The sequence below is a fragment of the Variovorax sp. GrIS 2.14 genome (assembly GCF_046115955.1).
Taxonomy (GTDB): domain Bacteria; phylum Pseudomonadota; class Gammaproteobacteria; order Burkholderiales; family Burkholderiaceae_C; genus Variovorax.
In genome coordinates, this window is sequence record NZ_JBJXIA010000011.1 from 1 (window position 1) to 56,567 (window position 56,567).

Consider the following 56,567-nt stretch of genomic DNA (forward strand, 5'->3'; position numbering starts at 1 on the left):
GCCGCAGCCGGTGCTGCCGGCGGCGCAGCGGCTGGCCCGCAAGCGGCAAGCGCGCCGGCCGACGACAACGTCGTCGACGCCGAAGTCAAGGAAGTGAAGAAGGGCTGATCTTGTTGCCCTGATCTGCGCGGAAACCGGGCTGGATCACCTTTGCGGGTGGTCCAGCCTTTTCCGCTTCAAGCCGCCTGCACCGACCGAACCCGCGAACCCTGCGAACTCCGCCCATGGCCACCAAACGCGACTACTACGAAACCCTCGGCGTTCCCAAGAATGCCAGCGAGGAAGAAATCAAGAAGTCTTATCGCAAGCTTGCGATGAAGCACCACCCTGACCGAAATCACGGCGACACCACCAAGGCCGCCGAGGACAAGTTCAAGGAGGTCAAGGAAGCCTACGAAATGCTGTCGGACAGCCAGAAGCGCGCGGCCTACGACCAGCACGGTTTTGCCGGCGTCGACCCCAACATGCGCGGCGGTCCCGGCGCAGAAGGCTTCGGCGGCTTCGCAGAGGCCTTTGGCGACATCTTTGGCGACGTCTTCGGTGGTGCGCGTGGGCGCACCAGTGGCGGGCGCCAGGTATTCCGCGGCGGTGACTTGAGCTACGCCATGGAAGTCACTCTCGAAGAAGCAGCCGAAGGCAAGGAAGCCCAGATCCGCATCCCGAGCTGGGACGAGTGCGGCACTTGCCATGGCAGCGGCGCCAAGGCCGGCACCAAGCCGATCGTGTGCACAACCTGCCATGGAGCAGGCGCGGTGCAGATGCGGCAAGGCTTTTTCAGCGTGCAGCAAACCTGCCCGACCTGCCACGGCACGGGCAAGCTCATCCCGGAACCCTGTGCGGTGTGCCATGGCCAGGGCAAGATCAAGAACAACAAGACGCTCGAGGTCAAGATCCCTTCAGGGATCGACGACGGCATGCGCATCCGCAGTACCGGCAACGGCGAGCCCGGCACCAACGGCGGTCCGCCAGGTGACCTGTACATCGAGATCCGCTTGAAGAAGCACGAGCTCTTCGAACGCGATGGCGATGACCTGCATTGCGTCGTGCCCGTTGCGGTGACCACGGCAGCGCTCGGCGGCGAGATCAAGGTGCCGACCTTGAAGGGTGCAGCCGCCATCGATATCCCCGACGGCACGCAAAGCGGCAAGCAGTTCCGGCTGCGCGGCAAGGGCATCAAGGGCGTGCGTTCCAGTTACCCGGGGGACTTGTACTGCCATGTGCGTGTCGAGACGCCGGTCAAGCTCACCGAGCACCAGCGCAAGTTGCTCAAGGAGCTCGACGAGTCGCTCAAAAACGGAGGCGACAAGCACAGCCCGACAGACAAGGGCTGGATCGACAAGGCAAAGGAGTTCTTTAGTTAATCGAGCGGAAGCAAGCGGCCCCAGAGGCCGCTTTTTTTATGTGCTCATAGCAAACTAGGCTGTCTCGTTTCAGAGACGCTCTCCTGCGCCAACGAAGAACTTTTCACAACACAGTACCTTCTTAAAAAGGGTGTCTGCGAAGGCCGCCTACTGCAGGCGCGCTCTTTGCTTTAAGCTAATTGAACGGATTTGGCGACGAAGTTTTTTCTGCGCAGCCCCGCATTTCGGACCACCGGTAGCCCGATTGACGCGTTATGTGCAGTACGGTAAGTCCGTGCAGTGTTTTCGCTCACTCGATGGAGGTGTTCTATGGATGTGATCAGCAGTTATGCCGCCCGCTACGAACGCACACGCGAGGAAGTCCTTTCGCTATCGGACTACCTCGACATATGCAAACGCGAGCCTGTTGCGTATGCCACCGCCGCAGAGCGGATGCTCAAGGCGATCGGCGAGCCCGAGATGGTCGACACGCGAAATGACTCGCGTCTGTCGCGGATCTTTGCCAACAAGGTTCTGAAGATATACCCGGCTTTCAAAGAGTTCTACGGCATGGAGGAGGCCATCGAGCAGGTGGTGTCGTACTTCCGCCATGCCGCACAAGGGCTCGAAGAAAAGAAGCAGATCCTGTACCTGCTCGGCCCCGTTGGCGGCGGCAAGAGTTCCATCGCAGAGCGGCTCAAGCAGCTCATGGAGCACGTGCCGTTCTATGCCATTCAAGGCTCGCCAGTCAACGAGACCCCGCTCGGCCTTTTCGATGCAGCCGAAGACGGCGAGATCCTCGAAAAAGAATACGGCATTCCGCGCCGCTACCTGAACCGCATCCTGTCGCCGTGGGCTGTGAAGCGCCTCGAAGAATTCGGTGGCGACATCCGTAAGTTCAAGGTGGTCAAGCGGTACCCATCGGTGCTGAGGCAAGTGGCTGTTGCCAAGACCGAGCCAGGCGACGAAAACAACCAGGACATCTCGTCATTGGTGGGCAAGGTAGACATCCGCAAGCTCGAAACATTCGCGCAGGACGACACCGATGCGTACGCGTATTCAGGCGGCCTGTGCCTGGCCAACCAGGGCCTGCTCGAGTTCGTGGAAATGTTCAAGGCGCCCATCAAGGTGCTGCATCCGCTGCTCACCGCGACGCAAGAAGGCAACTTCAAGGGCACTGAAGGTTTCGGCGCTATTCCGTTCGACGGCATCGTGCTGGCGCACAGCAACGAGAGCGAGTGGAAGGCCTTCCGCAACAACAAGAACAACGAGGCTTTTCTCGACCGGATCTACATCGTCAAGGTGCCCTACTGCCTGCGCGCCTCCGAAGAAATCAAGATCTACGAAAAGCTCGTGCGCAATTCGTCGCTGGCTGCGGCGCCCTGCGCGCCAGGGACGCTTCGAATGATGGCGCAGCTGTCGGTGCTCACGCGCTTGAAAGAGCCCGAGAACTCCAGCATCTTCAGCAAGATGCAGATCTACGACGGCGACAACCTGAAGGACACCGACCCCAAGGCCAAGTCGTTGCAGGAGTACCGCGACTACGCCGGTGTCGACGAAGGCATGAGTGGCGTGTCGACACGCTTCGCCTTCAAGATCATCTCCAAGGTCTTCAATTTCGACAGCACCGAAGTCGCGGCCAACCCGGTGCACTTGATGTATGTGCTCGAGCAACAGATCGAGCGCGAACAGTTCGCACCCGAGGTCGAGCAAAAGTACATCAGCTATATCAAGGAGCTGTTGGCACCGCGCTATGCCGAGTTCATCGGCAAGGAAATCCAGACGGCGTATCTCGAGAGCTACAGCGAGTACGGGCAAAACATCTTCGACCGCTACGTGACTTACGCCGACTACTGGATTCAGGACCAGGAGTACCGCGACGTCGACACGGGCGAAGTGTTCGATCGTGCGTCGCTCAACGGCGAGCTCGAGAAGATCGAGCGGCCGGCCGGCATCGGCAACCCGAAAGATTTCCGCAACGAGATCGTCAACTTCGTGCTGCGTGCACGGGCCGGCAATGCAGGGCGCAATCCGGCATGGACCAGCTATGAAAAGCTGCGCGCGGTCATCGAGAAGAAGATGTTCTCCAACACCGAAGAACTCTTGCCCGTTATCAGCTTCAACACCAAGAGCAGTGCAGACGAGCAGAAGAAGCACGAGGACTTCGTCGATCGCATGGTGGCCAAGGGATACACCGCGAAGCAGGTCCGGCTGCTGTGCGAATGGTATTTAAGGGTACGCAAGAGTTCCTAGAGTCCCCGATTTCACCGCACAAGGAGTTGCGAAACAGTGGCCATCCTGCAGCAGATCATCGATCGGCGTTTGTCGGGAAAGAACAAGTCGATCGGCAATCGCGAGCGCTTCCTTCGGCGTTATCGCGGGCAAATCCAGGAGGCCGTGCGCAAGGCGGTCAGTGGCCGAAACATCCGCGATCTTGCGCAGGGTGAAGACGTCACCCTGCCGCGTCGCGACGTGTCCGAGCCGGCCTTCGGGCATGCGCCAGGCGGCAACCGCGAATACGTACACCCCGGCAATCAGGAGTACCTGAAGGGTGATCGCATCAAGCGGCCGCCGGGCCAATCGGGCGGCGGCAGTGGGAGCGGTGAAGCGGGCGACGGCGGCGAAGGCGAAGACGACTTCGTGTTCCGCCTTACCCGCGAAGAATTCATGCACGCGTTCTTCGAAGACCTGGCGTTGCCGCACCTGATCCGAACGCAAATTGCCGAAGTGCCGGAGTGGAAGAGCCATCGCGCCGGCTTTACCAGCGACGGCTCACCGACCAACCTGCATGTCGTGCGCTCCATGCGCGGCGCCCTCGCCCGCCGCATCGCGCTCGGTGGCGAGCCACGCAAAGAGTTGCGCCGGCTCGAAGCGCACTTGTTGGCGTTGCGGGCGCATCCGCACGCGGTACCGTCCCTGGTGCAAAAAGAGATCGAAGAAATCGAAGCGCAAATCGAAGAGCTGCGCCGTACCGCGCGTCATGTGCCGTACATCGACCCGATCGACCTGCGTTACCGCAATCGCGTAAAGACGCCGGTGCCGAGTGCCAAGGCGGTCATGTTTTGTTTGATGGACGTTTCGGGCTCGATGGACGAATCGCGCAAGGACATGTCCAAGCGCTTCTTCATGCTGCTCTATTTGTTCCTGACGCGGCATTACGAAAAGATTGATCTGGTCTTTTTGCGGCATCACACGCAGGCCGAAGAAGTGTCCGAGGACGAGTTCTTTCATGCGACCGAAACGGGCGGTACGGTCGTGTCGAGCGCTTTGGTGCTGATGGACGAAATCATTCGGGCGCGCTACCCGAGCGGCGAGTGGAATATCTATGGCGCGCAGGCAAGCGATGGCGACAACTGGCATCAGGACAGTGGGCGCTGCCGCCAATTGCTCGACGAAAAGATCTTGCCGATGGTGCGCTACTACGCCTACGTGCAAGTGGCACAGGCCGAGCAGAACCTGTGGCAGGAGTACACGCAGCTGCAAGGCATGCGGCCCAACTTCGCGATGCGCAAAGTGGCTGACGCGCAAGACATCTATCCCGTCTTTCGCGAACTGTTCAAGAAGGAAGGAATCGCCAGATGACCGACCTGCTGATCGAGCCCAACCTCGAACGCGCGGACCAGCCGCTGCCGAGCCCTTCTGACTGGACCTTCGAGCTCATCGAGCTCTATCACACCGAGATCGCGCGCACGGCGCGAGGCTACGGGCTCGACGTGTACCCCAACCAGCTCGAGGTGATCAGTTCAGAGCAGATGATGGACGCCTACTCCAGCGTCGGCATGCCGATGCTCTACCGGCACTGGTCGTACGGCAAGCAGTTCATCCTCACCGAGAAGAACTACCGCCGCGGCCACATGGGGCTGGCGTACGAAATCGTCATCAACTCCGACCCGTGCATTGCCTATCTCATGGAAGAGAACACCATGGCGATGCAAGCCCTGGTGATCGCGCATGCGGCATATGGACACAACAGCTTCTTCAAGGGCAACTACCTGTTCCGGATGTGGACCGACGCGTCGTCCATCATCGACTACCTTGTCTACGCGCGGCACTACATCGCCGAATGCGAGCAGCGTCATGGCGTCGACTCGGTCGAAGAGCTGCTCGACTCTTGCCATGCGCTGATGAACTACGGTGTGGATCGTTATCGCCGCCCGCAACGCCGTTCGCTCGCGCAAGAGAGCCTGCAGCGCGCCGAGCGCGAGCAGCACATGCAGCAGCAGATCAACGACCTGTGGCGCACGCTGCCGCGCCGTGAAGGCCAGGCCGCGGAGGCGGCGGCCGCCAAGCGCTTCCCGGACGAGCCGCAAGAAAATCTGCTGTACTTCATCGAGAAAAACGCGGCGCTGCTGGAACCATGGCAACGCGAGGTCGTGCGCATCGTTCGCAAGGTCGCGCAGTATTTCTATCCGCAGCGTCAGACGCAGGTGATGAACGAGGGCTGGGCCACCTTCTGGCACTACACCCTGCTCAACACCATGTACGACCGCGGCTTGCTGGCCGACGGGTTCATGATCGAGTGGCTGAGTTCGCACACCGGCGTGATCTACCAACCGCCGGTCGGGCACCGTGCGTACAGCGGGATCAACCCGTATGCACTCGGCTTCGCGATGTTTACAGACCTGCGGCGCATCTGCGAGAAGCCGACCGAAGAAGACCGTCGCTGGTTCCCCGACATCGCGGGCAGCGACTGGGTCAAGACGCTCGACTATGCGATGCGCAACTTCAAGGACGAGAGCTTCATCGGCCAGTTCTTGAGCCCGAAGGTGATGCGCGACTTTCGCCTCTTCGCGATTCGCGATCATGAGAAAGACAGCGAGCTCGAGGTCGCCGCGATCCACGACGACAGCGGCTACCAAGCGCTGCGTGAGTCGTTGGCGCGGCAGTACGACATCAGCTGCCGCGAGCCGGACATCCAGGTCTGGAACGTGAACACCCGCGGCGACCGGTCACTGACCCTGCGCCACACGCAGCGCAATGGCTTGCCGCTGAACGACGGAGCCGAAGAAGTGCTCAAGCACGTCGCGCGGCTGTGGGGTTTCGACGTCCAGTTGGAGAGCGTCGACGGCCAGGGCAAAGTGAGCCGCAGCTGGAAAGCCGTCGCGCCTCGCCAGACCTGAAAAGAAGCCCGCAGGCGGACCGCTCAGTTCGCCATCGTCGGGTTGCGCTTCTCTTCCATCAGACGTTGTTGCTGAAGCACCGCTGTACAGGCCGGGTGCGCGCTGTGCTCGGCCTTCGCACATTGCGCTGCCATGCACCTCGATGCTGCAAAAAAACCCAGGCCGGTGCACTGCGCCTTAGGGTCGGTTGCCGCGGTTGCGGTGCTTGCCCGACTGCCCGGCGCTGTCAATGACACGGACGCCTTGGCTGGTGTGCGGGTCGCCGCGGGCGCAACCGCTGTGGCTGGCGGCGTCGTGGTCACTGCTGATCTGGATGTTGCGCGGTTGCCCGAAGCGGCACCGACAGCGGAGGTTGGAGGTACGACCTGAGCGGAAGGAGTTGCGGTCGTTGGCTCCGTCTGAGTCAAGGGGTTGAACGGAGACAACGGAGACAACGGAGACAACGGAGACAACGGAGCCAGCGGCACAACCGGCGCAGTCGCTACCGCAACCTCTGGTTCTCCGCCCACGCCCGAATGCCCGAACGCGTAGATGTACAACCCACCCGCACCGGCGACCAGCCAGCCGGCGGCGCCGATAACGAGCGCGATCGCGAAGGCCGCCACGCTGACCCACAGGCCCTTGCGTCCTTCGACGGTGCGTCGCGGACCGCTCGACAGTGGAGGTGTCTGCGACGCTGATGCGTTGGCTGAGGCGGCGGAGGTGGCGGAGGCGGCCGGCGTGGCTGATATCGCACCGGTCGCTGCAACAAACCCGGAAGCCCGAGGCAGCGCAGCGTCGGCGCGAATGTCAGGCTCCCTGAGGAACGTGCCGCGATGCGCAGCGTGCGGCATATGCGGCAATATTTCAGTCGCCGCAAAAACCGTCGGCAGCGATTCGATGCACTCGATGCAGAATTTCGCGACTGAACGGTTTTCAGTCCCGCATGCGGGACAGGTCACGCCCATTCAGTGCGCCACCTGGCAGATGCGCGGAGTTTCGATAAAAACACCGCCGCTCTGGGCGGACGACAGGTTCTTCTCAGCAGACAACACCAACGCTGCCTGATGCGCCGAGCGGCTGGCGGTCTTGACGTGCGAGATCAGTACCCGCCACTCCTGGGTGAGCTGATCGGACGAATCGTCTTCGGGTGAGCGCAGCAGCGTCTGGCCGGCGTCGACCAAATTTGCAGCGGCTGTCAGGCAGATGGTCAGTGCTTGCTGGGCGGCAGTGGATGCCGGGCGGCGCGCGTCGGGCCCACCGTCTACACGTGCCAATACTTCTTCGATGGCGATCAGGGCGCGTTCGAGCAATGCACGGTCGGATAGGGTTGTCATCAATTTGTCCCGGAATGTTTCCGAATTCAAACTCGATGGTGCCAGCCCTCTCTCAAAACGCATGTGCACTTTGGCACAAGCAGATACAAAAGTTTCTAAATGTGTCGAGGGTTCGAGCGCTCAACTGTTCAGCCGGACCAACGCCTCGATCGCCAAGGGATACCCTTTCACGCCCAGCCCCACGATGATCCCGCGGGCGGCCGGTGAAATATAGGAGTGATGGCGAAATTCCTCGCGCGCATGAACGTTCGAAATATGCAGCTCGATCAAGGTCACGTTCGCGCCCTTGATGGCATCGTGCAGCGCGATCGATGTGTGCGTGTAAGCACCCGGATTCATCACCACGCCGATCATGTTGCCAGCAGAAATTCCGCGGCCGGCCTCGTGAATCCAGTCGATCAGCTGGCCCTCATGATTGGACTGGCGGCACTCGACCGCCACGCCGAGCTTGTCGCCCGTTTCCTTGCACATGCGCTCGACATCGGCGAGCGTTTCATAGCCATATTGCGCGGGCTCTCGCGTGCCCAGCAAGTTGAGATTGGGGCCGTTCAAAACGAGGATTTTTTTCATGGGATGCAGCTCCGGTCGCGGGCATCTTATAGTGACCGGCTGCCTCATTGCATCCGCACGAATTCCTTCCTCAATCTCGATCACTTCTCTTCTTCTGACATGAAAACCAAAGCCGCCGTCGCCTGGAAATCCGGAGCCCCGCTCACAATCGAAACTGTCGACCTCGACGGCCCGAAATTCGGCGAAGTGCTGGTCGAGATCAAGGCCACCGGCATCTGCCACACCGACTACTACACGCTGTCGGGTGCCGACCCGGAAGGCATCTTCCCGGCAATCCTCGGCCATGAAGGCGCGGGCATCGTGGTCGACGTCGGCCCCGGCGTGACCACGCTCAAAAAGGGTGATCACGTCATCCCGCTCTACACGCCCGAGTGCCGCCACTGCAAGTTCTGCCTGTCGCGCAAGACCAACCTGTGCCAGCAGATCCGCACCACGCAGGGCAAGGGCCTGATGCCCGATGCGACGAGCCGCTTCAGCATGGACGGCAAGCCGATCTTTCACTACATGGGCACCTCGACCTTCAGCAACTACACGGTCGTGCCTGAGATTTCGTTGGCGAAGATCCGCGAAGACGCGCCGTTCGACAAGGTCTGCTACATCGGCTGCGGCGTGACCACCGGCATCGGCGCCGTGATCTTCACGGCCAAGGTGGAAGCTGGCGCCAATGTCGTCGTGTTCGGCTTGGGCGGCATCGGCCTGAACGTGATTCAGGGCGCCAAGATGGTGGGCGCCGACAAGATCATCGGCGTCGACCTGAACCCGGAGCGCGAGGCGATGGCTCGCAAGTTCGGCATGACTCACTTTCTGAACCCGAAAGACGTCGAAGCGGCCGGCGGCAACATCGTCGACGCCATCGTTCAGCTGACCGACGGCGGCGCGGACTACAGCTTCGAGTGCATCGGCAACACCAAGGTGATGCGTGAGGCGCTCGAGTGCACGCACAAAGGCTGGGGTCGCAGCATCATCATCGGCGTGGCCGAAGCGGGCGCCGAGATCAGCACGCGGCCGTTCCAGCTGGTCACCGGGCGCAAGTGGGAAGGCTCTGCCTTCGGCGGCGCGCGGGGACGGACAGACGTGCCGAAGATCGTCGACTGGTACATGGAGAACAAGATCAACATCGATGACCTGATCACTCACACCATGCCGCTCGAAGACATCAACAAGGGCTTCGAGCTGATGAAGAGCGGGGAGTCGATTCGGGGTGTGGTTCTGTACTAGCTCACCCATGTGTCCGTTTGGAAAGACAACTGGCACCCCGCCGCGACAAGAACGGAGATAACCCTGTGGCCCGACCCATGCATCCGTTGAAGCACATCGAGGCCGGAGTACTCGACATTGCCTACTTCGAAACCGGCGCTGCCGACGGAGCGCCGGTGTTCCTGATGCACGGCTTTCCGTACGACATTCACACTTACGCCGAGGTCGCACCGATGCTGGCCGACGCAGGTTGCCGCGTGATCGTTCCGTACCTGCGCGGCTACGGCGCCACGCGTTTTCTCGATGCGGCGACACCGCGATCGGGTGAGCAAGCCGCGTTAGGCGCCGACCTGCTGGCGCTGATGAACGCGTTGCACGTTCCACGCGCCGTGCTCGCTGGCTACGACTGGGGCGGCCGCGCTGCGTGCGTCGTCGCGGCGCTGTGGCCTGAGCGTTGCGCCGGCCTCGTCTCCTTCAACAGCTACAACATCCAGAACATTGCCAAAGGCATGGAGCCTGAGAAAGCGGAGAACGAACATCGGTATTGGTACCAGTACTACTTTCACAACGAGCGCGGTCGTGCCGGGCTCGAAAAAGACCGCCGCGGCATCACGCGGCTGTTGTGGAAGCTCTGGTCGCCGACCTGGACCTTCGACGATGCGACCTTCGAGCACAGCGCGGCCGCGTTCGACCATCCTGATTTCGTCGACGTCGTGGTCCACTCGTATCGGCATCGCTTCGGCCTGGTGCCGGGCGATCCGGCTTACGACTACATCGAACGCCAACTCGCAGCGCAGCCTCCGATCGCGGTGCCGACCATCACCTTCGACGGCATCGACGATGGCGTGCGTGAGCCCGCCGATGCCTCGGCGCACGCCGCCAAATTTACCGGGCAGCGCTCGCACCGCTTGGTGCCGGGCGTCGGCCACAACATGCCGCAAGAAGTGCCGCGCTTATTCGCCGATGCCGTACTCGAACTGACGCCCAACCTCCATTCATGAACGACTCGACCCACTCTGCTTCAGCGCTGCGCAACCTGTCCGAACACCGCTGCTTCGGCGGCACACAGCGCTTCTATGAACACGCATCGACAGAAATCGGCTTGGCGATGCGTTTCTCGATCTTCCTGCCGCCGCATTCGAACCACGGCAAGGTGCCCGCGGTGATGTACCTCGCCGGCCTCACCTGCAATGAAGAAACATTCATGGTCAAGGCCGGCGCGCAGCGCATGGCAGCTGAACTCGGCATCGCATTGATCGCGCCGGACACCAGCCCGCGTGGCGCCAACGTCGAAGGTGATAGTGCAAGCTGGGACTTCGGCGTGGGCGCCGGCTTCTATCTCGATGCGACCGAAGCACCTTGGTCGACGCACTGGCGCATGGAGAGCTACCTCATCAACGAGTTGCTTCCACTCATCACCCTGACGCAGCCGATCGACGGCGAGCGCATCGGCATCTTCGGCCACTCGATGGGCGGCCATGGCGCACTCACGCTGGCATTGCGGCATCCGGGCGTGTTCAAGTCGCTGTCGGCGCTGGCACCGATCTGCGCGCCGAGCCGTTGCCCATGGGGCGAAAAGGCTTTCACCGGCTATCTCGGCAGCAGCCGCGAGACATGGTCTTCGCACGACGCTACCGAGCTGATGGAAGCGCTGGCCGGCGCAAAAGAGAAAGCGCCGTACCCGGACGGCATCCTGATCGACCAGGGCCTGGCCGACAAATTCCTGACTGATCAATTGCATCCGCACCTGTTCGAAGCCGCATGCGCCGATGCCGGGCAGCCGCTCGACTTGCGCCGCCACAAAGGCTACGACCATGGCTACTACTTCATTCAAAGCTTCATCGAAGACCACCTCGCGCACCACGCACGCAGCTTGCGGGCCTGAGCCGATTTGCTCTGACGTCACCCATGTCCACCTCAGAGACACCCACGCTCCGTCTTCGACCGCGCGACTACGCACCGGGTGAAAACGCAGTGCTCGCCGGCATCTGGCGGCGCGCGTGGATCTCGGCACAGCGTGGCGAAAAGACGGTGGCGCCGATCGGGCTTTGGCTGTCTCGCGTACAGGCCGAGTTCGTGCCGCCGGCCGATGTGCTGCTCGCCGAGCGCGACGAACAGATCGTCGGCTTCATGATGGTGCTTGCGCAGCGCAACTATGTGGCGCAGCTGTTCATCGAGCCGCACCTGCAACGCGAAGGGCTGGGCCAGTCACTGCTCGATGAAGCATGCGTGCGCATGCCGACAGGCTGGAGGCTGCACGTCGCCACAGCCAACATTGCGGCGCAACGTTTCTACGAGCGCTACGGACTGGAGCGCGGCGTGGTCGATCGGCATCCGTCCAACGGCCGCGAGCGCGTGGTCTACCACTGGGCACCGCGCATTGGGCGCTCGATGAACCGGCCATGAACAGACCATGAGCGGTCTCGCCGAAAGCCTGCCCGAAGTGTTCGAAAAGCTCGGCCGCATCCAGGCGCGCCGCATGTTTCGCTGTGGGAGGCTCGCATGGGAGGCGGTCGTACGATCGGGCAAGCCATCCCGCGTGAAATCAGCGCAGCCCCCGCCAAAGAAAAAGAAAGGATCCGCCCGTTGATCGACGTCCAACACCCTCACGTCCTGCCGATCTCGGAGTTGCCCGAGCGCGAGCAGATCGCGCTACTGGCGCCCTTCGACGGACTCGACCTGCAAGACATCGTGGTGGTCGGAACGGTCGACGATGCGGCCCGTGCAGCAGCAGATTTGCTGGCCGCGCGCATCGTCGGATTCGATACCGAATCCAAGCCCACCTTCGCGAAGAACGAAGTCAACACCGGCCCCCACCTCGTCCAGTTCTCGACAATGACGACCGCCTATCTGTTCCAGTTGCATCGCACCGACTGCATCCCGACAATGCAGATGCTCATCGACTCAACGGCGTTGCTGAAGGTCGGGTTCGGCCTGTCGACCGATCTCACACTGATCCGCAATCGCCTCGGCACCGAGCCGCGCGCAGTGTTCGACATCGACAACGAATTTCGGCGGCGCGGGTATAGGAAATCGGTTGGCGTGAAGACGGCCGTCGCGCTGGTGTTCGACCGACGCTTCATGAAGTCACGCAAGGCGACGACGTCGAACTGGGCGAACAAGCAACTGACCGATTCGCAGATTCGCTACGCTGCGAACGACGCGTATGCATCGATCCGTGTGTACGACGCGCTGGGCTTGCGACAGCGCCCGTGACGGTGACGGTGACGGTGACGGTGACGGTGCGATCGATGAACCGTTGCATGTGAATGTTCCCCTGTGAATTGCGACGACTGACAAGGCCGCAAGCCTTGCGCGACTGCGGCGGCAGTGCGCGTTTTCTGCATGCGCGGCAAAATGGCCGACAGAACACAACCGCCGAGCACCCTCCGTGCCCCGCATGAAAGACGCCATGAGCAGCAGCACCTCCGCAGAAATCAAGAAGAGCGATTTCGGTTTGATCGGCTTGGCCGTGATGGGCCAGAACCTGGTGCTGAACGTCGAGAGCCGCGGTTTTCAGGTCAGCGTGTTCAATCGCACGACCGACAAGACCGACGAGTTCGTCGCGAAGAACCCGGGTAAGAAGCTGGTCGGCTGCGACACGCTAGAAGCTTTCGTGCAGAGCCTCGCGCTGCCGCGCAAGATTCAGATCATGGTGAAGGCCGGTGCGCCGGTCGACCAGGTGATCGAGCAGCTCATTCCCTTGCTCGCCAAGGACGACATCGTGATCGATGGGGGCAACAGCCTCTACACCGACACCGAGCGGCGCGATGCCTACCTGGCCGGCAAAGGCCTTCGCTTCATCGGCGCGGGCGTGTCGGGTGGTGAAGAAGGCGCGCGCAAGGGCCCGGCCATCATGCCCGGCGGCCCCGCGTCCACTTGGGAAGTAATGAAGCCGATCTTCGAGAGCATCGCAGCCAAGGTCGATGGCGAGCCTTGCGTGATCCACATCGGCCCCGGCGGCGCCGGCCACTACGTGAAGATGATCCACAACGGCATCGAGTATGGCGACATGCAGCTGATCTGCGAGGCTTACAGCCTGTTCAAGGCGGCCGGTTTCACCACCGACGAGATGGCTGCGATCTTCACCGAGTGGAACGAAGGCGACCTGCAGAGCTACCTGATCCAGATCACCGGCAAGGCGCTCGAGCAGAAAGACCCCGAGACCGGCAACGCGCTGGTCGACATGATCCTCGACAAGGCCGGGCAAAAAGGCACCGGGCAATGGACGCTCATCAACGCGGCCGAGCAGGCGATCGTCATAAGCACCATCAACGCTGCCGTCGAGGCGCGCGTGCTGTCGTCGCAGAAAAAGCAGCGCGTGGTGGCGAGCAAGCTTTTGCAGGGGCCCAAGCCGGCCTTCAGCATCGAGAAGAAAGCGCTGGTCGACAAGGTGCACGATGCGCTCTATGCATCGAAAGTCGTGAGCTACACGCAGGGCTTCGACCTCATCAAGACGATGGGCGAGAAGAAGCAATGGGGGCTCGACCTCGGTGGCATCGCATCGATCTGGCGCGGCGGCTGCATCATTCGCGCGCGATTTTTGAACCGCATCACCGACGCCTATCGCACGGACAAGGCGCTCACCAATCTGATGCTCGACCCCTTCTTCAAGGACCTGCTCAACAGCACGCAGCAGAACTGGCGCGAAGTGGTTGCAATGGCGGTGAGCAACGGCATTCCGGTGCCGGCCTTCAGCGCGTCGCTGGCGTACTACGACAGCTACCGCGCCGAGCGTTTGCCGGCAAATTTGCTGCAGGCGCAGCGCGACTTTTTCGGGGCTCACACCTACGAGCGCGTCGACAAGCCCGAAGGCCAGTTCTTCCACACCGCCTGGCCTGAAGTCATCGGCTGAGCCCAGCGAACGCGTACTCCCGCGATACCAACGCGTCACGGCAATGACCCAGCCTTTCGGCCGCTATCCCGCCCATCTGGTCGAGGACTGGCAGCTGAAAGATGGAACACCAGTGCGCATCCGGCCGATTCGGTCCGACGATCTGGCCATGCACACGCACTTCGTGCACGGCCTGTTACCGCACACCGGCTATGCGCGGCTGCTGTCTCCACGCATGCCGCAAGAGGCCGAGCTGCGGCACATGACCGACATCGACTACGAGCGCGAATTGGCGTTGATCGCCACGACGCCCGTCAACGGTCACGAGCATCAGATAGGTGTAGTGCGTTACGTGCGCGGCGATACGCCTGAAACCAGTGGCATCGCCGAGTTCGCGATCGTTATCGGCGATGCGTGGCAGCGCCGTGGACTGGCCGAGAAACTGTTGCAACGCCTGATCGATGCGGCGCGCAGCGCGGGTGTCAGCACGCTGGACGACATCACGCTCTACGACAACCGCGGCATGCTGATGCTGGCGCGCAAGCTGGGATTCACGCTGCAGCGCGATGCGGGCAACCCCAACGTGACGAAGCTGCGGCTGTCACTGACGGCATGACTTAGAACAGATCGCCCTGACCCACCACACCCGGCGGCCGGAACGCCGACAGATCGAGCTCGACGCGTTGCCGATTGAAGCCGATGCGGTTCGTCGCCTTCTCGAAGCGCTGGCGAATCAGGTCGGCCCACAAGCCAGTGCCTTTCATGCGCGTCGCGAAGTCGGCGTCGTAGTCCTTGCCGCCCCGCATCTCGCGGATGCGCGCCATGACGCGCGCGGCACGGTCCGGGTAATGCACTTCGAGCCATTGCTTGAAGAGCGGCGCGACTTCCCACGGCAACCGAATCACTGTGTAGAACGCGCTGCGTGCGCCCGCCTCCCAAGCGGCTTCGAGCACGTGCTCCATGTCTTCGTTGATGAACGGGATCTGCGGCGCTACGCTCACGCCCACCGGCACGCCGGCATCGACCAAGGTCTTGATGGTGCGTAACCGCCGATGCGGTGCGGCGGCGCGCGGCTCGAGCTTGCGCGCCAGTTCGCCATCGAGCGTCGTCACTGTGATGTACACCGCGGCCAGCCGATCGGCGGCCATCGGCGCGATCAAATCCAGGTCTTGCTCGACCGCGCTCGACTTGGTCACAAGGCCGAACGGATGCCGCGTTTCCTTGAACACTTCGATGACCGAGCGCGTCAGCCGCAGCTCGCGTTCGATCGGTTGGTAGCAATCGGTCGCGGTGCCGATCGCGATGTGGCTCGGCTTGTAGCTCTTGCGGCCGAGTTCGGTGCGCAGCACCTCGGCGATGTTGCGCTTGGCGATGAGTTTGGTTTCGAAGTCGAGCCCCGGCGACAGGTTGAGGTAGCTGTGCGTCGGTCGTGCGAAGCAATAGATGCAGCCGTGCTCGCAGCCCCGATACGGATTGATGGAGCGATCGAACGGGATGTCCGGCGAGTCGTTCTGGTTGATGACCGACTTGACGTCTTCGAAGCGCACTTCGGTTTCGATGCGCGCCGGCGGCTCACCGTACTCCCCCTCAAGCGTACCCCACCCGTCGTCCCACGCTTCGCGCGTGTCGCGCTCGAAGCGGTGCGCGAGACGGCTGGCGGCGCCGCGGCCTTTGAGGGCAGAGAGGGGAATGAAGGCTTCGGACACGGTGGCCTCGGATACTGTGATTGCATCCAGTATTCCACCGACACGCGTTCAGCGCAACCTGTCATTCGGCTGCTCATTCGACCAGCGCGAAAACGTCAGAACTCGGCGTCCAGCTCGTCGATTTCTTCGGGCTCGAGCTTGGCGTCGGCCACCCACTCTTTCATCGCGGGCAGCTCCATCACGCGCTTGCAATACGACATGCAGGCGCTGTCGAGCGGCACGTCGTAGCTCAAAAAGCGCGTGACGACCGGCGCGTACATTGCGTCGGCGATGCACGGCTGCTTGCCGAAGAGAAACGGACCGCCATAAGACTTGAAGCACTCGCGCCAGATCGCGACCACGCGGTCGATGTCCGACTGCGCTCGCGACCACACCTTGAAGCCCTTGAAATGGGCCTTGATGTTCATCGGCAACGCGCCGCGCATCGAGGCGAAGCCAGAGTGCATTTCGCCGCAGATGGCGCGGCAGTGGGCGCGCGCCGCAGCGTCGGCAGGCAGCAGGCCGGCCTTGGGCTTGATCTCGTTCAAGTACTCGCCGATGGCCAGCGTGTCCCATACCTTGATGCCGCCATGTTGCAATGAAGGCACCAGCATCGACGACGAGAGCAGCAGCATCTCGGCCTTCATGGCCGGATCGTCCGGCGGAATGATGGTCTCGCTGAAATCGAGCCCGGCAAACTTGCACATGAGCCAGCCACGCAGAGACCACGCGCCGTAGTTTTTGCTGCTGATCGTGAGAACGGGTTTGGCCATGCGATGACACTCCTTGGGACTGTAGGACTTCGATCTGCAAGGCCCATGCCACCACCGCATGGCCCGCAACTTGCCTGCAGCAGCGTCATGCTCTACCGGCTCTATCAAACCCAGGCCGACATGATGTCGCCCGCCCGTCTCTTCGCCCAGTTCACTGGAAGCGCGTTGTGGCAAGACGGCTCCGAGCGAACCATGGCCCGCAAGATGGCCGCCAAGCTCGAAGTCTTTTCGCGCATGCGCCTCACGCATTCGCGGCCCGACTACAACATCAAGAGCGTGCTGGTCGACGGCGTCGAAACGGCGGTGACCGAAGAGAAAACGCTGGTAGCAGACTTCGGCACGCTGCTGCACTTTCGCAAGGACACGAAAGCGGTGCACCCGCCTGTGTTGCTGGCCGCACCGTTGTCGGGCCATTTCGCGACACTGCTGCGTGAAACCGTGCGCACTCTGCTGCGCGACCACGACGTGTACATCACCGACTGGCACAACGCACGCGATGTACCGCTGTACAAGGGCGGCTTCGGCCTCGACGAATACACGCTGCAGTTGATGAGCTTCATGGAAGCCATCGGCCCCGGCGCGCACATGGTGGCGGTGTGCCAGCCCTGCGTAGCCGCGCTCGCCGCTACGGCACTGATGTCTGAAGACGACAACCCCGCCACGCCGCGCAGTTTGACGCTGATGGCCGGCCCGGTCGATTGCCGCATCAACCCGACCGGCGTGAACACACTGGCGGTGAGCAAGCCGATCAAGTGGTTCAAGGACAACCTCATCAGCCGCGTTCCGTTTCCGCACCCCGGTATGGGGCGCAAGGTGTACCCCGGCTTTCTTCAGCTGTCGGCCTTCATGAGCATGAATCCGGAGCGGCACAAGAAGCAGTTTGAAGATCTGTACACCCATCTGGTCGAAGGCGAGACCGAAAAGGCCGACGCCATTCGCAATTTCTACGACGAGTATCTGGCGGTCAACGACTTGGCGGCGGAGTTTTATCTGGAGACGGTCGAGCGGGTGTTCCAGACTTACGACCTGCCGCGTGGCGAGCTCACCGTGGGCGATCGCAAGGTGAACCCGGCCGCCATCCGCAAGACGGCGTTGATCACGGTCGAAGGCGAGAGGGACGACATCTGCGCGGTCGGCCAGACAGTGGCTGCGCAGGACCTGTGCACCGGCGTTCGACCTTATCTACGGACCCACCATTTGCAGGCCGGCGTCGGGCACTACGGCGTGTTCAGTGGCAGCAAGTGGAATGCGCAGATTTATCCACGCGTGCGCGAGGCGATTCACGCGGCGGCCGACCTGCACTGAACCAACTCCCACTGAGCCGAATCGATCGGCTCAGTTGCCCGGCTCTTCTTCCGTGGGCCAGTCGCGGATGTACGCCTTGAGCATTTTGTTCTCGAAATTCTGGCTGTCGACCACCGCCTTGGCGACGTCGTAGAAACTGATCACGCCCATCAACACGCGTTTGTCCATGACGGGCATGTAGCGCGCGTGGCGCTCCAGCATGATGCGGCGGATTTCATCGAGGTCGGTCTCGACGGTGCAAGTGACGGGTGCATCGTCCATCGCCCTGCGAACCTGGCCGCCGACCTGACCGCCATTGCTGACGATCGCCAGGATGACTTCGCGAAACGTGAGCATGCCGACGAGGTCACCATGTTCCATGACGACGAGCGAGCCGATGTCTTTCTCCGCCATGACCGAAACCGCGGTCGACAGGGGCTCATCGGGCGTAACGGTAAAGAGGGTGCTGCCCTTGACGCGCAGGATGTCGCTGACCTTCATCTTGATGCTCCTCGGCTCGGCGGAATGCCAAATTGAATATAGCCCACAATGACCGGCGATCGACAAGATCAGCCTCGCGTTTTTGCCCAAGGAGACCCATGCCCGGCTATTCAGACCCCGGTTTCGACACGCTCGCGCTGCACGCTGGCGCATCGCCCGACCCCGCCACCGGTGCCCGCGCGACGCCGATCCATCTCACCACTTCGTTCGTCTTCGAGTCCAGCGACCATGCGGCCGCGCTCTTCAACCTGGAGCGCGCGGGCCATGTTTACTCGCGCATCAGCAACCCGACCAACGCGGTGCTCGAACAGCGCGTGGCGGCACTCGAAGGCGGCATCGGCGCCATTGCCACGGCCAGCGGACAGGCCGCGCTGCACCTGAGCATCGCGACGCTGATGGGCGCGGGCTCGCACATCGTCGCGAGCACGGCCCTCTATGGCGGTTCGCAGAACCTTTTGCACTACACGATGCGACGCTTCGGCATCGAGACGACCTTCGTGAAGCCGGGAGATTTCGACGGCTGGCGGGCCGCGATCCGGCCCGAGACCAAGCTGCTCTTCGGCGAAACCGTGGGCAACCCCGGCCTCGATGTGCTCGACATTCCGGCCGTGAGCGACATCGCGCACGCGGCCGGCGTGCCGCTGCTGGTCGACTCCACGCTGACGTCTCCGTACCTCATCAAACCCTTTGATTGGGGCGCCGATCTGGTCTACCACTCGGCCACGAAATTCCTTTCGGGGCACGGCACCGTGATCGGCGGCGTGGTGGTCGATGGTGGCAGTTTCGACTGGGAACGATCGGGCAAGTTCGCAGAGCTGACCGAGGCCTACGACGGCTTTCACAACATGGTCTTCAGCGAGGAAAGCACCGTCGGCGCCTTTTTGCTGCGGGCCCGCCGCGAGGGCCTGCGCGACTTCGGTGCATCGATGAGCCCGCACACCGCCTGGCTCATCCTGCAGGGCATCGAGACATTGCCTCTGCGGATGGAGCGGCACATCGACAACACGCAGAAGGTGGTCGAATTTCTGGCGGCGCATCCGTTCGTGTCACGTGTCGGCCATCCGCTGATCGAATCGCATCCGAGTCATGCGCTGGCGAAAAAGCTGTTGCGTCACGGCGCCAAGGGTGCCGGTGCAGTCTTCAGCTTCGACATCAAGGGCAGTCGCGAGCAGGGCAAGACTTTCATCGAAGCGCTGAAGCTCTTCAGTCATTTGGCCAACGTGGGTGACTGTCGCAGTCTGGTGATTCATCCGGCGAGCACCACGCACTTCCGGATGACCGACGAGGCGCTGGCGGGTGCGGGGATTTCTCAAGGGACGATCCGGCTGTCGATCGGGCTGGAAGACCCTGCTGACCTGATCGACGATTTGAAGCGGGCTTTGAAGGCAGCTGAAAAGGCGGGGGCCTGATGTGAACTACACAGTCAACGGCGACACCACGTATGCCTACACCGGCGGCAAGCCCTTCGATGCGGCCAAGCCGACGGTCGTCTTCATCCACGGCGTGCTCAACGACCACAGCGTCTGGATTTTGCAGAGCCGTTACTTTGCAAACCATGGCTGGAACGTGCTGGCTGTCGACCTGCCCGGCCACTGCCGCAGCGCAGGCGCGCCACCTGCGAGCGTCGAAGAGGCCGCGCAATTCATCGTTGCTCTACTCGACGCAGCCGGCATCGAGAAAGCCGCGCTGGTCGGCCACAGTTTTGGTTCGCTGATCGCGCTTGAAGCGGCTGCCCGCGCACCAACCCGCGTAACGCACCTTGCGATGGTGGGTACGGCCTACCCGATGGTCGTGTCACCGGCACTCCTCGAAAGCTCGCTCAACCAGCCGCTGCGCGCGATCGACATGGTCAACAACTTCTCGCATTCGATGTTGGCACCGCCACCCTCCTCACTCGGCCCCGGTACCTGGCTCTACGGCAGCTCGCGCGCGCTGATGCGCCGGGTTCTGTCGAGCAACCGCGACATCAACGTCTTCCACGTCGGCTTCAAGGCGTGCAACGACTACGCGGGCGGTGAGTCGGCGATTTCGGCGGTGCGATGCCCTGTCCTGTTCCTGCTTGGCGATGCCGATCAGATGACGCAACCGCGCGCCACCAAGACGCTGACGAGCAAGGTGCCGAATGCCAAGGTGGTGATGGTGCACGCAGGCCACGCGCTGATGAGCGAGGCGCCGGACGATGTGCTGTTCGCGTTGCGGGATTTTTTGCGCGGTTGACCGGTTCAAGCTCGGGGCATCGGCACCTTCACGGTGTACCCACCGAAAAAATCGCCGGCGAGGCTTCGAGTGCCTTCAGCAGCGCGGTCACCTCCGGCGCCGCGGGTTGGGGCGATTGCAACGCAGACAACAGCCGGCTCAGCGTTTCGGCGTGCGGCAACAACGGGCCGGCGAAACGCGTGCCGTCTGCACCAGCGACCAGCAGCGTCGGAAAAGTCTCGACATCGAAATCGTCGGCGATGTCGGCGTGGTCTTCGATGTCGACCCACGCAAATCGGAGCCCCGGATGCGCACGCGCGACCTGCTCGAACAGCGGCCGGTATTCGCGACACGCGCCGCACCATTCGGCGCACAAGCAGACGACCCACGGCACGCTGGCAATGGCCGGCGCCTGCGCAGGCGCGCCAGGCATGGCGAGCACGGCAGGGGCGTGGAGTGCGTCAGGCGAAGCGGTCACGAGAGGGGAGCTTGGCAATTTCGGGTTTGACAGGCAATGCGTTCGTCAAAACATCTCGCAATCGCAGCGAACGCAGCGGCCCTTTTTGCCACAGATTCTCCAGTGGCGCAGCACTCGGCATCAAAAGCTCCTTGAGCAAGGGCTCGAGCGGCGTGGCTGGGTCGGCCAGCAAGATGTAGCGTGCGTCGCCAGTGTCGAGTTCTTCGGCGATCGGCGCGATCCAGTCGAGTGCGACCAACGTTTCCAGCACAGGCGCCAACTGAAGCGCATCGACCTTCATCATCGCGACCAGTGCTTCGGCGCTCAGCCCGCGCCGTGCCATGCCTTGCGCGCGCGCTAGATGCTGCAGCGTTTCGACGGCGAGCTGCAGCGGCCAGCCGGCCGTATTGCCGCGCCGCGAGACGCCGGCGATCAGACTCGGCAAGTAGGCCGCGATCACCGCGCCGAGCAACACGATCACCCAGGCGACGTAGATCCAGACGAGCAGGATCGGCAGGGTCGCGAAGGCGCCGTACACCATCGAGTAGCTCGGCACCAGGCGCAGGTAGTAGCCGAGCACGCGCTTGGCGATTTCGATGGCGGCCGCCACGAAGAAGCCGCCGACCCAAGCGTGCGACCAGCGCACGTTGGTGTTGGGCACGTAGTGATAGAGCGACGCGATGCCGGCGGCCAGCAAGACGAATTCGAAGGTGTCGAACAGCAGCTTGAGGAAGCCACCGCCATCGCCGACGACTCCACGCGAAGCCGCGAAGACATACGACGTCGTCGACAGGCTGATGGCGAGGATCAACGGCCCCAACGTGATGGCCGCCCAATAGATCAGCACCCGCTGAGCGAACGGTCTTGGCGACCGCACGCGCCAGATGTTGTTGAGCGTCTTGTCGATCGTCAGGAAGAGAGCGATGGCCGTGACCAGCAGCACGAGCAGCCCGGCGATGCCGAGCCCGCTGGCCTTGCTGGAGAACTGGTTGAGATAGCCCAGCACCTGTCGCGCGATGTTGTCCGGGATTAGGCTCTGGATGAACCAGCGCTGCAGGCGTCCCTGCAGAGTCGAGAACATCGGAAAAACGGTGAAGAGCGCCAGCGCAACGGTAAAGAACGGGACCATCGCGATGGTCGTGGTGAAGGTGAGGCTGCTCGCGGTGAGCCCCAGCCGGTCTTCGCGAAAGCGCTCACCCAGCACCGCGGCGGTGTTGCGCCACGGAAAGCGGGCAAAGCCTTTCCAGAGCTGCTGTCGATCCATGGTCGGTATCATAGGAGTGAACCCTTGCGCGGCCCGAGGAACGCCGCTGGCGCCATGCACGAGGGGAGATCTCGAACATGAAAACCACCTCCCCGCAGCCCTCTTCAGCCGCCGCTTCCACCGCCGCTGTTCCCGCAGCACCGGTCAGTTCCAGCGTGGTCGCAACGCGCAGGCTCGCTGTCGGCAGCCTCGTGGGACTCATCTTGCTTGGCCTTGTGTGGGAGCTGTGGCTTGCGCCGATCCGGCCTGGCGGATCGCTGCTCGCGCTCAAGGTGCTGCCATTGGTCGTGCCGCTCGCCGGGCTGCTCAAAAACCGCATGTACACCTACCGCTGGGTCAGCCTGATGATCTGGCTTTATTTCATCGAGGGCGTGGTGCGCGCATGGAGCGACCGCAATGGCGTGGGTCAGATACTCGCGCTGATCGAAGTCGGCCTGTGCCTCTCTCTTTTCGTGGCCTGTGCCTGGCACGTGCGCACGCGCTTGAGCCAGGCCGCCGCTCTTCGAAACGTTGGCAATCTGGAGGGTTCAGCGCCTTGACCGCACTCATCGAACAACTGCGCGCCATCGTCGGCGCTGGCAACGTCCTTACAGAAGGCGACCTCACCGCATGGGAGCAAGACTGGCGCAAGCGCGAGCGCGGGAAGGCGCTGGCCGTTGTCCGCCCGGCCAACACGCAACAGGTTGCCGCAGTCGTCAAGGCCTGCGCCGCAGTCGGCACGTCGATCGTGCCGCAGGGCGGCAACACCGGCCTCGCGGTCGGGTCGACGCCCGATGCCAGCGGCACGCAGGTGCTGCTGAGCCTGCAGCGCATGAATGCGATTCGCGCCACCGACGCGGCCAATCTGACGATGACAGTGGAAGCCGGTTGCATCCTGCAAACGCTGCAAGAGGCGGCCGAGAAGGCCGGGTTTCTGTTCCCGCTGAGCCTCGCCGCCGAAGGCAGCTGCACCATCGGCGGCAACCTGGCGACCAACGCTGGCGGCACGCAGGTCGTGCGCTACGGCAACACGCGGGACCTCTGCCTCGGGCTTGAAGTCGTCACGCCGCAAGGCGAGATCTGGGAGGGGACCAGTGGCCTCCGCAAAGACAACACCGGCTACGACCTGCGCGATCTGATGATCGGCAGCGAAGGCACCCTCGGCATCATCACGGCCGCCACGATGAAGTTGTACCCACTGCCCGCCGCGCGCCTCACAGCTTGGGCAGCCGTGCCCTCGCTCGAACACGCGGTGACCTTGCTGGGCCTCGCGCACAAGCACCTCGGTTCCGGCTTGACCGGCTTCGAAGTGATGGGCAAGTTCGCACTCAGCCTGGTAGCCAAGCACATGCCGCAACTGCGCGTGCCCTTCGTCGACGATGCCGCCGTGCCGTGGTGTGTACTGCTGGAAAACTCGGACAGCGAGTCCGAGGAGCATGCGCGTGCGCGCTTCGAAGCGCTGCTCGAAACGGCCTTCGAAGACGGCTGCGTGACCGATGCGGTCGTTGCCGAGAACCTGACGCAGGCGCACCAGCTCTGGCACATCCGCGAGAACATTCCGCTGGCGCAGGCCGAAGAAGGCTTGAACATCAAGCATGACATCTCGATCGCGGTGTCGCGCATCCCAGCGTTCGTCGCGTCGACCGATGCGATGTTGAAGCGGGAGATTCCGGGCGTGCGCCTAGTCAACTTCGGCCACTTGGGCGATGGCAACCTGCACTACAACGTGCAGGCGCCGGTCGATGGTGATCCAAAGGTGTTTCTCAACGAGCAGGAAGGCCGCGTGAACACGCTGGTGTACGACGCGGTCGCTGAATTCGGCGGCTCGTTCTCGGCCGAGCACGGTATCGGCGGGCTCAAGGTCGACAAGCTCGAAAAGCACAAGTCACCGGTCGCGCTCGGCATGATGCGCGCGATCAAGCGCGGGCTCGACCCGCAGAACATCTTGAATCCTGGACGTGTGATCCGCGTCTGAAGCGCTGGGCCACGAGCGGAGCTGCGCCGACCCTCCGAGGTTTCAGCCGAAATCGGTTGCGCGCAATTCGATCGATTGCCCGTGCGGTGTCCGGTCGGCCGCGTGGTCCCAGGCGTGGCGGTAGGTCGCCAACTCATCGGTCGAACTAGCGCCTTTTTCGGCGACCAGGCTTTCGAGCGCCGCCAGCCAGTGACGGTAGTAGGTGTCGCCGGTGTCCGGATCGCCTGCAGCTTGCGCAGCTGCGATCTGCCGCGACAACGCGTCGGCCCACTCCACCCATGTAAATAGTCCGCGCTCGTGCAGCGCCAATGCCATTGCGAATACTTGCGCCTCCCACGGCTTGCGGAAGACGGGTCCGTCGGTGTCGCGCGGCAGTCCCGGAGACGACGCGAACAGATCGCTCATGCGGCCTCGTGCAAGTAGCACTCCCAGGCGTCGACCGATACGTCGGAGCCTCCACCGTGCTCCAGCGTCTGATCGGACCAAAGCTCCGCCGCGTCGAAGACCACCGTGTAAAGCCATTGCGGCGCTTCGCCCAGGCCCTGCGCATGGCTGTCGGCGAAGACATGGGTGCCGAGCACGCGCTCGATGCGGCCGCGCTTGCCGCGCACGTAGCCCGGCAAGCGGGTGTGGTGATCGACGGCCTCCGCACGGGCGCGAACCCACTGCCCGACCGCGAAGCGCGCAGACGTTGTGGCAGGGCGCTCGGTCGGCGTGCCTTTGGCCAACGCGGCGGTGACGCTGCCAGCCTGCAATGTGCGCAACACCGGTGCGGGGTCGTGCAGCATGCGGCCTGCAGCCATCTCGTCGGAAAACAGCTGGCCGCGCTGCAGCATGAGCTTTTCAAGGGCGGCGAACCAGATGCGGTAGTAGTCGAGCTGCGAGTAGTCGGGCAGGGTTTCGCGTACTGCCCGGCTGGCGTCGATGTTCCAGCTGCCGGTTGCGCCCATCGCCAGCGTCAGTGCCAACACGCGTGGCTCCCAATCGGCATGAAAGAGTTCGCCTTCGGGCTCGGGCAGCACTGCGCCGTGACCGGCCTGTCCGCCGAGATCGGCATGGCTGACGTACGGCGTCGTTTGCGGCATCGTACCCATTGTTGCGCCGCTCATGCCGACGTTCCCGGCGCGGGGGCCTGGGTAGCCGCATGCACGAGGGCGGTGCCGATCATCGAGTCGCGCGACACCAGCGCGGCGAGTTGCGCTTCGTCCAACGCTTCGGTGCCCGCGGGCCGCTCGGGGATCACAAGGTAACGCACCTCGGCCGTCGAATCCCAAATGCGAATGCGCGCGGCCTCGGGCAACGTCACGCCAAAATCAGCCAACACGCCGCGTGGATCCTTGACGGCCCGCGCGCGGTAGGCGGCGCTTTTGTACCAGGTGGGCGGCAGGCCCAGCACCGGCCACGGATAGCAACTGCACAGCGTGCACACCACCATGTTGTGCAGCGCTGGTGTGTTCTCGACCGCGACCATGTGCTCACCCTGCCGACCGCTGTAGCCGAGCGACGCGATGGCCGCACTCGCATCGGCCCGGAGCCAGTCGCGATACGCGGGGTCGACCCACGACCGCGCCACGACGAGCGCGCCATTGCGCGGACCGATGCGGGTCTGATAGGTATCGATCAATACGTCTAGCGCTGCCGGGTCGATGTAGCCCTTTTGCGTGAGCACGGTCTCGAGAGCACGCACCCGCAAATCCATGTCGCTCAGCTCGCTGTGCGCATGACCATGATCGTCGTGGTTTTGAGTCATGGGGCGATGCTACGCCGGGCACCAGAAATTTAAAACGCCTACCTCGCTACTGCTCTCACGCGGCAAGTGCGCGTAAACTATGCGCATAAATCATCCACGAAAAGAAGCACATGCTCCACTTCGATAACGCACCCAAGAAGGCAACCAACCTTTCGCTGAACAGCAAGGTGCTGGAAATGGCGCGCGAGCTCGGCATGAATGTTTCGCAAACCGTCGATGGCTTGCTGGCGGAAGAGGTGAAGCGCCGTTACTGGGAAAAGTGGGCTGAAGAGAGCCAACAAGGCGTCGCGGCGCACAACGCACGAATCGCCAAAGAAGGTCTGCCTTTGGCCAAATACAGAACCTTTGCGCGCAGCCTCGGCGATGGGAAGAAAGCCTGATGGCACGCTTCGATGTCTACGCGAACCCTGAAGCGGCCGGCCGCACCGCGATTCCTTTCATACTTGACGTGCAGAGCGACTACCTCGCTGGCTTTGAAACGCGCGTGGTCGTGCCACTTTTCGCTGCCGGCCGATACAGTACCCCGGTGCGCGGGTTGAACCCTCAGTTTGAAGTCGCGGGGAAATCCGTCGTCATGGACACGGCCTCGATCGGTGCTATTCCCACAGGAGAGTTGCGTCGACCCGTCGTCAACATTGCTACCCACCAACTTCAAATCCAGGATGCCCTCGACGCATTGTTCGGAGGCTATTGAAATGACAAGTCCTTATCCCGTTCGTTCCCAATACGAAGACTTCATGCGCCACGTCGACACGCACGGCGTGCACAAGAGCGACCGCACCGGCACCGGCACGAAGAGCGTGTTCGGCTACCAGATGCGCTTCGACTTGAACGAGGGCTTTCCGCTGATCACGACGAAGAAGGTGCATGTCAAGTCGATCATTCAGGAACTGCTGTGGTTTCTCACCGGCTCCAGCGACAACAACTGGCTGACCGAGCGCGGCGTCACGATCTGGAACGAGTGGGCACGCGAGGACGGCGACCTCGGCCCGGTGTACGGAGTGCAGTGGCGCAGCTGGCCGACGGCGGGCGGCGGCCACATCGACCAGATCGCCGACGTCATCAAGACGCTCAAGACCAATCCGGATTCGCGCCGCATCATCGTGAGTGCATGGAACGTGGCCGAGCTGTCGAAGATGGCGTTGATGCCATGTCACGCCTTCTTCCAGTTCTACGTGGCACCGCCGCAAAACGAGGGTGAGCGCGGCAAGCTGAGCTGCCAGCTCTATCAGCGCAGCGCCGACATCTTCCTGGGCGTTCCTTTCAACATCGCGAGCTACGCACTGCTCACGCACATGGTCGCGCAGCAATGCGATTTGGATGTCGGCGACTTCGTCTGGACCGGCGGCGACTGCCACATCTACAGCAACCACGCGGAGCAAGTCGCGCTCCAACTAAGCCGCACGCCGCACCCGTATCCGACGCTGGTGATCAAGCGCAAGCCCGAGTCGATCTTCGACTACCAGTACGAAGACTTCGCGTTCGAAGGCTACGACCCGCACCCGGCCATCAAGGCACCGGTCGCTGTGTGATGCGCATCAACCTCATCTTCGCGCGTGCGGCCAATGGCGTCATTGGCGCGAACGGCACCTTGCCCTGGCACTTGCCGGAAGACATGGCGCACTTCAAGGCGCAGACTGCCAAGGCGCCGGTGATCATGGGTCGCAAGACCTGGGACTCGCTGCCGCCCAAATTCCGGCCGTTGCCGGGCCGCACCAACATCGTGGTCACGCGGCAAGACGGCTGGTACGAAGAAGGCGCGCAAAGCGCTTCGAGCCTTCTCGATGCGCTGGCCCACGCCAAACAGACGCAAGCACCCGAAGTTTGGGTGATCGGCGGCGCGGAGATCTATGCGGAGGCCGAACCGCTGGCGCAGCGCGCAGTCATCACCGAGATTCATCGCGACTACGAGGGCGATGCGTTTGCACCTGCAATGGCGGCTGGTTGGCACGAGACCTCCCGCACTCCCCACACCTCGACGAACGGACTGCGGTTCAGCTTCGTCACGATGGAACGACCATGAAGATCGCCACCTGGAACGTAAATTCCCTGACCGCTCGCCTGCAGCACGTGCTTGACTGGCTTGCCGCCAATCCCATCGATGTGCTGTGCCTGCAAGAGCTCAAGATGAGCGACGAAAAGTTTCCGCTCGATGTATTCAAGGCGGCCGGCTACGACGCTGCGGTGTTCGGCCAGAAGACGTACAACGGCGTCGCGATCCTGAGCCGCCTGCCGATGCGCGACGTCGCGAAAAACATCGGTGGATTCGTCGACGAACATTCGCGCGTAATCAGCGCCACGCTCGACACGCCGATTGGCGATGTGCGCGTCGTCAACGGCTACTTCGTCAACGGCCAGGCGCCGGGCAGCGACAAGTTCGCCTACAAGATGCGCTGGCTCGATGGCTTGCGCGAGTGGCTTCGCGCGGAAATGGCCGCACACCCGAAGCTGGTGCTGCTGGGCGACTTCAACATCGTGCTGGAAGACCGCGACAGCTTCGACCCTATCGGGCTGGCCGAGACCATTCATCACACGACTGAAGAGCGCGACCACTTCAAGGCCTTGCTGGCGCTTGGGCTGACCGACAGCTTTCGGCTTTTCGAGCAGCCAGAAAAGAGCTACTCGTGGTGGGACTACCGGATGCTGGGGTACCAGAAAAACCGTGGCTTGCGCATCGACCACATCCTTGTCAGTGGTCCATTGGTACCACTTGCAAAGAGTTGCACGGTCGATCGCGTTCCCCGCAAATGGGAGAAGCCGAGCGACCATGCGCCGGTGACACTCGCGCTCGGTGGCTGAACCGATGCGTCGCTATTACCTTCTTTCAGGCCTCGTCCTGTCACTCGCGCTGTCGTCCCTGCTCGCGGGATGTGGTCTATTCAAGTCGGACGAGAAAGAGGCGGCCAAAGAAGGCACCGCGCCCGTCGTGGAAAAAGCGGCGGAGGCCAATTCGGATGTACCGACGGTGCGACTCATCAGTGCGCAGACACCAGCCATCAAAAGCTATCGCAAGATTGCCGCAGCGCACATCTACAAGATCTACCCAAAGCGCATCTTCAAGGGCAAGATTCCGCCGCTGGTTTACGCAGTGGTCGTAGTCGAGACTGATGTCGATGCGAACGGCAAGGTGATCAACGTTTTCTACAGCCGCGTGCCGAGTCACGCACCTGAGGTGCCCCCGAAGATCGCCGAACTCATCAAGGAGGCGTCGCCGTTACCGAGTCCCGGCAAGCTCGGCGCCCACACCTATGTCGAGACCTGGCTTTGGGACAAGGGCGGCAACTTCCAGCTTGATTCGTTGACGCTCGGCCAGCGCTCGCGCTAGCTTTCCATGGACCTCGTTTCCCTGGACCTCGCGACCAACGTTGCACCGATCAGTCACTGAGGCGACAGCGAGTCTTCGGGCAAACCTCAGTCGACGAGAGCGACCCCAGCTTCCACAATCGCGGGCCTGCGTTGTAGACGTGCTTTCGAGCGTCGCGCAGGAGTTGTGCAGGGGATCGATTTGGAACTTTTTTTTCAGCAATTGCTCAACGGCCTGACCGTGGGCGGCGTGTACAGCCTGGTGGCGCTCGGCCTCACGCTGGTGTACGGCATTCTTCACGTCCCTAACTTCGCGCACGGCACGTTCTACATGGCCGGTGCGTTCGTCGGCTACTACCTGATGACGGCGCTCGGGCTCAATTACTGGATCGCCATGCTCGGTGCCGCCGCGGCCGTGGCGGTGCTGGCAATGCTGGCCGACCGACTCGTGTTTCACCCGCTGCGCAACGCGCCAGAACTGCACGACATGATCGCGGCCATCGGCATCCTGCTGTTCCTCGAAGCCGGCGCGCAGGCCGTGTTCGGCGCCGAGTTTCATCGCATGCCAACGCCTTATGGACAGGTCGTTGAAATCTTTGGATTGACCGCGCCGCTGCAGCGTCTGCTGATCATCGCGGGCGCGTTCAGCCTGATGATCTTGCTGCACCTGTTCCTGAACTACACCGTGATCGGCTCGACCATCATCGCGATGGCGCAAAACCGCGATGGCGCCGCGCTGGTCGGCATCGACGCCACGCGCGTAACGCTGCTGGTATTCGCAATTTCAGGGGCGCTCGCCGCTATCGCTGCGGTGCTCTATGCGCCCATCAACCTGGTGTATCCGGCGATGGGAAACCTGGTGATCACCAAGGCCTTCGTCATCATCATCCTGGGCGGCATGGGCAGCTTTCCGGGTGCCATCGTGGGCGGCCTGATCATCGGCATGGCGGAGAGCTTTGGCGGCTTCTATTTCTCGACCGACTACAAGGACATCATCGCCTTCGTTCTGTTGGTGGTGATCCTGTCGTTCAGACCGCAGGGCCTCTTCACCCCCAAGGGAGCGCGCTGATGAAGCTGCTCGAAGGCAAAGCCGGCTGGGCCCTGCTGGCGGTGGTGGCGCTGATCTTTCCGCTCTTCGCGCAGAACAACTACCTGCTCTCTGTCGCAACGCAAGCCTTCATCATGGCGATCGCGGCACTGGGGCTCAACCTCATCACCGGCTACACCGGTCAGTTCAACTTGGCGCACGGCGCTTTCATGGCGGTCGGCGCGTACACGGTAGGCATCCTGACGGTCGATCACCAGGTGCCATTCTGGGTCGCATTTGTGCTCGCCGGCTTGGTGACGGCCAGCATCGGCTTCTTCGTCGGGCTGCTGTCGCTGCGGCTCAAGGGCCATTACTTTTCGATCTTCACGCTGTGCATCAGCTACATCATGTTTTTGCTGATCGAAAAGTGGGAGAGCCTGACACACGGGCCGGTCGGCATCATGGGCATTCCGGCGCCGAGCGGCATCGGCCCGCTGCAGTTCGGCACGCCGCTGTCGCAGTACTACCTGGTGCTTGCCTTCCTGGCACTGGCCATCTGGATCATGGCGCGCATCGTGCGCTCGCTGCTCGGGCGCAGCTTCATGGCGGTGCGCAACAGCGACGAACTGGCCGAGGCGCTGGGCATCAACCTGATGCGCACCAAGACGCTGTCGTTCGTGCTGTCGGTGACGTACGCCGGTTTTGCCGGCGCGCTCTACGCCGGGCAGGTGCGCTTTCTCGGTCCCGATCTCGCAAGCGAAACCGTGACCTTCGACCTCGTGATGTTCATACTGGTCGGCGGCATCGGCACGCTGCTCGGACCACTGGTCGGCACCTTCCTGGTCACCTGGCTCACACAGAGCTTGCAGTTCCTGCAGGACTACCGCATGGTCGTCTTCGGTCCAGTGCTGATCGCGCTCATCATCTTCTTGCCCAACGGCATCGTCGGCACCTACCTGAAGCGGCGTGCGCGGCGCGCCGATGCAGCGGAGTCTGCTGCGGCCGAAACCACGCAGTTCATCGAAACGACGGCGAAGGCAAAGCACCATGCTTGAGATCACCGACCTGACCAAGCACTTCTTCGGCCTCACCGCCGTCGACCACGTCACCACGCGCTTCGAGCGCGGCCAGGTCAGCGCCATCATCGGCCCCAACGGCGCCGGCAAGACCACCTTCTTCAACCTGGTGGCGGGCACGCACAAGCCGACGTCCGGACGCATCGAATTCAAGGGACAAGACGTCACGGGCTTGCGGCCCGATCAGGTGGCAGGTCTCGGCATTGCACGTACTTTTCAGTCGACTCACCTGTTCGACAACGCAACGGTGCTCGACAACCTGATCGTCGGCTATCGGTTGCGCACGCAGTCGGGTCTGTGGGATGTCGTGGTCAACAGCAAGAGGCTCCAAGGCGAAGAGCGCATGTGCCGCGAGAAGGCACGGGAGTCGCTCGACTTCGTCGGCCTCTCCCATATCGCGAACCGCATCGCCGCCGACATCACGCAAGAGGAGCGCAAGCGCGTCGCCTTTGCGCTGGCACTGGCAACCGACCCCGAGTTGCTATTGCTCGACGAACCCGCCGGTGGCGTCAATCCCGAAGAAACCGTGGGACTTGCGGCACTGATTCGAAAGCTGGTCGACCATGGCAAGACCGTGTGTCTGATCGAACACAAGATGGACATGATCATGCGGCTGGCCGACAAGATCGTCGTGCTCAACAACGGCGCCAAGATCGCCGAAGGAACGCCGGCCGAAATCCGCCGCGATCCGCAAGTCATCGAAGCCTATCTCGGGACCGATGCGGGAACCCATGCCGGAGCCGACCATGCTGCGGTTTGAAAACGTCGACCTTCACTACGGAAGCTTTCGCGCGCTGAGCGGCGTCACGATGCATGCGTCTGCCGGCGAACTCGTGGTTCTGCTTGGCGCCAACGGTGCCGGCAAGACATCGATCTTCATGGCGGCCAGCGGCATTCAAAAAGCGAGTGCCGGCAGCATTCGATTCGCCGACAGCGAGTTGGTCGGCAAGCGACCGGCGCAGATCGTCGGAGCCGGTGTTGTTCACTGCCCCGAAGGACGGAAGCTCTTTCCGATGATGTCGGTCAAAAAGAACCTGGTGCTCGGCGCCTATGTTCACCGCAGCGACAAAGCCGGCATCAAACGTTCTCTCGACGAGGTGTTTGGCCTGTTTCCAATTCTCGAAAAAAAGCAGAACGATCCGGCCGGCTCGCTGTCCGGCGGCCAGCAGCAAATGGTGGCGATCGGCCGCGCAATCCTCGGACGACCCAAGGTGTTGCTGCTCGACGAGCCGTCGCTCGGCTTGGCGCCGCTGGTCGTGAAGCAGGTGTTCGAGGTCATCCAGCGGATCAACCGTGCGGGCACCACGGTGCTGCTGGCAGAACAGAACGCGTACTCGGCGCTGGCGATCGCGCATCGCGCCTACGTCATCGAACGTGGCCGCATCACGCTCGAAGGCGATCGTGATTCATTGCTCAACAACGAGGCGGTGCGCGCTGCCTACATCGGCGCCTGATCGCATGAGCAACGTACGGCCCAACAATCACCTGCGCATGACCGCACGCGACAACGAGCCGCACCGCCTCCCTGCTACTTTCCTTCCATTCGTTTCAACCCTCAGGAGACTCTGACCATGAAGACCACGACCCTCCGCCGCCGCCTGGCCCTGCTGCCCATCGCTACGACCCTGCTCGGGGCGATAGGCGCCATGGGTGCCGGCTCTGCCTTGGCGCAAGACCTCGTCAAGATCGGCTACACCGGCCCGTTGAGCGGCGGTGCCGCGCTGTATGGCAAGAACGTGGTCAACGGCATAGAGATGGCGATCAAGGAGATCAACGCCGCCGGGCTCGAGGTGGCCGGCAAGAAGGTCAAGCTCGAACTCGTGTCGCTGGACGACAAGTACTCCCCGGCTGAAGCAGCCATCAACGCGCGTCGGCTGGTGCAGCAATACCAGACGGCGGCAGTGTTCGTGCCGCATTCCGGCGGCATCTACGCCATGCAGGCCTTCAACGAGCAAGAGAAGTTCATCGTGATGGCGTACTCGAGCACGCCCAAGATCACAGAAACCGGCAACAAGCTGACCATCCGCATTCCTCCGACGTTCAATTCGTACATCGAGCCCTTCACCAAATACGAGATGAAGAAGTACGGCAAGAAGGTCGGCATGCTGCCGGGTGACCACGACTACGCCAAGAACTGGAGCGCACTGTTCGAGCCAGCGTGGATCAAGGCCGGCGGCACGGTGGTCTCCAACAATCCCATGTCGTACAACCGCTCGGCCGACTTCTACAGCGGCGTGAGCCGGGTGCTGGCCGAGAAGCCCGACGTGCTGTTTGTCGGCGGCCCTTCGGAGCCGACCGCGCTGGTCGCCAAACAGGCGCGCGAGCTCGGGTTCAAGGGCGGGTTTTTAATCATGGACCAGGCCAAGCTCGATGAGATGTCCAAGGTCACCGGCGGGCTGGCCATGCTCGAAGGCTCCATTGGTGTGATGCCGGTTTCATACGACGAACGCACGGGGCCCAAGGCCTTTGCCGCGGCATACCGCAAGGCGTACGGCGCTGACAAAGACCCGACCACCGAATCTTCGTACAACTACGCCATGACGCACGCGCTGGCCGCGGCCATGAAAGCAGCGGGTACGACCACCGATGCGGCCGCCATTCGCGCCCAGATGAACGACGCGTTGATGAAGATGCCGAAGGAGCAGAACGCCGGCGAATTCAAGGGCGTCGATGCGGTGGGCGGCACCATCGTCGATCCGGTGGTTGTGACTGTCGAAGGCGGCAAGATCAAGCCGGTGAGCTTGAGCGAACTGCTGAAGTAAGGCACCCCGCCGCACACACCGGCATGCAGCAGGCCGGCATCACTCGATGCCGAGCTCCTGAATCTTGCGTGTGATCGTGTTGCGGCCGATGCCGAGCTTTTGTGCAGCCTCGATGCGGCGGCCGCGCGTGTTCGCCAGCGCCGTGAGAATCAGTCGAGACTCGAAGCGTTTCGACAAGACATCCCAGACATCGTTTCGCCCAGCTTCGAGCAGAGCCTGCGCCTCGCCTTCGAGCCCGGATTCCCAGCCCGCAGAACCCGCGGAGGTAGAAGCTTCCGTCATGGCGGTCAACACTGGCGCCGGCACTGCGATGTGCTCGACCGAATGGGAAGGCGCAACTGCCGCAACCTGCGGCTGTGCATGCGAAAGCATCGGCGCCTCGACCGGCACCACCGCCAGCACCTCGGGCGGCAGGTCTTTGGTTTCGACCAGCTGCGCGGGCGCCATGACGGTCAGCCAGTGGCAAATATTCTCGAGCTGACGCACGTTGCCCGGAAACGCGAAGGTCGCAAGCTGCGTCAGCGCGGCATCCGAGATGCGCTTGGGCTCGACGCCGAGTTGCTTGGCGCTCTGCTGCAGGAAGTGCCGAGTGAGCGCGGGCACGTCTTCACCGCGCTCGCGCAAAGCCGGCAGACGCAGACGAATCACGTTGAGCCGGTGAAACAAGTCCTCACGAAAGCCACCGATCTTGACGCGCTGCTCCAGGTCTTGATGGGTTGCGGCGATGACGCGCACGTTCGCCTTGACAGAGTTGTGGCCACCGACCCGATAGAAGTGACCGTCGCTCAGCACGCGCAATAAACGCGTCTGCAGGTCGAACGGCATGTCGCCGATTTCATCGAGAAACAGCGTCCCGCCTTCGGCCTGTTCGAAGCGGCCGCGTCGCATGGTCTGCGCTCCGGTGAAGGCGCCGCGCTCGTGACCGAACAATTCGCTCTCGAGCAAATCCTTGGGAATGGCGGCGGTGTTGATAGCTACAAACGGGCCATTGGTGCGCGGCGAATGCTTGTGCAACGCGCGCGCCACCAGCTCTTTGCCGGAACCCGATTCACCGGTGATCAGCACCGTCACGTTGCTCTGCGACAGCCGGCCGATGGCACGGAACACGTCCTGCATGGCAGGTGCCTGGCCGAGCATTTCGGGGGCGGCGGCCATGCGCTCTTCGGCCACTTCTTCGCGCTGGCTTTCGTCGACGGCACGACGGATCAACTCGACTGCGCGCGGCAAATCGAAAGGCTTGGGCAGGTATTCGAACGCTCCTCCCTGGAACGCGGAAACGGCGCTATCGAGGTCGGAGAACGCCGTCATGATGATGACGGGCAGGCCGGGGTGCTTGGCCTTGATCTTGTCGAGCAAGTCGAGCCCGGAGCCGCCGGGCATGCGGATGTCGCTCACCAGGACTTGAGGGCCCTGCGTTTCATCGTCGGCTGCCAGCTCGAGCGCGGCGAGCACTTCGCGGGTGTTGGTGAAGCTGCGTGTCGGCAGGTCTTCGCGCAGCAGCGCTTTTTCCAGCACGAAGCGGATCGACTGGTCGTCGTCCACTATCCAAATCGGCTTCATGCAGCTCCTTGTTGCCATCGCTGCGCTATGGCAGCGGTATCAGTATTTTGAAATCGGTTCGGCCCGGTACGCTGTCGCACTCGATCAGGCCGTGGTGCTGCTGCACAAATGTCTGCGCTAGCGTCAGCCCCAGCCCGGTTCCACCTTCCCTTCCGGAGACGAGTGGGTAAAAGATGCGGTCCTTGATCGCATCCGGCACACCCGGTCCGTTGTCGATGACATGCAATTCCAGTGCCAATCGATACCACTGCTTATTGAAGATCACTTGTCGGGCAACGCGCGTCTTGAGCGTGATGCGCGCGTCGCCGGCCGCGCGTCGCTCGGCCAACGCCTGCGCCGCGTTGTGAACGATGTTGAGCGTGGCCTGAATCAGCTGCTCACGATCGCCGCGAAACTCCGGCAGTGACGGGTCGAAATCGCGCTCGATGTCGAGGTCGCGCGGGAACTCCGCCAAGATCACCGAGCGTACCCGCTCGCACACTTCATGGATGTTGACGTCACCCACCACATGCGGCCGCCGATGGGGCGCCAGCAGCCGATCTACCAGAGTCTGCAGCCGGTCGGCCTCATGAATGATGACCTGCGTGTACTCGACAAGATCACGCGACTCCACCTCCATCTGCAGCAGCTGCGCAGCGCCACGGATGCCGCCGAGCGGGTTCTTTATTTCGTGCGCCAGATTGCGAATCAGTTCCTTGTTGGCCTGCGCCTGGTCGAGCAAACGCTCTTCGCGGTCTTGCCGCACTTGCTGCTCGATGGGAATCAGCTCGATGATGAGTTCGCCCGGCTTGTCGCCTTGCGCCAGGGTCACCTGCACCGGCATCATTTCGTGGCTGCCGCGGCGCAGCAGCGCTTCGTAGCGCAGCGTCGCGAAGTCGTTGCTGCGCGCACCATCGATAGCGGTGCGCAAGACGTTCGGCTCATTGAAACAGTTGCCGAACGGTGAACCTTCAAGCGTTCGACGCGACGTACCCAGCGCGTCTTCAAGCGCGGCGTTCGCAAACAAGACCGCGCCATCCATGCGGACGACGGCGATCAATGTCGAGAGAAGATCGAAGGTTTGAAAGCGCTTGCCGGTGCCGGCGGGCTTGCCGAAAACCATCCTCAGTTTCTAGCCGGCAAGCGGCCTATTTCGCGCCGGATGCCGGCGATGTCGCTTTCGTTGCGGGCAATCTCGGCCTTCATTTCGGCGACCCGATCGAGATATTTCTGGTAATTGCGACTCTCCGCGCCCTGCTTCTCGGGCTCGCCATTGTTGAAGTCCTTCAGCAATTCGGCTTGCCGGGACTCGGCCTTTTTGAGTTCGGACTCGAGCACCGAGCGGGCCTCACCATCGCGTGCGCGCTGGTCGGAGCCCTCGACGCGCGGGCTGCCGGCCGGTGCCTTTGCGGCCGAAGAGCCACCGGAGCTGCTGCCAACCGAAGCGCCACGCGGCGTCGTGCCTTGCACAATCGTCAGGTTGCCGCCTTCCATCACCTTGCAGCCGCGCTTGGCCGCGTCGGCTGCGTTGTTGGTGTATTCGTTGCCGCAGCGAAAAACTTTCTCCTGCGCGAAGGCAGATACGCCGGCCAGAGATGCGACGAACGAGGCAGCCATCAATAGAAAAGAAGCAGTCTTCATGGGGGTGGAGGTAGTGCGCATCAAGCTGACATTTTCGTGCAATTCGACAATACGACCTTCGGCTTGTTCCCCACAAAAAGAAAAGGACGGCCTAGGCCGTCCTTTTTTAACGCGTGAACCGGGTAAGCCGGTTTACAGCGAGTAGTACATGTCGAATTCGACCGGGTGCGTCGCCATGCGGAAGCGCGTGACTTCGGTCATCTTCAAGTCGATGTACGCATCGATGTACGAATCGGTGAACACGCCGCCCTTGGTCAGGAAGGCGCGGTCCTTGTCGAGGTGCTCCAGCGCTTGGTCGAGGCTGTGGCACACGGTCGGGATCAGCGCGTCTTCTTCCGGCGGCAGATGGTACAGATCCTTGGTGGCGGCTTCGCCCGGATGGATCTTGTTTTCAACGCCGTCGAGGCCGGCCATCAGCAATGCGGCAAAACCCAGGTACGGGTTCATCAGTGGATCAGGGAAGCGCGCTTCGACGCGGCGGCCCTTGGGGTTGGCCACGAACGGAATACGGATCGAAGCCGAGCGATTTTTGGCCGAGTACGCCAGCTTCACCGGAGCCTCGAATCCGGGGACCAGGCGCTTGTAGCTGTTGGTTCCAGGATTGGTGATGGCGTTCAACGCGCGGGCGTGCTTGATGATGCCGCCGATGTAGAACAGCGCGAATTCCGACAGGCCTGCATAGCCGTCGCCCGCAAACAGGTTCTTGCCGTCTTTCCAGACCGACTGGTGCACGTGCATGCCGGAACCGTTGTCGCCAACGATCGGCTTGGGCATGAAGGTCGCGGTCTTGCCGTAGGCGTGGGCCACGTTCTGGATCACGTACTTCTGCAACTGGACCCAGTCGGCGCGCTGTGTCAGCGTGCTGAACTTGGTGCCGAGTTCCATCTGGCCCGCATTCGCGACTTCGTGATGATGCACTTCGACCGGAATGCCCAATGCTTCGAGCACCAGGCACATTTCGGAGCGCATGTCCTGGAAACTGTCGACTGGCGGAACCGGAAAGTAGCCGCCCTTGGTTGCGGGGCGATGGCCGGTGTTGCCGTGTTCGTATTCCTTGTCGGTGTTCCACGAAGCCTCTTCGGAATCGATCTTCACGAAGCAGCCCGACATGTCGTTCTTCCAGCGAACGCTGTCGAACACGAAGAATTCTGGTTCCGGTCCGAAGTAGGCCGTATCGCCCAGGCCGGAGGCCTTCATGTAAGCCTCGGCACGCTTGGCCAGCGAACGCGGATCGCGCTCGTAAGGCTTGCCGTCGACCGGGTCGATGACGTCGCAGGTGAGGATCAGCGTCGTTTCTTCAAAAAACGGATCGATGTTGGCGGTGTTCGGGTCGGGCATGAGCTGCATGTCCGACGCTTCGATGCCCTTCCAGCCGGCAATCGACGAGCCGTCGAACGCGTGGCCCGAGGTGAACTTGTCTTCATCGAAAGCGGAAACCGGCACGGTCACGTGCTGCTCTTTGCCTCGCGTGTCGGTGAATCGGAAGTCGATGAACTTGACCTCGCTTTCCTTGACGAGTTTGAGTACATCGGCGACGGTCTTTGACATCAGGTTCTCCTGTTGGGATAGTGGTTGGAAACGCGGAAGAAATGAATGCAGGTTTTGTGCCATTGTCCCCTGAGCCTGGCTGGGTTCTGCGGCCCATGAGTCCAAAAGAAGGCGGTCGCTCGCCTTCTTGGTGCAATCGCAATTAACGCACCAATTCAGGGCCAAGACGCGCATCAAAGGTGCGCAACCCTTCCAGAAGCTGTGAATACGCAGCCTCGATCTCGCCGGGATCGCCCTTGACGCCCAATTCGATGTGCCGCCCGTAGGTCGGATGGTCGACGCTGGGCAGGCTGAACACCTTGATGCCCGCGTGTGTGCGCTCGATCTCTTCCATCAGCGGGGTGAGGGTGGCTTCCATCGCACCGAAGACGATGACTGATTTTTCAGCCGCCGAGCCGTGCGCAAAAAGCCCAGCGTAGCGACTGTCGAGCACCGATTCGATCATCGGCCAAGCCATCACCGGGAAGCCAGGAACGAAGTGCACGTCGGCCACGCTGAAGCCCGGAATCTTGTTGTACGGGTTGACGATGATGTTCGAGCCGAGCGGGAACACACCCATGTTCAAACGGTGCACGTTGTCGGGGCGATCGGGCTCGTAAGGTACGCCCGACTCACGGGCCGTGTCTTGCATCCGCTCGCGGATCAGCACCTCGGCCTCCGGGTGCAGCGCGAGAGGCACGCCGAGCGCCGCAGCAGCGCACTGGCGCGTATGGTCGTCGGGCGTGGCGCCGATGCCCCCGGTAGAAAAGACGATATCGCCGGAAGCGAAAGCCCGGGCCAGCGCCGCCGTGATGCGCAGTGGCTCGTCGCCGACGTATTCCGCCCAAGCCAGCGGCAGGCCGCGCGCGGCAAGCAGTTCGATGACTTTGGGCATGTGCTTGTCGACACGTTTGCCCGACAGGATCTCGTCGCCGACGATGATGAGGCCGAAGGCGCGCTTGGCCCCGGGACTGGATTGACGGGTCATGGGGAACTCCATTGGGAAGCCGATGCAGCGGGAATCGAAGGAAGCGGAACAGCCGCAGTGTTGGCAGCCAGCGCCCCTCGCTGTGCCCGCAGCTGGTTGAGCGCATCGAGACAGTAATGTGCGAACCAGAGCGCAGAAAACGCAAACACGAGGGTATAGATCCAGATCGCGATCGGCACCAGCACGAAAAAAGCGGCCGCGAAAAGAATGCCGGACGCCCACACGATGCTCGGCGCCGCGCCGAGGTAACCGCACAGCACGCCGATGCCGAGCAACGGAAGCCGGTGGGTGCGCAGCAAGGTGGCCCGTTCTTCGGCACTGGCGTGTTCGGCCAGCGCGTCGAAGCTCATGACGCGGTAGGTGAGCCAGCCCCAGATCAACGGAGGCAGGATCAATACGAGCGGCGGAATCAGCCAAAGCGGCATCGACACGATAAGCGCGACGAGCGCCAGCAAAGTGACGCCGATGGAGCGCGCGATGCTACCGAGCATCGAGGCGCCCTTCTTCTGCTCCAGCGCCGGGAAGCGGCGCTCCGCCACGAGGCGTGTCAAAGCCGGCGCCATGAAGGCGGCCACGACGATGAGCGACACGAGGACCAACAACGGAGTGCTGGCGAGCACCACGGCAAGCGGCGCGAGGAACGTACGCGGGTCGGCCGAAAAGAGCCCGCCAATCCAGCCCCATACGCTGGACAACAGTGGCCAGGCGTCGAGCGCTTCACGCGTCCACGCAACGGCAGGCGCCCAGTAGAAATAGCCGATGCCGCCCGCCAGCACCGCCATCACGACAAGCGGCAGAAAGGACAGCAGCATCACGCGAGGCCGCAGGCAGTAAGCTACAGCGCGCCAAAAGGAATCGAGGAGTAAACGCATCGGCCGAGAGGATAACGCTGGCCAACGACCGCCAGCGTCAGCCGCGGCCCACCATGCGCTTCAGCGCGAACAATTGCTGCGCCCAGAAGCCGCGGCCGTAGTCGCGCAGCCGCCCGGATGCGTCAGGCTCGATCTGATCGCGAATGCCTGTCGCGTCGTAGCGCGGCTCGAAGTTGACGGTGCGAAATAGCATGTCCCACCACGGGAGCAGCACGCCGAAGTTGTGCCCGCCCAAAGTCTTTGCACCGCCAGACTCGTGCCCGAGACCGATGCTGTGATGGAGCCGGTGAAAGCGTGGGCTGATCCACAGCCGCTCGCCGATGGCGCCGAAGCTCAATCTCAAGTTGGCATGTTGCAGGCTCTCGCTCAGCTGTGTGAAAGCGACCACGGCAATGAACTGGCCCGGCGCCACACCGATCAGCTGCGCCACGACCACGATGATGATGTCGTGGATCACGTCGTCGAGCAGGTGGTTGCGGTTGTCGCTCCACATCGTCATCTGCCGCTGCGAGTGGTGCAGCGAATGCAGGCCCCACCACCAAGTGAAGCCATGTTGACCGCGATGGATCAGGTATTCGACGAAGTCCAGCACCACGAGGTACATCGCAAAAGCGATCCACGGCACGTCGGTAACGCCCGGCCACAGTTCATCGAGATGCAGCGTGCCCCAGCCGGACCCACGCAGGCTGCCGAGTGCATCGTCGAACACCGGCTGCAGCAAGAAGAAGATCGCGAGCCTGAAAAACCCGAGGCGGTGGATCAACGTGTACAGGATGTCGGTGCGAATGGCGCGCTTGTCGACCACCAGCTCGGCCGGCCGCCAGCGTTGCAGTGGCCCGATGACTGCCAGCAGCACCAGAATCTGGATCAGCCCGACCAGCAGCCAACCCGTTGCGTCGAAAGCGTCTTCGGTCCAGCCACCGAGACCGACGGCATAAACGAGTGGCTGCACGGCCGACTCGAAGAACCAGCCCTGCAGCGCCGAAAAGTGATCTGTCAGCCACTCGACCATGATGTCACCTGGTCAAGGATGGGCCGCGATCCAGGCGCGGTAATCCGGATGCTGACGCAGCGTTTCGAAGCAGAAGCCCTTGGTCTTGAGGCCGACGATGAGCGGCTCCAGATCGGCCGGCGCCCACGGGTCATTGCGCGACCAGATGCCCAGGTGCGCGAGCAGGATATCGCCCGGCTTGATCGTGGCGAGCGACTGCGCGAGCAGTTTCTCGTTGCTGAACGATTCGCTCGGCAGTTCGTCACCGAGGAAGCCTTCTGGCGCCCAGCCGACATGAGCGAAGCCGCAAGCGCGGGCTGCGGCGAGTAACTTCGGAGAGGTCTTGCCACCCGGTGCGCGAAACAACGGCAGCGGCTTCTTTCCCGTGATCAACGCCAATCGCTCCGACGACTTCGCGATGTTCTCGCAGTACTCCGCCGCGCTCCAGGTGAACTCACGCCCGGCGAGTGCGCCGGCCGAGGGCCGCACGCGGAAACGCGGTTCGACGCTTTTCTCGTCGCTGCGCCAATAGACGTGGTCATAGGTGTGCGAGCCGAACTCGTTGCCTTCGGCCGCCCTCGCCTTCCACCATGCGGCCCAATGGTTGTCGAGACTGTCGCCATCGGTCTGCGTGCGTTCGGCCGCGGCGAAGAACGTGACCCGCACGTTCTGGCGCTTAAGCACATCGGCTACCAGTGGGGCGATGCCCATGTGGCCGGTGTCGAGGGTCAGGTAGACGGGTTTTTCGCAGGTGTTCGGGGTGCCTGGAGTGCCCTGTGCTGCTGCACTCAGCGGCACCGCGCAGGCAGCGATGAGTGCGACGAAAACACTCGCGAACTTAGTAGAGCTTGGCATGGTCCAGCGTCCAGACACCGTGAGGCGAACGCCCCACGTTGATTTGCCGAATCACCTTGTGGCTCGCCAGATCGACGATGCTGAGCTTCTTGGCCCAGCGAGAAGTCACATACAAAGTCTTGCCGTCGGCGGACACGTCCATGCAATCCGGGCCGCCAGGCACGGGATATTCGTCGGTCACCTTGAGCGTTTCAATGTCGATACGGCTGATCGTGTTGGCCACGCGGTTGCTGATGAAAACACTGCGCCCGTCGCCAGCCGCGCGGAAGGCATGCGCTCCCTTGCCGGTCGGAATCTTGCCAACCAGTTTTGGTTCCGCACCCGCCACGTCGAACACCTGAACGCCATCGCTGCCAGTAAGCCCGACCAGCAGCGTCTTACCGCCATGGATGCCGAAAATATCGGCCGGCATGGCGCCCGTGGGTATACGCCAGCGGATGGCCTGCGTGGCGAGGTCGATCGAGATCAACTCGTCGCTGTCCTGCATCGTCACATAGGCGATCGTGCTGGTACCGTCGATCCAGATGTGGCTCGGCGTCTTGCCGGTCGGGATGCGCTTGGCAAGCTTCAGGTCCTTGCCGTCCCAGCGGTAGATATCGACGTGATTGAGGCGGTTACCGGCTGTGACGAACCACTTCATGTCGCGCGAGAACTGCAGCTGGTACGGATCGATGATCCCGTAGACGACGCGTTGCACTTCAGCTGTGCGCGGGTTCAAAAACGTCAGGGAATCGCCCGCCGAATTCGCCACGATGACGGACTTTTCGTCTGGCGTCATGTAGATGTGATGCGGCTCCTTGCCGGTCGTGATGCGCTGCTTTTCGGTCCAGTCGTCGGGACTGATGACGCTGACGCTGGCGTCGAGCGAATTCAGAACAAAGATAGGCGGAAGCTCGGCGGCGACGACCGGCTGAAAGAGGGGTGCCACGAGAACGGCACACAGCAACAAAAAGCCCGCGAAGCGGCCGGTCGGCAGGACAAGAGAGAGCAAAAGAATAAGTCCGAAATAAGGTCTTGTATTTTAACGGTCGACCCTGCCCATTGGCTGACGTCAGCGTGAGCTTCGAAGCGCCTCGACCTCGTCGGCGGCGAGCCAGCGCCACTGGCCCGCCGGCAAGGCGTCGGTCAACACGAGCGAGCCGATTCGCGAACGATGCAATGCCTCGACGCGGTTGCCGACGGCAGCGACCATTCGCTTGACCTGGTGGTACTTGCCTTCAGTCAATGTCAGGCGCAATTGCAGCTCGCCGGTGGCTTCACAGGCGGCCGCGCGCACTGGTTTGGGATCGTCGTCGAGTACAACGCCAGCAAGCAAGTTGTCGACCTGAGCGGCATCGACGGGATGCTTGGTCGTCACCTCGTAGACCTTGGGCACATGGTGCTTGGGTGAACCCATGCGATGGATGAAATGGCCGTCGTCGGTCATCAGCAGCAGCCCGGTCGTGTCCTGGTCGAGCCGCCCGACAGCCTGTACGCCCTGAACTGCGCCTTTATTGGGCCGAAGCCTCAAGGGCGAAGGCAGCAATGTGTAGATGCTCGGGTAGGTCGAAGGCTTTTGCGAACACTCGGTGCCGCTCGGCTTGTGAAGCATGAGGTAAGCCTTGTCGTGGTACTCCCACGCCTTACCCTGCACCGTGAATTGAAGGCCGGCGACGTCGATGTCGGCTGAAGGATCGACGATCACGGCGCCGCTGATGGTGACGTAGCCCTGCTGGACCAGCCCTGCGCAAACGCGCCGCGTGCCGAAGCCTTGGGTGTAGAGAATTTCTTGCAGTTGCACTTGTCAGTATCCGAGGGCCAAACCCGTGTTTCGTCGCGGGTCGTTGGCGCCATAAAAGCGGTTGTTGCCAACCGGTTTGCCGCCAAGCGACGGCGCCCCGACGAGGATGGCAGCCATGTGATTGGCAGGTTGCGGGGTGGTGAAACGGTGACCGATCTCGGTCAGCAATTTCAGGGTGTCCGGACTGAAGACGTAAGGTTCGGCGCTGGTCTCGTCGGGCATCCACTGCTGATGAAAGCGCGGGGCGTCGACGGCTTCCTGCACGTTCATGCCGTAGTCGATGATGTTCACGATCGTCAGCAATACCGCCGTGATGATGCGGCTGCCGCCCGGCGTGCCGAGCACCAGCACCGGCTTGCCGTCTTTGCTGACGATGGTCGGGCTCATCGAACTCAGCGGACGCTTGCCAGGCGCGATCGCATTGGCTTCGCCCTGTACCAGCCCGTACATGTTGGGCACGCCAACTTTCGAGGTGAAGTCGTCCATTTCGTTGTTCAGCAAGACGCCGGTCTTCGCGGCCGTGACCTTGGCACCGAACCAGTCGTTCAGCGTGTAGGTCACCGACACCGCGTTGCCCCACCGGTCCATGATGGAGTAGTGGGTGGTGTTGCTGCCTTCGTGCGGCGCCACGCCGTGCTTGATGTCTTGCGAAATGCCGGCCTTCTTCGGGTCGATCGCAGCGCGGATCTTCACGGCATAAGCCTTGTCGAGCAACCGGTCGAGCGGGTTCTTCACGAAGTCCGGGTCGCCGAGGTAACTATTGCGGTCGACGTAGGCATGCCGCATCGCCTCGATCTGGTAGTGCACGGCCTGCGCAGAGCGGTAGCCCAACTCTTTCAGCGGATAGCCTTCGAGCACGTTCAGCATCTCGCAGATGATGACGCCGCCGGAACTCGGTGGCGGCGCCGATATCACGTGGTAGCCGCGGTAGTCGCACTCGATGGGCGCCAGCTCGCGCGTCTGGTATTGGTCGAGATCGGCCTGTGTGATGAGCCCCTTGCCTGCCTGGCTCGACGCAACGATGGCGGCCGTGACCGGACCCTTGTAAAACCCGTTAGTGCCGTTGCGACTGATGGCTTTGAGCGTCGTCGCCAGATCTTTTTGCACGATCTTCTGGCCGACCGCAAAGGGCTCGCCGTGGTTGAGAAATATGGCTGCCGACGCGGCGTCTTTCCTAAAGGCATCGGTAGCCGTCCGAAGCATGTCGATGTCGCCCTGCCCCAGTGCGAAACCACGCTCCGCCAGCGCGATCGCCGGCGCGATCAGGGCGCCGCGCGGCATGGTGCCGTACTTCGAGCGCGCGAACTCGAGCCCCGACACGGTACCCGGAATGGCGACCGCCAAATGGCCGCGCGTGCTCAGCCCGTCGACAACATTACCAGCGCGGTCCAGGTACATGTCTGCGGTTGCGGCCAAGGGTGCTTTTTCGCGAAAGTCCAGAAAGGTCTTGCGACCGTCCGCCAGCTCCAATGTCATGAAGCCGCCACCCCCCAGGTTGCCGGCCGCCGGATAGACCACCGCCAGTGCATAGCCGACCGCGACCGAAGCATCGACAGCATTGCCGCCGCGCTTCAGCACATCGACGCCGACCTTCGTCGCCAGGTGCTGCGCCGAAACGATCATGCCGTTTTGGGCGGCTACCGGCGCTTGCGACGCCGCATCGGCTTGCTGCGCTGTTGCGCTCCAAAAGACAAGGACGGCGGCAACTGCACATCGCCATCTCGATCGCCTCAAGTCGCCTGTCGTCGCCGTTCGAGACACGGTACCGCTAACGCTCATGCGACGAGCAACGCCTTGCGCCGCAAATCCGCCAGCGCCAGCTCGACCTGCTTGAGCGTGAACTCCTTGAGAGCATGGGCATCGGTGATCGGCTTGTCATCCTTGATGAAGCGAAGCCTCTCGGCGCGCGCTTCGCTGGCGAGATGCTCGGCCAATGCTTCGTGGGAATTCGAGCCATCGAGCAGCGGCAACAGGCAGCGCTCGAGCAACGACAGCGCCACGGGTTCATGCCATTGGTTGCAGACGCTGGCAGCAGGTCCGGCGGTCAGCGCCAAGCCGGGTGCACGACGAATTGCCGCCAACGCGACAGGACGATCCGAGACAGCCTTGGCCGCCGTCTTGGAGCCTCGCCGTATCCGCACCGCACCGAGAATCAGCAACTCTTCGAGCATGCCCGCGACAAAGGGCTCAACAGAGGTTCGCAGATCACCTGTGCGCTCGGCTACCGCAGCGATGAGCGCGTCGGTCGACACCGTGGCGGGATAGCTTTCATCGAGCACTTGCGCGACCGCCTTGTGCACTGGCAGGCGCAACGTCACCTTCAGGTTGCGCATCGCATTGCAGGGTTGCTCGCGGTTGTCGAGGGTCAGCGGCGTGCCGTCTTGCGCGCTGAAGGTCCCCGCATATTCGAGCTTGCCGTTGCGTTCGGGATCGAGGCGGTACCGAATATCGCCGGCCCGGTCCTGCTTGACCAGCAGCGTCTGCCTGAACGTCCGGTTGACCAGAAAGTCGAGGTACTGCTCCATCAGAACCTGGCTGCCGCCGCACTCTCGCAGCAGCGGATCGCGAACCTTCTCGCCGTAGTTCTGGACGAACATCGACGAGGGCTCGGCATCGGCCAGGTAAGCCAGACCGTGGGCACCGGCACGCTCGACGAACTGCTTGAAATAGCACGGCGCATTGCAGGGCTCGAGAAACTCGTGCAGCAGATACGAGCTGTTCGCGCTGCGAACGATCGGCATCGTCTCTTCGAGCGTCTTCTTGAGCACGCTGTCGGGCCGAGCCGATTGCTCCAGAAACTCCAGCATGCCGCGCGCATAAGAGAGCTTCTCGTCGGGCTCGTCACGCGGCGCGCCGCGCAGAATCATCGCGTCGCGCACGATCTCACGCGCCTTCCAGCCCGGATAAACGTTGTAACTGATGTATGCGACGCCATTCGGCGCGAGATTCTCTGAGCAGACGCGAAGAATGGCGTCCTGCACTTCGGGCGGCACCCAGCTATAGACGCCGTGGCAGACGATGTAGTCGAACTGTCCGAACGAAGCATCAATGGCGGCGATGTCGAATGCGCGCAGCGTGACATTGGCAAGGCCCGACAGCCGGATCGCGTCGACACCCTGCGAGATCTGCACCGTCGACAGGTCGATGCCCAGCGCAGTGGCTTCCGAATGCCTGGAAGCGAAAGGGATGAGGTTGCCGCCCGAGGCACAACCGAGTTCGAGCACGCGTGCGTGCTCCGGCCGCGGCGCATCGAGTCCGAACATGTACGCCAGCGCTTCGAGGTGTTCCACCGCCGTTTGGGGAAACGGGTGGGAGTCGTACGGCACCGAGTCGTAGTACCGGGTGAGTGCGGAGGTCAGTGTTTCCGACATGGCGATCCTGGTCATCGAGGTTGGCGAGGAACCCCGCCGAAACCCGACCGACTATAGCCGCGCTAAACCGCGGCTCATCGAGGCTATGGAGGACGCGGTATCAACGGATCCCCGGCCGCGCCACGAGAAAGGGCCAACCGGTAAGAGTTGGCCCATCAAGGAAAGTGGTGGAGCTGGGGGGATTTGAACCCCCGTCCGCAAGCCTTCATCGCGCAGATCTACATGTTTAGCGATCTGATTTAAGTCTCGCCACCGATGTCGCGCAGTCGCACGCTACACCGGCCGCCAGCACCCTATTTTCTTGCCCCAACCCAAGGTACCCGGATCGGAGCCAGCCCATGTAATTATCTTTGCAGCCGGGAGGCTCTAGATTGCTCTAAAGCCCCCTTGCCCAGCCCATCGGCCTGCTGTTGCAAAGCTCACCGGCAATTAAGCGGCGAGTGCGAAACGTTCGTCGTTTGCAGTTAGTTTGTTTGAATCTGTTTTACGAGCGCATTCAGCTCGACATGCACCACTGCGATTCCGAACCCACGTCGAAACCAGTGCAGCCCCAAGTGTCGTATTTTAGGCCTTATTCGCCCGCTGCAAGAGCGCCAGGAGCGCCATTGGAAAAGAGATGGTGGCATCGGCCTGCCAAAGCGTCACGTCAGCTTGCGCGCCCATATAGCCGTACGTCGCCGCTACCGTCCACATTCCCGCAGCGCGGCCTGCGACGATGTCGCGCTCATCGTCGCCCACATACACGCATGCAGCCGGGTCTACCCCCAATCGACGGGCCGCTTCGAACAATGGCTCCGGATGCGGCTTGGAGAACGGCGTGGTGTCACCGCTGACGACAGCACCCGCAGTTGCGAACAATGGCATCGCGCCGGTGAGAGGACCGGTAAAGCGCGCCGACTTGTTGGTCACGACGCCCCAGGGAACGCCTCCAAATGTCAGCGCTGCGATGAGCTCGGGCACCCCGTCGAAAGCCAGCGTGTTCCTCAGCATCCGGTTTTCGTACTTGACGAAAAACTCTTCCCTCAAGGTAAGAAACTCCATCGCGTCCGGTGTGATGTCGAAGGCCACACCGAGCATGCCGCGGGCACCGGCGCCCGCCATTGGGCGGTATCGCTCCAATGGGATCGATGCCATGCCGCGGTCGGTGCGCATCTCATCAGCGGCAGCACCGAGATCAGGCGCGCTGTCGATCAACGTGCCGTCCAGGTCGAACAAAACGGCCTGGATATCGCTGGTCAACATCAGGCTGCAACCGCCAACGGCTTTTGCGTAGCGAACATGTAGTTCACGCTTGTGTCGGAGCTGAGCCAATAGCGACGGGTCAGCGGGTTGTGTTCCATGCCGCGCGTCTGCCGGAGATCCAACCCGGCCGCCCTGCAATGTGCCGCCAACTCGCTGGGGCGGATCATCTTCTGATACTCGTGCGTGCCGCGGGGAAGCAAACCCAGCAAGTATTCGGCTCCGACGATGGCGAACAGGAAAGACTTCGGACTGCGGTTGATCGTAGAGAAAAAGACCCAGCCGCCCGGCTTTACCAGGTTGGCGCAGGCTTGCACGACCGAGCCGGGTTCAGGCACATGCTCCAGCATTTCCATGCACGTCACGACATCGAAGGCGCCCGGCTGTTCTGCCGCGAGCGCCTCGGCGCTGACTTCCCGGTACTGGACGCTTCGGGTACCGGCTTCCAACGCATGCAATTGGGCGACTTTGAGTGCCTTTTCGGCAAGATCGACGCCAAGCACATCCGCCCCTTTGCGGGCCATCGAGTCGGCAAGAATTCCACCTCCACAGCCGACATCCAGGACTCGCTTGCCGCCAACGGGCACGATTGCATCGATCCATTCGAGTCGCAATGGATTAATTTCGTGAAGCGGTTTGAATTCGCTCTCCAAATCCCACCAACGGTGCGCGAGCTCCGAGAATTTGGCGAGTTCGGCGGGATCGGCATTCACTGTTTCGGTCATAACCAGATTATGAAGCGGCACAAACGTGTGGCCGTCAGGCATAAAAAAAACCCCGCCAAGGCGGGGTTCGTTTTCAGCCGATTCTTTCGAATCAGTTGGCGCGGGTACCGACCACTTCGATTTCCACGCGGCGGTTCTTGGCGCGACCTTCTTTGGTCTTGTTGTCAGCAACAGGTTGCGACTCGCCCTTGCCTTCGGTGTAAACGCGGTTGCGTTCGATACCTTGGGAGACCAGGAATGCCTTGACAGCTTCGGCGCGGCGAACCGACAGACGCTGGTTGTAAGGCACGGTGCCGATCGAGTCGGTGTGACCGACAGCGATGATCACTTCGAGATTGACGCCACGGATCTTGGAGACCAGGTCGGTCAGCTTGGCGCGACCTTCAGGCTTCAGGACCGACTTGTCGAAGTCGAAGAATGCATCAGCAGCGAAGGTAACCTTCGATGCGGCAACTGCCGGCGGAGCCGGAGCTGCGCCAGGCGCTGCGGGCACGACGCCAGCAACAGGAGGGGCAGCGGGGACGAGCGCGCCATCGCAACCCTTGGCAGCCGTTGCGGGCGTCCAGTTGGCATCGCGCCAGCAGAGTTCGTTGGTGCCGTTCTTCCACACCAGTTCGTTCGTGCTGTTTTGCCAGTTGTCGATCACGGCACCACCATCAGCAGCGGTAACACGCGTCTGCGCGCCGGCGGCCGTGGCGAGCGCAGCGACTGCAAACGTCATCGCCACTTTATTCAGTTTCTTCATGGTTCTCCTCTTGGGGAAAAAGCCGCAGCCGCGCTGCGAATCAAGGACGTTTTAAGTGACCACCACCCAAAACGTTGAGGCGATTGTGCCATAGGGTCTTTGGCAAACAGCTCGCTGGCGCCCTTGGAATCGTAGGACAGAGGCCGAATAGCCGCCTTGTGTTGCGGCGGTGCGACACCCCTTGAAGCGTAAAATTTCGCCTCCTTGCTGTCTGCGTGCCACCCATGACCTCGTTCGCCAAAGAAACCTTACCTATTAGTCTCGAAGAGGAGATGCGCCGCAGCTACCTGGATTACGCGATGAGCGTGATCGTCGGTCGCGCACTGCCCGATGCGCGCGACGGCCTCAAACCAGTGCATCGGCGCGTGCTCTTCGCGATGCACGAACTCAACAACGACTGGAACCGGCCGTACAAGAAGTCGGCCCGTATCGTCGGCGACGTCATCGGCAAGTACCACCCGCACGGCGACCAGTCGGTCTACGACACCATCGTTCGCATGGCGCAGAACTTTTCGATGCGCCACATGCTGGTCGACGGCCAAGGTAATTTCGGATCGGTCGACGGCGATATGGCCGCGGCAATGCGATATACCGAAATTCGGCTCGCAAAAATTGCGCACGAAATGCTGGCCGATATCGACAAGGAAACGATCGATTTTCAGGACAATTACGATGGCTCCGAAAGAGAGCCTGCTGTTCTGCCGAGCAAGCTACCCAATTTGCTGGTCAATGGCGCCGGCGGAATTGCAGTGGGTATGGCCACCAACATCCCTCCGCATAACCTGAACGAAGTGGTCGACGCCTGCCTGCATTTGCTGCGCAACCCGACCGCCTCGATCGACGAGCTGATGGAGATCATTCCGGGACCCGACTTCCCTACCGCCGGGATCATCTACGGCATCAACGGCATCAAGGACGGGTACCGCACCGGACGCGGCAAGGTCGTGATGCGCGCCCGCTGCCACTTCGAGGACATCGACCGCGGTCAGCGGCAGTCGATCATCGTCGACGAGCTGCCTTACCAAGTGAACAAGAAGACGCTTCAGGAGCGCATGGCCGAGCTGGTCCACGAGAAGAAGATCGAAGGCATCAGCCACATCCAGGACGAATCCGACAAGTCGGGCATGCGGCTGGTGATCGAGCTCAAGCGCGGTGAAGTGCCGGAGGTCGTGCTGAACAACCTCTACAAGCAGACCCAGCTACAGGACACTTTCGGGATCAACATGGTCGCGCTGATCGACGGTCAGCCCAAGCTGTGCAGCTTGAAGGATCTGATCGAGGTCTTCCTGACGCACCGCCGCGAAGTGGTGACGCGCCGCACCGTCTACACCTTGCGCAAAGCCCGCGAACGCGGCCATGTGCTGGAAGGCCTTGCCGTCGCACTCGCGAACATCGACGAATTTATTGCGATCATCCGCAATGCGCCAACGCCGCCGGTGGCCAAGTCCGAGCTGATGGCGCGCCCGTGGGACAGCAAGCTCGTGCGCGAAATGCTCACCCGCACACGCGCCGACGGCGGTGTGATCAACGCCGACGACTATCGGCCTGACGGGCTGGAAGCCGAGTTCGGCATGGGCGGCGACGGTCTGTACCGGCTGTCTGAAACGCAGGCCCAGGAAATCCTGCAAATGCGCCTGCAGCGCCTGACCGGCCTCGAGCAGGACAAGATCGTCTCCGAGTACAAAGAAGTGATGTCCGAGATTGACGACCTGCTCGACATTCTGGCCAAGCCGGAACGCGTTTCGACCATCATTGGCGACGAACTGGCGGCCATCAAACAGGAATTCGGACAGACCAAGCTCGGCGCGCGCCGCAGCCAGATCGAGCACAGCGCTTTCGACCTGTCGACCGAAGACCTGATCACGCCCACCGACATGGTGGTTACGCTTTCGCACAGCGGCTATATAAAGAGCCAGCCTCTCGGCGAGTACCGGGCCCAGAAGCGTGGCGGCCGCGGCAAGCAGGCCACGGCGACGAAAGAGGACGACTGGATCGACCAGCTCTTCATCGCCAACACACACGACTACATCCTGTGCTTCTCGAACCGAGGCCGACTGTACTGGCTCAAGGTCTGGGAAGTCCCGGCAGGTTCACGCGGGTCGCGCGGACGACCGATCGTCAACATGTTCCCGCTGCAAGAAGGCGAAAAAATCAACGTCGTGCTGGCGCTGACCGGCGAAAAGCGCACCTTCCCTGCCGATCAATACGTTTTTATGTCGACCTCGATGGGAACGGTCAAGAAGACAACGCTCGACGAGTTCAGCAACCCGCGCAAGGCCGGCATCATTGCCGTCGACCTCGATCCGGGCGACTATCTGGTCGGCGCCGCACTGACGGACGGCAAGCACGACGTCATGCTTTTCTCAGACGGCGGCAAAGCGGTTCGCTTCGACGAAAACGACGTACGCCCGATGGGCCGCAATGCACGCGGTGTGCGCGGCATGATGCTCGAAGACGGCCAGGGCGTTATTGCCATGTTGGTGGCGGAAGACGAGCAACAAAGCGTGCTGACGGCAACAGCGAATGGTTACGGAAAGCGCACAAGCATTACCGAATACACGCGTCATGGTCGCGGAACCAAAGGCATGATTGCGATTCAACAGAGCGAGCGCAACGGCAAGGTGGTTGCCGCCACTCTGGTGCACGCGGACGACGAAATCATGCTCATTACCGACAAGGGCGTGCTCGTTCGCACCCGTGTCGCCGAAATTCGCGAACTCGGTCGCGCGACGCAAGGCGTCACGCTGATCGGCCTCGATGAAGGCGCCAAACTCAGCGGTCTACAACGCATCGTCGAAAACGATGCCGTGGCCGAGCTCGAGCCCGGCACCGACGACACTTCCTCATCTTCAACGGAGAATCCCAGTGAATAAATTCAAACTCGCGCTGCTGACCACGGCGCTGGCCGCCAGTTCCATGGCCATGGCCCAGGACAAGGCGCCGCTCATCAAGCAGTTCATCGAGCTGCAACGCCCCGGAATCGAATCGCTTGCGCGCGGTTTGGTCGAACAGTCGAGTGCCCCAATCGCTCAGGCCGGTTCCGCTTACCTTCAAACTCAGGTGCCCGCCGACAAGCGCGAGGCTGCCGCAAAGGCTGCCGATGCCGAGCTCAAAAAGTATTTCGACGAGTCGTACCCCATCGTGCGCGACAAGGCCGTCGCACTCGCCCCTGACGCGCTCGGCCCCCTCATGGACCAGAGTTTTACCGCCGACGAGCTGAAGCAACTGGTCGCCTGGATCAGCTCGCCGTTGAGCAAGAAGTACCAGGAACTGAATCCGAAGATGCAGACCGCTCTGACCGAAAAGCTGGTTGCAGAAACGCGTTCGACCATCGAGCCGAAGATGAAGACGCTCGACGAGAACGTCGCCAAGGCTCTGGGCGCTCCGGTCGGAGGCGCTGCACCGGCCGCCAGCCGCCCTGCGCCACCCGCCAAAGCGCCTGCCAAGAAGTAATCAGAACCCGCTCGATAGCGATGACGCGCCCCTATAACTTCTCCGCGGGTCCGGCCGCGATGCCGGAGACGGTGCTCCAGCGCGCCGCCGAAGAAATGCTCGATTGGCACGGCAGTGGCATGGGCGTGATGGAGATGAGCCATCGCGGCAAGGAGTTTGGTTTGATCGCGACGCAGGCGGAGGCGGACTTCCGCACGCTGCTCGCGGTGCCCTCCAACTTCCACGTCCTATTCATGCAAGGTGGCGGTTTGGGTGAAAACGCGATCGTTCCTCTGAACCTTTCGCGTGGTACGACGGCCGACTTCGTGGTTACTGGCAGTTGGAGCGTGAAGTCGCACAAAGAGGCGCAGCGCTACTGCAATGCGAACATCGCTGCCAGCAACGCCGCGGACGGCCACACGCGACTTCCCGAGCCATCGACCTGGAAGCTCACAAGCGACACTTCGTACGTGCACGTGTGCACCAACGAAACCATCAATGGCGTCGAGTTTCAGGAATTGCCCGACTTGGCGGCACTCGGTTGCAAGGCGCCGCTCGTCATCGACTTTTCATCGCACGTCGCGTCGCGCAGCGTCGACTGGAGTCGCGTCGGCCTCGCGTTTGGCGGCGCGCAAAAGAACCTCGGTCCGGCCGGCCTGACAATCGTCGTGGTGCGCGATGACTTGCTCGATCGCGCGCTGAATATCTGCCCGAGCGCATTCAACTACAAGACGGTTGCCGACAACCATTCGATGTACAACACGCCACCGACCTGGGGCATCTATGTCGCGGGGCTCACGTTTCAATGGCTGCTGCATCAAACCGAGGGTGAGTTGTCGGGCGTTGCAGCGATGGAGCAACGTAACGCTACCAAAGCCCGCTTGCTCTATGACTTTGTCGACGGCTCGGCGTTCTACGACAACAAGGTCGACGCGAGTTGCCGTTCGCGCATGAATGTGCCGTTCTTCCTGCGCGACGAAAACCGCAACGAGGGGTTCCTGGCAGGCGCTCGCGACGCCGGATTGCTGCAGTTGAAGGGCCACAAATCGGTCGGCGGGATGCGCGCCAGTATCTACAACGCCATGCCGCTCGCGGGCGTGCAGGCGCTGGTGGGCTACATGCGAGAATTCGAGCGAACGCACGCCTGATTCAGCTGCGAATTCGATTTGATGACCGCCTCTGCTCCACCGTCCGACCCTTCCGTTCCCAATTCCGAAAGCCTTTTGGGGCTGCGCGTGCAGATCGATTCGCTCGATCAGCAACTGCTCGGACTGCTAAACCAGCGTGCACACGTCGCCGAACAGGTGGGTGAGATCAAGAAGCGCGAGGGCACGCCCTTTTTCAGGCCCGATCGGGTCGCGCAAGTCATCGAAAAGATGCAGCACACCAATGCGGGTCCGCTGAAGGATTTGCATGTGGCGGCGATCTGGCGCGAAATCATGTCGGCGTGCCTGGCGCTCGAATCGCCCCAACGCGTTGCCGTGCTGGGGCCGGAAGGCACGTTCTGCGAACAGGCTGCCATCGAATACTTCGGCGGCGCAGCCGACCTCGTTTACTGCGCGAGCTTCGATGAGGTCTTTCATGCGACTGCTGCGGGCAGCGCGCAGTACGGCGTTGTCGGGGTTGAAAATTCGACCGAGGGTGTCGTTACGCGATCGCTCGATCTGTTCTTGCATTCGCCCGCTCATGTCGTGGGGGAAGTAAGCCTGCTGATCCGCCACAACCTGCTGCGCAAGACCAATGTGCTGGACGACATCGAGGTCGTGCTGGCGCACCCGCAAGCGCTGGCGCAGTGCCAGACATGGCTTTCCAAGCATTTGCCAAATGCCGAGCGTCGCGCGGTGTCCAGCAACGCTGAAGGTGCCCGGCTGGCGTCAACGAATCCGGCCTGGGCTGCTCTCGCGAGCGAGCGCGCGGCGACGCGGTTCGGCTTGCACATCATCGCCCATGCTATTCAGGACGACGCCTACAACCGCACGCGCTTCGCCATCATCTGCCTGCCCGAAACGCTGGCGACACCGCCCATCTCGGGGCGCGACTGCACGAGCCTCGTGGTGTCCGTCACCAACCGTCCTGGCGCGCTGCACGACCTGCTGGTGCCGCTCAAGACCCACGGTGTTTCGATGACCCGATTCGAGTCGCGCCCTGCGCGCACGGGCCAGTGGGAGTATTACTTCTACATCGACCTTGACGGTCATCCGCTGCAACCCAATGTCGCCGCCGCACTTGCCGAACTGCGCACCACGTGCGCGTTCTACAAGATGCTGGGCGCCTACCCTGTGAACGCCTGACGCCGCAATGTTCGAGCAACTCGGTTTGGTCGGCTGCGGACTCATGGGCGGCTCGTTTGCGCTGGCGTTGAAACGCGCCAAGCTGGTAAAGCGCGTGGTCGGCTACAGCAAGTCACCGTCAACCACGGAGCGTGCCAAACAACTCGGCGTCATCGACGTTGC

At 62.2% G+C, this 56,567-nt stretch carries 58 protein-coding genes and 1 other RNA gene (1 of these 59 running past the window's edge); 33 read left to right on the top strand and 26 right to left on the bottom strand.

Annotated features, from left to right (window positions below):
- Positions 1-224 precede the first annotated feature (224 nt).
- The 4 genes from dnaJ (at position 225) to RCH10_RS17505 (ending at position 6,460) form a co-directional block, all read left to right on the top strand.
- Positions 225-1,361, top strand: a complete 1,137-nt coding sequence (dnaJ, locus tag RCH10_RS17490) for a molecular chaperone DnaJ (RefSeq protein ID WP_323497327.1) — start codon at positions 225-227, stop codon at positions 1,359-1,361.
- A gap of 309 nt (positions 1,362-1,670) precedes the next feature.
- On the top strand, positions 1,671-3,593 hold the full coding sequence (locus RCH10_RS17495; RefSeq protein WP_323497328.1) for a PrkA family serine protein kinase: 1,923 nt from the start codon (positions 1,671-1,673) through the stop codon (positions 3,591-3,593).
- Between the two features lie 36 nt (positions 3,594-3,629).
- Positions 3,630-4,922 carry a YeaH/YhbH family protein gene (locus RCH10_RS17500; protein WP_409053380.1) on the top strand — a complete coding sequence of 431 codons (1,293 nt, stop codon included), beginning with the start codon at positions 3,630-3,632 and terminating at the stop codon, positions 4,920-4,922.
- The gene (locus RCH10_RS17505) at positions 4,919-6,460 is read left to right on the top strand and encodes a SpoVR family protein (protein ID WP_323497330.1); all 1,542 of its coding nucleotides are present in this window, start codon (positions 4,919-4,921) and stop codon (positions 6,458-6,460) included. Before RCH10_RS17500 ends, RCH10_RS17505 begins: the two co-directional genes overlap by 4 nt.
- Before the next feature lie 947 nt (positions 6,461-7,407).
- Here RCH10_RS17505 and RCH10_RS17510 read toward each other — a convergent pair.
- Entirely contained in the window at positions 7,408-7,776 is a 369-nt protein-coding gene (locus RCH10_RS17510) for a hypothetical protein (protein WP_409053381.1), read from the bottom strand.
- A gap of 120 nt (positions 7,777-7,896) precedes the next feature.
- Positions 7,897-8,346 (bottom strand): type II 3-dehydroquinate dehydratase, encoded by a 450-nt coding sequence (gene aroQ / locus RCH10_RS17515; protein ID WP_409053516.1) that lies wholly within the window; start codon positions 8,344-8,346, stop codon positions 7,897-7,899.
- Between the two features lie 99 nt (positions 8,347-8,445).
- Here aroQ and RCH10_RS17520 point away from each other — a divergent pair, with 99 nt between their 5' ends.
- The 8 genes from RCH10_RS17520 to RCH10_RS17555 all read left to right on the top strand — a co-directional run bounded on the left by RCH10_RS17520 (position 8,446) and on the right by RCH10_RS17555 (position 14,993).
- Positions 8,446-9,564, top strand: a complete 1,119-nt coding sequence (locus RCH10_RS17520) for an S-(hydroxymethyl)glutathione dehydrogenase/class III alcohol dehydrogenase (protein ID WP_409053382.1) — start codon at positions 8,446-8,448, stop codon at positions 9,562-9,564.
- 77 nt (positions 9,565-9,641) lie between these two features.
- Entirely contained in the window at positions 9,642-10,544 is a 903-nt protein-coding gene (locus tag RCH10_RS17525; RefSeq protein WP_409053517.1) for an alpha/beta fold hydrolase, read from the top strand.
- Positions 10,541-11,428: an S-formylglutathione hydrolase gene (gene fghA, locus RCH10_RS17530; RefSeq protein ID WP_409053383.1), complete on the top strand. Its 888-nt coding sequence runs from the start codon at positions 10,541-10,543 to the stop codon at positions 11,426-11,428. Before RCH10_RS17525 ends, fghA begins: the two co-directional genes overlap by 4 nt.
- Positions 11,429-11,451: 23 nt before the next feature.
- The gene (locus RCH10_RS17535; RefSeq protein WP_409053384.1) at positions 11,452-11,949 is read left to right on the top strand and encodes a GNAT family N-acetyltransferase; all 498 of its coding nucleotides are present in this window, start codon (positions 11,452-11,454) and stop codon (positions 11,947-11,949) included.
- A 7-nt stretch (positions 11,950-11,956) separates the two neighbouring features.
- Complete coding sequence (locus tag RCH10_RS17540) at positions 11,957-12,133, top strand: hypothetical protein (RefSeq protein WP_409053385.1); 177 nt, start codon at positions 11,957-11,959, stop codon at positions 12,131-12,133.
- Complete coding sequence (locus RCH10_RS17545; protein ID WP_409053386.1) at positions 12,130-12,759, top strand: 3'-5' exonuclease; 630 nt, start codon at positions 12,130-12,132, stop codon at positions 12,757-12,759. The genes RCH10_RS17540 and RCH10_RS17545 overlap by 4 nt, the downstream gene beginning before the upstream one ends.
- 220 nt (positions 12,760-12,979) lie before the next feature.
- The gene (gndA, locus tag RCH10_RS17550) at positions 12,980-14,398 is read left to right on the top strand and encodes an NADP-dependent phosphogluconate dehydrogenase (RefSeq protein ID WP_409053518.1); all 1,419 of its coding nucleotides are present in this window, start codon (positions 12,980-12,982) and stop codon (positions 14,396-14,398) included.
- Between the two features lie 43 nt (positions 14,399-14,441).
- Complete coding sequence (locus tag RCH10_RS17555; protein ID WP_409053387.1) at positions 14,442-14,993, top strand: GNAT family N-acetyltransferase; 552 nt, start codon at positions 14,442-14,444, stop codon at positions 14,991-14,993.
- A gap of 1 nt (position 14,994) precedes the next feature.
- Here the strand turns inward: RCH10_RS17555 and RCH10_RS17560 are convergent, their stop codons facing one another.
- Together RCH10_RS17560 and RCH10_RS17565 are read right to left on the bottom strand one after the other, a co-directional pair.
- Complete coding sequence (locus tag RCH10_RS17560) at positions 14,995-16,083, bottom strand: PA0069 family radical SAM protein (protein ID WP_409053388.1); 1,089 nt, start codon at positions 16,081-16,083, stop codon at positions 14,995-14,997.
- Positions 16,084-16,178: 95 nt separating this feature from the next.
- Positions 16,179-16,835: a glutathione S-transferase family protein gene (locus RCH10_RS17565; protein WP_409053389.1), complete on the bottom strand. Its 657-nt coding sequence runs from the start codon at positions 16,833-16,835 to the stop codon at positions 16,179-16,181.
- 87 nt (positions 16,836-16,922) lie between these two features.
- On the opposite strand from RCH10_RS17565, the gene RCH10_RS17570 reads away from it, so the two are divergent.
- Positions 16,923-18,140, top strand: a complete 1,218-nt coding sequence (locus tag RCH10_RS17570; protein ID WP_323497441.1) for a polyhydroxyalkanoate depolymerase — start codon at positions 16,923-16,925, stop codon at positions 18,138-18,140.
- A 30-nt stretch (positions 18,141-18,170) separates the two neighbouring features.
- Here the strand turns inward: RCH10_RS17570 and RCH10_RS17575 are convergent, their stop codons facing one another.
- Entirely contained in the window at positions 18,171-18,620 is a 450-nt protein-coding gene (locus RCH10_RS17575; protein ID WP_187051114.1) for a CBS domain-containing protein, read from the bottom strand.
- A gap of 98 nt (positions 18,621-18,718) precedes the next feature.
- Here RCH10_RS17575 and RCH10_RS17580 point away from each other — a divergent pair, with 98 nt between their 5' ends.
- On the top strand, positions 18,719-20,029 hold the full coding sequence (locus tag RCH10_RS17580; RefSeq protein WP_409053390.1) for an O-acetylhomoserine aminocarboxypropyltransferase: 1,311 nt from the start codon (positions 18,719-18,721) through the stop codon (positions 20,027-20,029).
- Between the two features lies 1 nt (position 20,030).
- A complete protein-coding gene (locus tag RCH10_RS17585) occupies positions 20,031-20,837 on the top strand; it encodes an alpha/beta fold hydrolase (protein WP_409053391.1) in 807 nt (268 codons plus the stop codon).
- 28 nt (positions 20,838-20,865) lie between these two features.
- Here the strand turns inward: RCH10_RS17585 and RCH10_RS17590 are convergent, their stop codons facing one another.
- Both RCH10_RS17590 and RCH10_RS17595 read right to left on the bottom strand, forming a co-directional pair.
- On the bottom strand, positions 20,866-21,249 hold the full coding sequence (locus tag RCH10_RS17590; RefSeq protein ID WP_187054950.1) for a co-chaperone YbbN: 384 nt from the start codon (positions 21,247-21,249) through the stop codon (positions 20,866-20,868).
- Between the two features lie 28 nt (positions 21,250-21,277).
- Entirely contained in the window at positions 21,278-22,549 is a 1,272-nt protein-coding gene (locus RCH10_RS17595; RefSeq protein ID WP_409053392.1) for a YihY family inner membrane protein, read from the bottom strand.
- Between the two features lie 65 nt (positions 22,550-22,614).
- Here RCH10_RS17595 and RCH10_RS17600 point away from each other — a divergent pair, with 65 nt between their 5' ends.
- Positions 22,615-23,076, top strand: a complete 462-nt coding sequence (locus RCH10_RS17600) for a DUF2069 domain-containing protein (RefSeq protein WP_323497346.1) — start codon at positions 22,615-22,617, stop codon at positions 23,074-23,076.
- On the top strand, positions 23,073-24,491 hold the full coding sequence (locus RCH10_RS17605; protein ID WP_409053393.1) for an FAD-binding oxidoreductase: 1,419 nt from the start codon (positions 23,073-23,075) through the stop codon (positions 24,489-24,491). The genes RCH10_RS17600 and RCH10_RS17605 overlap by 4 nt, the downstream gene beginning before the upstream one ends.
- 42 nt (positions 24,492-24,533) lie before the next feature.
- On the opposite strand, the gene RCH10_RS17610 is transcribed toward RCH10_RS17605, so the two are convergent.
- From RCH10_RS17610 to nthA, 3 genes are read right to left on the bottom strand one after another with little or no spacing between them, the layout of a single operon-like run.
- Positions 24,534-24,896, bottom strand: coding sequence for a nitrile hydratase accessory protein (locus tag RCH10_RS17610; RefSeq protein ID WP_409053394.1), 363 nt, complete (start codon positions 24,894-24,896; stop codon positions 24,534-24,536).
- A complete protein-coding gene (nthB, locus tag RCH10_RS17615; RefSeq protein ID WP_409053395.1) occupies positions 24,893-25,600 on the bottom strand; it encodes a nitrile hydratase subunit beta in 708 nt (235 codons plus the stop codon). Before nthB ends, RCH10_RS17610 begins: the two co-directional genes overlap by 4 nt.
- The gene (gene nthA / locus RCH10_RS17620; protein WP_409053396.1) at positions 25,597-26,241 is read right to left on the bottom strand and encodes a nitrile hydratase subunit alpha; all 645 of its coding nucleotides are present in this window, start codon (positions 26,239-26,241) and stop codon (positions 25,597-25,599) included. The genes nthB and nthA overlap by 4 nt, the downstream gene beginning before the upstream one ends.
- A 110-nt stretch (positions 26,242-26,351) precedes the next feature.
- On the opposite strand from nthA, the gene RCH10_RS17625 reads away from it, so the two are divergent.
- The 11 genes from RCH10_RS17625 to RCH10_RS17675 all read left to right on the top strand — a co-directional run bounded on the left by RCH10_RS17625 (position 26,352) and on the right by RCH10_RS17675 (position 34,409).
- On the top strand, positions 26,352-26,621 hold the full coding sequence (locus RCH10_RS17625) for a type II toxin-antitoxin system CcdA family antitoxin (protein ID WP_323497351.1): 270 nt from the start codon (positions 26,352-26,354) through the stop codon (positions 26,619-26,621).
- Positions 26,621-26,935, top strand: coding sequence for a CcdB family protein (locus RCH10_RS17630; RefSeq protein WP_409053397.1), 315 nt, complete (start codon positions 26,621-26,623; stop codon positions 26,933-26,935). The genes RCH10_RS17625 and RCH10_RS17630 overlap by 1 nt, the downstream gene beginning before the upstream one ends.
- Before the next feature lies 1 nt (position 26,936).
- On the top strand, positions 26,937-27,773 hold the full coding sequence (locus RCH10_RS17635) for a thymidylate synthase (protein ID WP_409053398.1): 837 nt from the start codon (positions 26,937-26,939) through the stop codon (positions 27,771-27,773).
- On the top strand, positions 27,773-28,264 hold the full coding sequence (locus tag RCH10_RS17640) for a dihydrofolate reductase (RefSeq protein WP_409053519.1): 492 nt from the start codon (positions 27,773-27,775) through the stop codon (positions 28,262-28,264). The genes RCH10_RS17635 and RCH10_RS17640 overlap by 1 nt, the downstream gene beginning before the upstream one ends.
- On the top strand, positions 28,261-29,040 hold the full coding sequence (gene xth, locus RCH10_RS17645; protein WP_409053399.1) for an exodeoxyribonuclease III: 780 nt from the start codon (positions 28,261-28,263) through the stop codon (positions 29,038-29,040). Before RCH10_RS17640 ends, xth begins: the two co-directional genes overlap by 4 nt.
- On the top strand, positions 29,033-29,566 hold the full coding sequence (locus tag RCH10_RS17650) for a hypothetical protein (protein ID WP_409053400.1): 534 nt from the start codon (positions 29,033-29,035) through the stop codon (positions 29,564-29,566). The genes xth and RCH10_RS17650 overlap by 8 nt, the downstream gene beginning before the upstream one ends.
- Before the next feature lie 180 nt (positions 29,567-29,746).
- Positions 29,747-30,613: a branched-chain amino acid ABC transporter permease gene (locus RCH10_RS17655; protein WP_323497356.1), complete on the top strand. Its 867-nt coding sequence runs from the start codon at positions 29,747-29,749 to the stop codon at positions 30,611-30,613.
- Entirely contained in the window at positions 30,613-31,626 is a 1,014-nt protein-coding gene (locus RCH10_RS17660; protein WP_323497357.1) for a branched-chain amino acid ABC transporter permease, read from the top strand. The genes RCH10_RS17655 and RCH10_RS17660 overlap by 1 nt, the downstream gene beginning before the upstream one ends.
- A complete protein-coding gene (locus RCH10_RS17665) occupies positions 31,619-32,407 on the top strand; it encodes an ABC transporter ATP-binding protein (RefSeq protein WP_409053401.1) in 789 nt (262 codons plus the stop codon). The genes RCH10_RS17660 and RCH10_RS17665 overlap by 8 nt, the downstream gene beginning before the upstream one ends.
- Positions 32,394-33,101 (top strand): ABC transporter ATP-binding protein, encoded by a 708-nt coding sequence (locus RCH10_RS17670; RefSeq protein WP_187051092.1) that lies wholly within the window; start codon positions 32,394-32,396, stop codon positions 33,099-33,101. The genes RCH10_RS17665 and RCH10_RS17670 overlap by 14 nt, the downstream gene beginning before the upstream one ends.
- 117 nt (positions 33,102-33,218) lie before the next feature.
- Entirely contained in the window at positions 33,219-34,409 is a 1,191-nt protein-coding gene (locus RCH10_RS17675; RefSeq protein ID WP_409053402.1) for an ABC transporter substrate-binding protein, read from the top strand.
- 39 nt (positions 34,410-34,448) lie between these two features.
- Here RCH10_RS17675 and ntrC read toward each other — a convergent pair whose 3' ends face one another.
- The 16 genes from ntrC to ompA all read right to left on the bottom strand — a co-directional run bounded on the left by ntrC (position 34,449) and on the right by ompA (position 50,682).
- Positions 34,449-35,969, bottom strand: a complete 1,521-nt coding sequence (ntrC, locus tag RCH10_RS17680; protein WP_323497359.1) for a nitrogen regulation protein NR(I) — start codon at positions 35,967-35,969, stop codon at positions 34,449-34,451.
- Between the two features lie 25 nt (positions 35,970-35,994).
- Positions 35,995-37,071: a nitrogen regulation protein NR(II) gene (glnL, locus tag RCH10_RS17685; RefSeq protein WP_409053403.1), complete on the bottom strand. Its 1,077-nt coding sequence runs from the start codon at positions 37,069-37,071 to the stop codon at positions 35,995-35,997.
- 2 nt (positions 37,072-37,073) lie between these two features.
- Positions 37,074-37,589, bottom strand: a complete 516-nt coding sequence (locus tag RCH10_RS17690) for a hypothetical protein (protein ID WP_409053404.1) — start codon at positions 37,587-37,589, stop codon at positions 37,074-37,076.
- A 132-nt stretch (positions 37,590-37,721) separates the two neighbouring features.
- Positions 37,722-39,137, bottom strand: coding sequence for a type I glutamate--ammonia ligase (glnA, locus tag RCH10_RS17695; RefSeq protein ID WP_323497362.1), 1,416 nt, complete (start codon positions 39,135-39,137; stop codon positions 37,722-37,724).
- 142 nt (positions 39,138-39,279) lie between these two features.
- Positions 39,280-40,104 (bottom strand): molybdopterin-binding protein, encoded by an 825-nt coding sequence (locus RCH10_RS17700; protein WP_323497363.1) that lies wholly within the window; start codon positions 40,102-40,104, stop codon positions 39,280-39,282.
- Positions 40,101-40,976 carry an EI24 domain-containing protein gene (locus RCH10_RS17705; RefSeq protein ID WP_409053405.1) on the bottom strand — a complete coding sequence of 292 codons (876 nt, stop codon included), beginning with the start codon at positions 40,974-40,976 and terminating at the stop codon, positions 40,101-40,103. Before RCH10_RS17705 ends, RCH10_RS17700 begins: the two co-directional genes overlap by 4 nt.
- Positions 40,977-41,013: 37 nt before the next feature.
- Entirely contained in the window at positions 41,014-41,988 is a 975-nt protein-coding gene (locus tag RCH10_RS17710) for a sterol desaturase family protein (protein ID WP_323497366.1), read from the bottom strand.
- Positions 41,989-42,000: 12 nt separating this feature from the next.
- A complete protein-coding gene (locus tag RCH10_RS17715) occupies positions 42,001-42,822 on the bottom strand; it encodes a polysaccharide deacetylase family protein (protein WP_409053406.1) in 822 nt (273 codons plus the stop codon).
- The gene (locus RCH10_RS17720) at positions 42,806-43,813 is read right to left on the bottom strand and encodes a YncE family protein (RefSeq protein ID WP_409053407.1); all 1,008 of its coding nucleotides are present in this window, start codon (positions 43,811-43,813) and stop codon (positions 42,806-42,808) included. Before RCH10_RS17720 ends, RCH10_RS17715 begins: the two co-directional genes overlap by 17 nt.
- A gap of 60 nt (positions 43,814-43,873) precedes the next feature.
- Positions 43,874-44,602, bottom strand: a complete 729-nt coding sequence (locus RCH10_RS17725; protein ID WP_409053408.1) for a pseudouridine synthase — start codon at positions 44,600-44,602, stop codon at positions 43,874-43,876.
- Positions 44,603-44,605: 3 nt separating this feature from the next.
- Entirely contained in the window at positions 44,606-46,381 is a 1,776-nt protein-coding gene (ggt, locus tag RCH10_RS17730) for a gamma-glutamyltransferase (protein WP_409053409.1), read from the bottom strand.
- Positions 46,378-47,973, bottom strand: a complete 1,596-nt coding sequence (locus tag RCH10_RS17735) for a methyltransferase regulatory domain-containing protein (protein WP_409053410.1) — start codon at positions 47,971-47,973, stop codon at positions 46,378-46,380. Before RCH10_RS17735 ends, ggt begins: the two co-directional genes overlap by 4 nt.
- A gap of 165 nt (positions 47,974-48,138) precedes the next feature.
- Positions 48,139-48,525: a transfer-messenger RNA gene (gene ssrA / locus RCH10_RS17740) on the bottom strand.
- A 12-nt stretch (positions 48,526-48,537) separates the two neighbouring features.
- On the bottom strand, positions 48,538-49,215 hold the full coding sequence (locus RCH10_RS17745) for an HAD-IA family hydrolase (protein ID WP_323497371.1): 678 nt from the start codon (positions 49,213-49,215) through the stop codon (positions 48,538-48,540).
- Positions 49,215-49,937 (bottom strand): bifunctional 2-polyprenyl-6-hydroxyphenol methylase/3-demethylubiquinol 3-O-methyltransferase UbiG, encoded by a 723-nt coding sequence (ubiG, locus tag RCH10_RS17750; protein ID WP_409053411.1) that lies wholly within the window; start codon positions 49,935-49,937, stop codon positions 49,215-49,217. Before ubiG ends, RCH10_RS17745 begins: the two co-directional genes overlap by 1 nt.
- Positions 49,938-50,028: 91 nt before the next feature.
- On the bottom strand, positions 50,029-50,682 hold the full coding sequence (gene ompA / locus RCH10_RS17755; RefSeq protein ID WP_187051077.1) for an outer membrane protein OmpA: 654 nt from the start codon (positions 50,680-50,682) through the stop codon (positions 50,029-50,031).
- Positions 50,683-50,906: 224 nt separating this feature from the next.
- Between ompA and gyrA the strand changes: the two genes are divergently transcribed.
- The 5 genes in view from gyrA to RCH10_RS17780 are tightly spaced (at most 21 nt apart) and all read left to right on the top strand, a layout consistent with a single transcriptional unit that may run on beyond the window.
- Positions 50,907-53,555 (top strand): DNA gyrase subunit A, encoded by a 2,649-nt coding sequence (gene gyrA, locus RCH10_RS17760; RefSeq protein WP_409053412.1) that lies wholly within the window; start codon positions 50,907-50,909, stop codon positions 53,553-53,555.
- Positions 53,548-54,135, top strand: coding sequence for a hypothetical protein (locus RCH10_RS17765; protein ID WP_323497375.1), 588 nt, complete (start codon positions 53,548-53,550; stop codon positions 54,133-54,135). Before gyrA ends, RCH10_RS17765 begins: the two co-directional genes overlap by 8 nt.
- A gap of 20 nt (positions 54,136-54,155) precedes the next feature.
- Positions 54,156-55,262 carry a 3-phosphoserine/phosphohydroxythreonine transaminase gene (serC, locus tag RCH10_RS17770; protein WP_409053413.1) on the top strand — a complete coding sequence of 369 codons (1,107 nt, stop codon included), beginning with the start codon at positions 54,156-54,158 and terminating at the stop codon, positions 55,260-55,262.
- A 21-nt stretch (positions 55,263-55,283) separates the two neighbouring features.
- Positions 55,284-56,405, top strand: coding sequence for a prephenate dehydratase (gene pheA, locus RCH10_RS17775; RefSeq protein WP_409053414.1), 1,122 nt, complete (start codon positions 55,284-55,286; stop codon positions 56,403-56,405).
- 7 nt (positions 56,406-56,412) lie between these two features.
- Positions 56,413-56,567: the 5' portion of a prephenate dehydrogenase gene (locus RCH10_RS17780; RefSeq protein ID WP_409053415.1), read on the top strand. 724 nt of this gene lie beyond the right edge of the window; the window shows 155 of its 879 coding nt (coding positions 1-155); its start codon is at positions 56,413-56,415; its stop codon lies off the right edge, out of view.

Coding starts and splice junctions, on each gene's coding strand:
- RCH10_RS17715 (WP_409053406.1), bottom strand. CDS start 42,822: ATGCCAAGCTCTACTAAGTTCGCGAGTGTTTTCGTCGCACTCATCGCT.
- RCH10_RS17640 (WP_409053519.1), top strand. CDS start 27,773: ATGCGCATCAACCTCATCTTCGCGCGTGCGGCCAATGGCGTCATTGGC.
- gyrA (WP_409053412.1), top strand. CDS start 50,907: ATGACCTCGTTCGCCAAAGAAACCTTACCTATTAGTCTCGAAGAGGAG.
- RCH10_RS17535 (WP_409053384.1), top strand. CDS start 11,452: ATGTCCACCTCAGAGACACCCACGCTCCGTCTTCGACCGCGCGACTAC.
- RCH10_RS17670 (WP_187051092.1), top strand. CDS start 32,394: ATGCTGCGGTTTGAAAACGTCGACCTTCACTACGGAAGCTTTCGCGCG.
- RCH10_RS17510 (WP_409053381.1), bottom strand. CDS start 7,776: ATGACAACCCTATCCGACCGTGCATTGCTCGAACGCGCCCTGATCGCC.
- glnL (WP_409053403.1), bottom strand. CDS start 37,071: ATGGTTTTCGGCAAGCCCGCCGGCACCGGCAAGCGCTTTCAAACCTTC.
- RCH10_RS17590 (WP_187054950.1), bottom strand. CDS start 21,249: ATGCCTGGCGCGCCTGCGCAGGCGCCGGCCATTGCCAGCGTGCCGTGG.
- serC (WP_409053413.1), top strand. CDS start 54,156: ATGACGCGCCCCTATAACTTCTCCGCGGGTCCGGCCGCGATGCCGGAG.
- RCH10_RS17525 (WP_409053517.1), top strand. CDS start 9,642: ATGCATCCGTTGAAGCACATCGAGGCCGGAGTACTCGACATTGCCTAC.
- RCH10_RS17630 (WP_409053397.1), top strand. CDS start 26,621: ATGGCACGCTTCGATGTCTACGCGAACCCTGAAGCGGCCGGCCGCACC.
- RCH10_RS17555 (WP_409053387.1), top strand. CDS start 14,442: ATGACCCAGCCTTTCGGCCGCTATCCCGCCCATCTGGTCGAGGACTGG.
- RCH10_RS17675 (WP_409053402.1), top strand. CDS start 33,219: ATGAAGACCACGACCCTCCGCCGCCGCCTGGCCCTGCTGCCCATCGCT.
- glnA (WP_323497362.1), bottom strand. CDS start 39,137: ATGTCAAAGACCGTCGCCGATGTACTCAAACTCGTCAAGGAAAGCGAG.
- nthA (WP_409053396.1), bottom strand. CDS start 26,241: ATGACTCAAAACCACGACGATCATGGTCATGCGCACAGCGAGCTGAGC.
- RCH10_RS17600 (WP_323497346.1), top strand. CDS start 22,615: ATGAAAACCACCTCCCCGCAGCCCTCTTCAGCCGCCGCTTCCACCGCC.
- RCH10_RS17570 (WP_323497441.1), top strand. CDS start 16,923: ATGCTCTACCGGCTCTATCAAACCCAGGCCGACATGATGTCGCCCGCC.
- ompA (WP_187051077.1), bottom strand. CDS start 50,682: ATGAAGAAACTGAATAAAGTGGCGATGACGTTTGCAGTCGCTGCGCTC.
- aroQ (WP_409053516.1), bottom strand. CDS start 8,346: ATGAAAAAAATCCTCGTTTTGAACGGCCCCAATCTCAACTTGCTGGGC.
- fghA (WP_409053383.1), top strand. CDS start 10,541: ATGAACGACTCGACCCACTCTGCTTCAGCGCTGCGCAACCTGTCCGAA.
- RCH10_RS17625 (WP_323497351.1), top strand. CDS start 26,352: ATGCTCCACTTCGATAACGCACCCAAGAAGGCAACCAACCTTTCGCTG.
- RCH10_RS17745 (WP_323497371.1), bottom strand. CDS start 49,215: ATGTTGACCAGCGATATCCAGGCCGTTTTGTTCGACCTGGACGGCACG.
- RCH10_RS17575 (WP_187051114.1), bottom strand. CDS start 18,620: ATGAAGGTCAGCGACATCCTGCGCGTCAAGGGCAGCACCCTCTTTACC.
- RCH10_RS17610 (WP_409053394.1), bottom strand. CDS start 24,896: ATGAGCGATCTGTTCGCGTCGTCTCCGGGACTGCCGCGCGACACCGAC.
- RCH10_RS17705 (WP_409053405.1), bottom strand. CDS start 40,976: ATGCGTTTACTCCTCGATTCCTTTTGGCGCGCTGTAGCTTACTGCCTG.
- RCH10_RS17595 (WP_409053392.1), bottom strand. CDS start 22,549: ATGATACCGACCATGGATCGACAGCAGCTCTGGAAAGGCTTTGCCCGC.
- RCH10_RS17505 (WP_323497330.1), top strand. CDS start 4,919: ATGACCGACCTGCTGATCGAGCCCAACCTCGAACGCGCGGACCAGCCG.
- ntrC (WP_323497359.1), bottom strand. CDS start 35,969: ATGAAGCCGATTTGGATAGTGGACGACGACCAGTCGATCCGCTTCGTG.
- dnaJ (WP_323497327.1), top strand. CDS start 225: ATGGCCACCAAACGCGACTACTACGAAACCCTCGGCGTTCCCAAGAAT.
- pheA (WP_409053414.1), top strand. CDS start 55,284: ATGACCGCCTCTGCTCCACCGTCCGACCCTTCCGTTCCCAATTCCGAA.
- RCH10_RS17495 (WP_323497328.1), top strand. CDS start 1,671: ATGGATGTGATCAGCAGTTATGCCGCCCGCTACGAACGCACACGCGAG.
- RCH10_RS17540 (WP_409053385.1), top strand. CDS start 11,957: ATGAGCGGTCTCGCCGAAAGCCTGCCCGAAGTGTTCGAAAAGCTCGGC.
- nthB (WP_409053395.1), bottom strand. CDS start 25,600: ATGAGCGGCGCAACAATGGGTACGATGCCGCAAACGACGCCGTACGTC.
- RCH10_RS17660 (WP_323497357.1), top strand. CDS start 30,613: ATGAAGCTGCTCGAAGGCAAAGCCGGCTGGGCCCTGCTGGCGGTGGTG.
- RCH10_RS17635 (WP_409053398.1), top strand. CDS start 26,937: ATGACAAGTCCTTATCCCGTTCGTTCCCAATACGAAGACTTCATGCGC.
- RCH10_RS17690 (WP_409053404.1), bottom strand. CDS start 37,589: ATGAAGACTGCTTCTTTTCTATTGATGGCTGCCTCGTTCGTCGCATCT.
- RCH10_RS17735 (WP_409053410.1), bottom strand. CDS start 47,973: ATGTCGGAAACACTGACCTCCGCACTCACCCGGTACTACGACTCGGTG.
- RCH10_RS17665 (WP_409053401.1), top strand. CDS start 31,619: ATGCTTGAGATCACCGACCTGACCAAGCACTTCTTCGGCCTCACCGCC.
- RCH10_RS17565 (WP_409053389.1), bottom strand. CDS start 16,835: ATGGCCAAACCCGTTCTCACGATCAGCAGCAAAAACTACGGCGCGTGG.
- ubiG (WP_409053411.1), bottom strand. CDS start 49,937: ATGACCGAAACAGTGAATGCCGATCCCGCCGAACTCGCCAAATTCTCG.
- RCH10_RS17700 (WP_323497363.1), bottom strand. CDS start 40,104: ATGACCCGTCAATCCAGTCCCGGGGCCAAGCGCGCCTTCGGCCTCATC.
- RCH10_RS17710 (WP_323497366.1), bottom strand. CDS start 41,988: ATGGTCGAGTGGCTGACAGATCACTTTTCGGCGCTGCAGGGCTGGTTC.
- RCH10_RS17580 (WP_409053390.1), top strand. CDS start 18,719: ATGCCCGGCTATTCAGACCCCGGTTTCGACACGCTCGCGCTGCACGCT.
- RCH10_RS17520 (WP_409053382.1), top strand. CDS start 8,446: ATGAAAACCAAAGCCGCCGTCGCCTGGAAATCCGGAGCCCCGCTCACA.
- xth (WP_409053399.1), top strand. CDS start 28,261: ATGAAGATCGCCACCTGGAACGTAAATTCCCTGACCGCTCGCCTGCAG.
- ggt (WP_409053409.1), bottom strand. CDS start 46,381: ATGAGCGTTAGCGGTACCGTGTCTCGAACGGCGACGACAGGCGACTTG.